General features: G+C 42.1%; 55 protein-coding genes and 3 pseudogenes (1 of these 58 running past the window's edge). 23 read left to right on the forward strand and 35 right to left on the reverse strand.

The annotated features are described in order from the left end of the window. Positions 1-94 precede the first annotated feature (94 nt). The 3 pseudogenes from AACS92_RS21825 to AACS92_RS03675 all read right to left on the reverse strand — a co-directional run. Positions 95-344, reverse strand: a pseudogene (locus AACS92_RS21825) (IS1 family transposase); the annotation flags it as partial. A gap of 231 nt (positions 345-575) precedes the next feature. Then, a pseudogene (locus AACS92_RS03670) lies at positions 576-1,435 on the reverse strand (IS110 family transposase). Between the two features lie 78 nt (positions 1,436-1,513). Beyond that, positions 1,514-1,845, reverse strand: a pseudogene (locus tag AACS92_RS03675) (IS1-like element transposase); the annotation flags it as partial. A 167-nt stretch (positions 1,846-2,012) separates the two neighbouring features. Here AACS92_RS03675 and trmL point away from each other — a divergent pair. Then, positions 2,013-2,516: a tRNA (uridine(34)/cytosine(34)/5-carboxymethylaminomethyluridine(34)-2'-O)-methyltransferase TrmL gene (gene trmL, locus AACS92_RS03680; protein ID WP_099110000.1), complete on the forward strand. Its 504-nt coding sequence runs from the start codon at positions 2,013-2,015 to the stop codon at positions 2,514-2,516. A gap of 67 nt (positions 2,517-2,583) precedes the next feature. On the opposite strand, the gene cysE is transcribed toward trmL, so the two are convergent. The 4 genes from cysE to AACS92_RS03700 all read right to left on the reverse strand — a co-directional run bounded on the left by cysE (position 2,584) and on the right by AACS92_RS03700 (position 5,459). Next, positions 2,584-3,405, reverse strand: coding sequence for a serine O-acetyltransferase (gene cysE / locus AACS92_RS03685; protein WP_099110001.1), 822 nt, complete (start codon positions 3,403-3,405; stop codon positions 2,584-2,586). Between the two features lie 48 nt (positions 3,406-3,453). Beyond that, the gene (gene gpsA, locus AACS92_RS03690; protein ID WP_099110002.1) at positions 3,454-4,473 is read right to left on the reverse strand and encodes an NAD(P)H-dependent glycerol-3-phosphate dehydrogenase; all 1,020 of its coding nucleotides are present in this window, start codon (positions 4,471-4,473) and stop codon (positions 3,454-3,456) included. Next, complete coding sequence (gene secB / locus AACS92_RS03695) at positions 4,473-4,943, reverse strand: protein-export chaperone SecB (protein WP_099110003.1); 471 nt, start codon at positions 4,941-4,943, stop codon at positions 4,473-4,475. Before secB ends, gpsA begins: the two co-directional genes overlap by 1 nt. Before the next feature lie 78 nt (positions 4,944-5,021). Beyond that, complete coding sequence (locus tag AACS92_RS03700; RefSeq protein WP_099110004.1) at positions 5,022-5,459, reverse strand: rhodanese-like domain-containing protein; 438 nt, start codon at positions 5,457-5,459, stop codon at positions 5,022-5,024. A 378-nt stretch (positions 5,460-5,837) separates the two neighbouring features. Here AACS92_RS03700 and envC point away from each other — a divergent pair, with 378 nt between their 5' ends. Both envC and AACS92_RS03710 read left to right on the forward strand, forming a co-directional pair. Beyond that, positions 5,838-7,145: a murein hydrolase activator EnvC gene (gene envC / locus AACS92_RS03705; protein ID WP_099110005.1), complete on the forward strand. Its 1,308-nt coding sequence runs from the start codon at positions 5,838-5,840 to the stop codon at positions 7,143-7,145. Between the two features lie 69 nt (positions 7,146-7,214). After that, entirely contained in the window at positions 7,215-8,249 is a 1,035-nt protein-coding gene (locus AACS92_RS03710) for a divergent polysaccharide deacetylase family protein (RefSeq protein WP_099110096.1), read from the forward strand. A gap of 36 nt (positions 8,250-8,285) precedes the next feature. Here AACS92_RS03710 and tdh read toward each other — a convergent pair whose 3' ends face one another. Both tdh and kbl read right to left on the reverse strand, forming a co-directional pair. Beyond that, positions 8,286-9,311: an L-threonine 3-dehydrogenase gene (gene tdh / locus AACS92_RS03715; RefSeq protein ID WP_099110006.1), complete on the reverse strand. Its 1,026-nt coding sequence runs from the start codon at positions 9,309-9,311 to the stop codon at positions 8,286-8,288. Positions 9,312-9,320: 9 nt separating this feature from the next. Continuing rightward, complete coding sequence (kbl, locus tag AACS92_RS03720) at positions 9,321-10,517, reverse strand: glycine C-acetyltransferase (protein WP_099110007.1); 1,197 nt, start codon at positions 10,515-10,517, stop codon at positions 9,321-9,323. Positions 10,518-10,760: 243 nt separating this feature from the next. Here kbl and rfaD point away from each other — a divergent pair, with 243 nt between their 5' ends. From rfaD to rfaC, 3 genes are read left to right on the forward strand one after another with little or no spacing between them, the layout of a single operon-like run. Next, positions 10,761-11,699 (forward strand): ADP-glyceromanno-heptose 6-epimerase, encoded by a 939-nt coding sequence (gene rfaD, locus AACS92_RS03725; protein WP_099110008.1) that lies wholly within the window; start codon positions 10,761-10,763, stop codon positions 11,697-11,699. Between the two features lie 9 nt (positions 11,700-11,708). Further along, positions 11,709-12,761 carry an ADP-heptose--LPS heptosyltransferase RfaF gene (gene rfaF, locus AACS92_RS03730; protein WP_099110009.1) on the forward strand — a complete coding sequence of 351 codons (1,053 nt, stop codon included), beginning with the start codon at positions 11,709-11,711 and terminating at the stop codon, positions 12,759-12,761. Beyond that, entirely contained in the window at positions 12,761-13,738 is a 978-nt protein-coding gene (gene rfaC, locus AACS92_RS03735) for a lipopolysaccharide heptosyltransferase RfaC (protein WP_099110010.1), read from the forward strand. Before rfaF ends, rfaC begins: the two co-directional genes overlap by 1 nt. Here rfaC and AACS92_RS03740 read toward each other — a convergent pair. From AACS92_RS03740 to rfaQ, 7 genes are all read right to left on the reverse strand, one after another. Further along, the gene (locus AACS92_RS03740) at positions 13,718-14,608 is read right to left on the reverse strand and encodes a GNAT family N-acetyltransferase (protein WP_099110011.1); all 891 of its coding nucleotides are present in this window, start codon (positions 14,606-14,608) and stop codon (positions 13,718-13,720) included. The two genes, rfaC and AACS92_RS03740, sit on opposite strands and share 21 nt — an antisense overlap. A gap of 342 nt (positions 14,609-14,950) precedes the next feature. After that, positions 14,951-16,030, reverse strand: coding sequence for a glycosyltransferase (locus AACS92_RS03745; RefSeq protein ID WP_099110012.1), 1,080 nt, complete (start codon positions 16,028-16,030; stop codon positions 14,951-14,953). A gap of 126 nt (positions 16,031-16,156) precedes the next feature. Continuing rightward, complete coding sequence (locus AACS92_RS03750) at positions 16,157-17,116, reverse strand: polysaccharide deacetylase family protein (RefSeq protein WP_099110013.1); 960 nt, start codon at positions 17,114-17,116, stop codon at positions 16,157-16,159. Between the two features lie 63 nt (positions 17,117-17,179). Next, a complete protein-coding gene (locus AACS92_RS03755) occupies positions 17,180-18,286 on the reverse strand; it encodes a glycosyltransferase family 9 protein (protein WP_193756927.1) in 1,107 nt (368 codons plus the stop codon). A 30-nt stretch (positions 18,287-18,316) separates the two neighbouring features. Beyond that, complete coding sequence (locus tag AACS92_RS03760; protein ID WP_099110014.1) at positions 18,317-19,420, reverse strand: glycosyltransferase; 1,104 nt, start codon at positions 19,418-19,420, stop codon at positions 18,317-18,319. Then, positions 19,417-20,547 carry a glycosyltransferase family 4 protein gene (locus tag AACS92_RS03765; RefSeq protein ID WP_099110015.1) on the reverse strand — a complete coding sequence of 377 codons (1,131 nt, stop codon included), beginning with the start codon at positions 20,545-20,547 and terminating at the stop codon, positions 19,417-19,419. The genes AACS92_RS03760 and AACS92_RS03765 overlap by 4 nt, the downstream gene beginning before the upstream one ends. Then, a complete protein-coding gene (rfaQ, locus tag AACS92_RS03770) occupies positions 20,544-21,608 on the reverse strand; it encodes a putative lipopolysaccharide heptosyltransferase III (protein ID WP_099110016.1) in 1,065 nt (354 codons plus the stop codon). The genes AACS92_RS03765 and rfaQ overlap by 4 nt, the downstream gene beginning before the upstream one ends. Positions 21,609-21,824: 216 nt before the next feature. Between rfaQ and waaA the strand changes: the two genes are divergently transcribed. The 3 genes from waaA to coaD are packed head-to-tail and all read left to right on the forward strand — an operon-like array spanning position 21,825 to position 24,357. Further along, positions 21,825-23,102: a lipid IV(A) 3-deoxy-D-manno-octulosonic acid transferase gene (waaA, locus tag AACS92_RS03775; RefSeq protein ID WP_099110017.1), complete on the forward strand. Its 1,278-nt coding sequence runs from the start codon at positions 21,825-21,827 to the stop codon at positions 23,100-23,102. Then, a complete protein-coding gene (locus AACS92_RS03780; RefSeq protein WP_099110018.1) occupies positions 23,102-23,878 on the forward strand; it encodes a glycosyltransferase family 2 protein in 777 nt (258 codons plus the stop codon). The genes waaA and AACS92_RS03780 overlap by 1 nt, the downstream gene beginning before the upstream one ends. Then, positions 23,875-24,357: a pantetheine-phosphate adenylyltransferase gene (gene coaD, locus AACS92_RS03785; protein ID WP_099110019.1), complete on the forward strand. Its 483-nt coding sequence runs from the start codon at positions 23,875-23,877 to the stop codon at positions 24,355-24,357. The genes AACS92_RS03780 and coaD overlap by 4 nt, the downstream gene beginning before the upstream one ends. Positions 24,358-24,402: 45 nt before the next feature. On the opposite strand, the gene mutM is transcribed toward coaD, so the two are convergent. The 7 genes from mutM to radC all read right to left on the reverse strand — a co-directional run bounded on the left by mutM (position 24,403) and on the right by radC (position 30,459). Further along, complete coding sequence (gene mutM / locus AACS92_RS03790; RefSeq protein ID WP_099110020.1) at positions 24,403-25,212, reverse strand: bifunctional DNA-formamidopyrimidine glycosylase/DNA-(apurinic or apyrimidinic site) lyase; 810 nt, start codon at positions 25,210-25,212, stop codon at positions 24,403-24,405. Between the two features lie 50 nt (positions 25,213-25,262). After that, positions 25,263-26,438, reverse strand: coding sequence for a glycosyltransferase family 4 protein (locus AACS92_RS03795; RefSeq protein WP_099110021.1), 1,176 nt, complete (start codon positions 26,436-26,438; stop codon positions 25,263-25,265). Then, positions 26,438-27,541: a glycosyltransferase family 4 protein gene (locus tag AACS92_RS03800; RefSeq protein ID WP_099110022.1), complete on the reverse strand. Its 1,104-nt coding sequence runs from the start codon at positions 27,539-27,541 to the stop codon at positions 26,438-26,440. Before AACS92_RS03800 ends, AACS92_RS03795 begins: the two co-directional genes overlap by 1 nt. Positions 27,542-27,812: 271 nt before the next feature. Continuing rightward, positions 27,813-28,925 carry a glycosyltransferase family 4 protein gene (locus tag AACS92_RS03805; RefSeq protein ID WP_099110098.1) on the reverse strand — a complete coding sequence of 371 codons (1,113 nt, stop codon included), beginning with the start codon at positions 28,923-28,925 and terminating at the stop codon, positions 27,813-27,815. Positions 28,926-29,088: 163 nt separating this feature from the next. Next, complete coding sequence (gene rpmG / locus AACS92_RS03810; protein ID WP_010847629.1) at positions 29,089-29,256, reverse strand: 50S ribosomal protein L33; 168 nt, start codon at positions 29,254-29,256, stop codon at positions 29,089-29,091. Positions 29,257-29,267: 11 nt separating this feature from the next. Beyond that, positions 29,268-29,504 (reverse strand): 50S ribosomal protein L28, encoded by a 237-nt coding sequence (rpmB, locus tag AACS92_RS03815; protein WP_045967846.1) that lies wholly within the window; start codon positions 29,502-29,504, stop codon positions 29,268-29,270. A gap of 262 nt (positions 29,505-29,766) precedes the next feature. Continuing rightward, complete coding sequence (gene radC / locus AACS92_RS03820) at positions 29,767-30,459, reverse strand: RadC family protein (RefSeq protein ID WP_099110023.1); 693 nt, start codon at positions 30,457-30,459, stop codon at positions 29,767-29,769. A gap of 247 nt (positions 30,460-30,706) precedes the next feature. On the opposite strand from radC, the gene coaBC reads away from it, so the two are divergent. The 3 genes from coaBC to slmA all read left to right on the forward strand — a co-directional run bounded on the left by coaBC (position 30,707) and on the right by slmA (position 33,237). Beyond that, entirely contained in the window at positions 30,707-31,951 is a 1,245-nt protein-coding gene (coaBC, locus tag AACS92_RS03825; protein ID WP_099110024.1) for a bifunctional phosphopantothenoylcysteine decarboxylase/phosphopantothenate--cysteine ligase CoaBC, read from the forward strand. Then, a complete protein-coding gene (gene dut / locus AACS92_RS03830; RefSeq protein ID WP_099110025.1) occupies positions 31,929-32,387 on the forward strand; it encodes a dUTP diphosphatase in 459 nt (152 codons plus the stop codon). The genes coaBC and dut overlap by 23 nt, the downstream gene beginning before the upstream one ends. Before the next feature lie 250 nt (positions 32,388-32,637). Continuing rightward, positions 32,638-33,237: a nucleoid occlusion factor SlmA gene (slmA, locus tag AACS92_RS03835; protein WP_099110026.1), complete on the forward strand. Its 600-nt coding sequence runs from the start codon at positions 32,638-32,640 to the stop codon at positions 33,235-33,237. A 216-nt stretch (positions 33,238-33,453) separates the two neighbouring features. Here slmA and pyrE read toward each other — a convergent pair whose 3' ends face one another. After that, positions 33,454-34,095 (reverse strand): orotate phosphoribosyltransferase, encoded by a 642-nt coding sequence (pyrE, locus tag AACS92_RS03840; protein ID WP_099110027.1) that lies wholly within the window; start codon positions 34,093-34,095, stop codon positions 33,454-33,456. 85 nt (positions 34,096-34,180) lie between these two features. Next, a complete protein-coding gene (gene rph, locus AACS92_RS03845) occupies positions 34,181-34,897 on the reverse strand; it encodes a ribonuclease PH (protein ID WP_099110099.1) in 717 nt (238 codons plus the stop codon). A gap of 139 nt (positions 34,898-35,036) precedes the next feature. On the opposite strand from rph, the gene AACS92_RS03850 reads away from it, so the two are divergent. Further along, entirely contained in the window at positions 35,037-35,900 is an 864-nt protein-coding gene (locus tag AACS92_RS03850) for a YicC/YloC family endoribonuclease (RefSeq protein WP_099110028.1), read from the forward strand. Between the two features lie 67 nt (positions 35,901-35,967). Here the strand turns inward: AACS92_RS03850 and AACS92_RS03855 are convergent, their stop codons facing one another. Next, positions 35,968-36,411 carry a PACE efflux transporter gene (locus AACS92_RS03855; RefSeq protein WP_099110029.1) on the reverse strand — a complete coding sequence of 148 codons (444 nt, stop codon included), beginning with the start codon at positions 36,409-36,411 and terminating at the stop codon, positions 35,968-35,970. 107 nt (positions 36,412-36,518) lie between these two features. On the opposite strand from AACS92_RS03855, the gene AACS92_RS03860 reads away from it, so the two are divergent. From AACS92_RS03860 to AACS92_RS03875, 4 genes are all read left to right on the forward strand, one after another. After that, positions 36,519-37,397 (forward strand): LysR family transcriptional regulator, encoded by an 879-nt coding sequence (locus AACS92_RS03860; protein ID WP_099110030.1) that lies wholly within the window; start codon positions 36,519-36,521, stop codon positions 37,395-37,397. A 272-nt stretch (positions 37,398-37,669) separates the two neighbouring features. Next, complete coding sequence (gene cml / locus AACS92_RS03865; RefSeq protein WP_099110031.1) at positions 37,670-38,872, forward strand: CmlA/FloR family chloramphenicol efflux MFS transporter; 1,203 nt, start codon at positions 37,670-37,672, stop codon at positions 38,870-38,872. 138 nt (positions 38,873-39,010) lie between these two features. Then, positions 39,011-39,799, forward strand: a complete 789-nt coding sequence (locus AACS92_RS03870; RefSeq protein WP_099110032.1) for a helix-turn-helix transcriptional regulator — start codon at positions 39,011-39,013, stop codon at positions 39,797-39,799. 42 nt (positions 39,800-39,841) lie between these two features. Then, positions 39,842-40,543: a transglutaminase-like domain-containing protein gene (locus tag AACS92_RS03875; protein WP_099110033.1), complete on the forward strand. Its 702-nt coding sequence runs from the start codon at positions 39,842-39,844 to the stop codon at positions 40,541-40,543. 103 nt (positions 40,544-40,646) lie between these two features. On the opposite strand, the gene AACS92_RS03880 is transcribed toward AACS92_RS03875, so the two are convergent. The 3 genes from AACS92_RS03880 to AACS92_RS03890 form a co-directional block, all read right to left on the reverse strand. Then, the gene (locus AACS92_RS03880; protein WP_099110100.1) at positions 40,647-41,198 is read right to left on the reverse strand and encodes an Ail/Lom family outer membrane beta-barrel protein; all 552 of its coding nucleotides are present in this window, start codon (positions 41,196-41,198) and stop codon (positions 40,647-40,649) included. 231 nt (positions 41,199-41,429) lie between these two features. Next, positions 41,430-42,479 (reverse strand): TPM domain-containing protein, encoded by a 1,050-nt coding sequence (locus AACS92_RS03885; protein WP_193756928.1) that lies wholly within the window; start codon positions 42,477-42,479, stop codon positions 41,430-41,432. Between the two features lie 239 nt (positions 42,480-42,718). Beyond that, on the reverse strand, positions 42,719-44,134 hold the full coding sequence (locus tag AACS92_RS03890; RefSeq protein WP_099110035.1) for an MFS transporter: 1,416 nt from the start codon (positions 44,132-44,134) through the stop codon (positions 42,719-42,721). A 94-nt stretch (positions 44,135-44,228) separates the two neighbouring features. Between AACS92_RS03890 and AACS92_RS03895 the strand changes: the two genes are divergently transcribed. Next, positions 44,229-44,885, forward strand: a complete 657-nt coding sequence (locus AACS92_RS03895; RefSeq protein ID WP_099110036.1) for a helix-turn-helix transcriptional regulator — start codon at positions 44,229-44,231, stop codon at positions 44,883-44,885. 192 nt (positions 44,886-45,077) lie between these two features. Here the strand turns inward: AACS92_RS03895 and AACS92_RS03900 are convergent, their stop codons facing one another. After that, on the reverse strand, positions 45,078-46,727 hold the full coding sequence (locus tag AACS92_RS03900; protein ID WP_099110038.1) for an LTA synthase family protein: 1,650 nt from the start codon (positions 46,725-46,727) through the stop codon (positions 45,078-45,080). A 388-nt stretch (positions 46,728-47,115) separates the two neighbouring features. Here AACS92_RS03900 and AACS92_RS03905 point away from each other — a divergent pair, with 388 nt between their 5' ends. Continuing rightward, positions 47,116-49,215: a plasmid pRiA4b ORF-3 family protein gene (locus AACS92_RS03905; protein WP_099110039.1), complete on the forward strand. Its 2,100-nt coding sequence runs from the start codon at positions 47,116-47,118 to the stop codon at positions 49,213-49,215. Positions 49,216-49,263: 48 nt separating this feature from the next. Here AACS92_RS03905 and AACS92_RS03910 read toward each other — a convergent pair whose 3' ends face one another. The 4 genes from AACS92_RS03910 to AACS92_RS03925 form a co-directional block, all read right to left on the reverse strand. After that, a complete protein-coding gene (locus AACS92_RS03910; RefSeq protein WP_099110040.1) occupies positions 49,264-50,172 on the reverse strand; it encodes an ATP-grasp domain-containing protein in 909 nt (302 codons plus the stop codon). Between the two features lie 37 nt (positions 50,173-50,209). Next, complete coding sequence (gene cysK, locus AACS92_RS03915; protein WP_099110041.1) at positions 50,210-51,166, reverse strand: cysteine synthase A; 957 nt, start codon at positions 51,164-51,166, stop codon at positions 50,210-50,212. Between the two features lie 18 nt (positions 51,167-51,184). Then, entirely contained in the window at positions 51,185-52,006 is an 822-nt protein-coding gene (locus tag AACS92_RS03920; protein WP_099110042.1) for an arginase family protein, read from the reverse strand. A gap of 80 nt (positions 52,007-52,086) precedes the next feature. Continuing rightward, positions 52,087-52,845 carry a YqcI/YcgG family protein gene (locus AACS92_RS03925; protein ID WP_206602245.1) on the reverse strand — a complete coding sequence of 253 codons (759 nt, stop codon included), beginning with the start codon at positions 52,843-52,845 and terminating at the stop codon, positions 52,087-52,089. Positions 52,846-53,345: 500 nt separating this feature from the next. Here AACS92_RS03925 and fdhD point away from each other — a divergent pair, with 500 nt between their 5' ends. Continuing rightward, positions 53,346-54,167: a formate dehydrogenase accessory sulfurtransferase FdhD gene (gene fdhD, locus AACS92_RS03930; RefSeq protein ID WP_099110043.1), complete on the forward strand. Its 822-nt coding sequence runs from the start codon at positions 53,346-53,348 to the stop codon at positions 54,165-54,167. On the opposite strand, the gene AACS92_RS03935 is transcribed toward fdhD, so the two are convergent. Continuing rightward, positions 54,164-54,922 (reverse strand): transferase, encoded by a 759-nt coding sequence (locus AACS92_RS03935; protein ID WP_099110044.1) that lies wholly within the window; start codon positions 54,920-54,922, stop codon positions 54,164-54,166. The genes fdhD and AACS92_RS03935 overlap by 4 nt on opposite strands. A gap of 379 nt (positions 54,923-55,301) precedes the next feature. On the opposite strand from AACS92_RS03935, the gene AACS92_RS03940 reads away from it, so the two are divergent. From AACS92_RS03940 to AACS92_RS03950, 3 genes are all read left to right on the forward strand, one after another. After that, the gene (locus tag AACS92_RS03940; RefSeq protein ID WP_099110045.1) at positions 55,302-56,042 is read left to right on the forward strand and encodes a Slam-dependent surface lipoprotein; all 741 of its coding nucleotides are present in this window, start codon (positions 55,302-55,304) and stop codon (positions 56,040-56,042) included. Between the two features lie 88 nt (positions 56,043-56,130). Beyond that, positions 56,131-57,597 (forward strand): porin family protein, encoded by a 1,467-nt coding sequence (locus tag AACS92_RS03945; protein WP_099110046.1) that lies wholly within the window; start codon positions 56,131-56,133, stop codon positions 57,595-57,597. Positions 57,598-57,651: 54 nt separating this feature from the next. Next, positions 57,652-57,671 carry the 5' portion of a TonB-dependent receptor domain-containing protein gene (locus tag AACS92_RS03950; RefSeq protein ID WP_099110047.1) on the forward strand. Its footprint extends 2,959 nt past the window's final position, so 20 of the gene's 2,979 nt are visible here — the first part of the coding sequence; its start codon is at positions 57,652-57,654; the stop codon falls past the right edge of the window.

Raw genomic sequence — 57,671 nt, forward strand, 5'->3', positions numbered from 1 at the left:
AACTGCTCAGTAATGTGAAAAAATTCTTGAAAAAATCTGCAAATAGACTCTTTCAGAGAAAGTAAATCGAGTGTCTCACTATTATGAAAAGTTATTTAGTACGTAGAGTGAGGTTAGTTCTTTCGATACGCTGAGTGAATTTCTTGCCTCTGAGGTGTTGTTCCACAGGAAGGCAATTGTAAACGGCATAATCATCTGTACAGTAAAATTTAATTTTGAACAGAGACTTTTTTCAGTGTTTTCTGACTGCAGCCACTAAATACATGCGCCACTATCCGCTTCTTCTTTGGCTGCCAGGCATACCAAAGCCAGCGCTGATTCTTCTTGTTACCGATAAATGACCATATATGGACGCCCCCGTTTATGTAAGCATTGAGTCGATACGATTTGCTGCCATATATCCGGCGTCATAATGAACTCACTTATTCGCGCCATGATGTCATCCGCACCCTGCTTCCTTATCACTACTCGGGCATATTATTGCCTTGGTCATTCTCAGGCTCTGATAGGGACGGTGGCCGTTTTTTCATCAATGTTTGCAAACTCAGTTAAAGCGTCTGTTTCAATTTATTCAATTAATTGATAGAAAAAGCTTTCTTCATATTGAATTCCACGTTATCTTTCAGAATAAGCCAGATAATTCGGGTCAACTTGTTGGCTAAGGCGACTATTATTTTCAAAACTCCACATCGAGTAATCAGTGCTCTCAGCCACTCGCCTAAGCGGTCATTCCGTTTTGGGGCACAGCGCATCACGGCACGGGTTCCGTGGATCATTAACGTTCGGAGATGACGGTTACCATTTTTGTTCAGGGAGGACAAAGCCTCAGTTTTTTTCTCCATAACATGAATATGTTTATTCAGCGTCCACAGGGCTGCCTACAAGGTATGAAGTAGATGCCGTAGGGCGAAAGACAAGACGTTGCTTTCATCTTCTAGAATATCAGGCTGATGTTGTCGCAGCTGCTGGATACCCACAGGAATAATCAGTCCCAATTCAGCCAGAAAAGCCCGTATCTGATTGGCAAGTGCAGTCCGTTGTTTCACCATAAGCTGTCGGGCGCTACACACTGCTTTGATATCTTGTTATTCCACGGTTTTGATCGGGACAAAGTGGATACCCGGACGACAAGCTGCCTCACAGATAGCGCGTGCATCATTGGCATCGTTCTTTTGAGGGTGGCTAAAGGCTTTGACATGCTGAGTGGGGATGAGCCTGACGGTATACCCCATTACCTGCAGTGTTCTACCCCAATGATGAGAAGTCACACACGCTTTTATGCAATAAGCGTTGTCGGAGGGAAAGCCCGTACTGCATCAAGAAATTTTTGCCGTGAAATCTTTCTGTTAAAGGCAACGGAACCTTCTGCCATCCAGACACAAATCTGAGAAACGTTTTTGGCAAGGTCAATGCCAACCACTTTTATCGTATTCATGATGTGTTCTCCCGAAACGCAGTGCACCGGATAACAGGATGACCTTGTTTGTAGCGGAAAAAGGGGGGCTATCACATGCTGTTCGTCGATTTCACAGATAATATGGATATCACTTCCCACCATAGGCTGTGTCGTTACCTGTCTTGGTTCAAGTTTTTTAACGTGCGAAGAACGGTGTTGATACCGACCTTCAGAATGCGAGCGGTGTCTCTGATACCACCGTTATTCTCTTCCATATCAACTAGTTGCTCTTTCACTCCGAGTTTACAGGCTTGATAGGTGTAATTCAGTTGAAAGATTTTACGGCAGGCATAACAGTGATATCGAGGATGCCTACTGCTTCCTTTGCCATGTCCTTTGACATCTTCTGTTTTGTGACAGTAATGACAAATTACATCAATTTTAGCCATATCTCACCATTAATAAAAAGTGAGAAGCTTATCACAACATCTAATTATTGGGAGCATGACCCGAAAAACGACAATTATAAACACCATAAACGGGTTAAATACGCGCCCTCAGAAATAAATATGGCAGAAAATTACAACTACATCCTCTATAACAATTTAATTAAATCATGCTAAACATCGTCCTATTCGAACCAGAAATTCCGCCTAATACAGGCAATATCATCCGTCTGTGTGCCAACACTGGCTGTCAGCTACATTTAATCCAGCCTTTAGGTTTCACATGGGATGACAAGCGCCTGCGCCGTGCAGGACTGGATTATCACGAGTTCGCCAATATCAAACAACATCACGATTACCAAGCATTTCTGGAAAGTGAAGGATTAAGCGCAGTAAATTCACAATCTCCTTCCGGAGCTCGCCTGTTTGCCTTAACAACAAAAGGTACTCCAACACACAGTAATGTGAGTTACCGTGATGGTGATTATCTGATGTTTGGGCCAGAAACTCGTGGTCTGCCACCTTATGTGCTGGATAACATGCCACCCGAACAGAAGATAAGAATTCCAATGCTACCGGATAGCCGCAGTATGAATCTTTCTAATACTGTGGCGGTGGTAGTGTTTGAAGCATGGCGGCAACTTGGCTACAAAGGTGCTTTATTGCGAGATTAAAACACAGCACTCAGCGCCTAACAATGCTGAGTGCTCTTAATCATTTGTTCTAAAAAGAGATAGAACCCTAAATCCCATCCCCGTTCTCAAAACCATTATTCATTCCATTAAAATGCTGGTCCATATCCAGAGATGGTTTCTCACTTTCCGGTTTACCAACAATCCTCGCTGGAACACCTGCCACTGTTGTATGTGGTGGAACAGGCCTTAACACTACTGAACCCGCACCAATTTTCGCGCCACGACCAATCTCGATATTGCCGAGTATCTTGGCTCCGGCACCAATCATCACGCCTTCACGCACTTTCGGGTGTCGATCTCCACATGCCTTCCCAGTCCCGCCAAGCGTCACCGATTGCAGGATAGAAACATCATTTTCAACAATCGCTGTTTCACCGATAACAATGCCTGTTGCGTGATCAAGCATGATGCCGCAGCCAATTCTTGCAGCCGGATGAATATCCACACCAAAAGAAACAGAAATCTGGTTTTGCATGTAAACAGCCAATGCTTTGCGGTCTTGCTTCCATAGCCAGTGTGCAATTCGATATCCCTGTAGAGCATGAAAACCTTTCAGGTAAAGCAGAGGAGTAGAGTATTTATCTACAGCGGGGTCACGCAACCTGACGGCTTTGATATCATAGGCTGCCGATTCGATCATCTCTGGCTCACTGCCATAAGCATCTTCAACTACCTCTCTGACCGCAATTGCAGGCATAATCGGTGTCGCTAGTTTATTTGCCAGCATATAGCTTAAAGCACTGCCAAGATTTTCATGTTTAAGTAATGTTGCGTGAAAAAAGCTGGCTAACATAGGCTCACAATCGGCTAGCTCTCTCGCTTCATGTTTTATATTTTCCCAAACTTCTCTTAGTTCTTCTCGAGACATATCAATCATTCTCATGTGATTGTTTTTATAATGGATATTTTGGGTAACTTAACCGTGGGAATCTTCTCCTTCATCCCTTGTCGCTCTTCCCAATAATGCCTGAGCTGCTTCGAGTACATTTTTGTGACGATATAGTATCTGGTAGATTTGCTCTGTAATGGGCATTTCCACATCAACTCGTCTGGCTAGTGCCCGAACTTCTTTGGTATTACGATAACCTTCAACAACCTGCCCTATTTCACTCTGTGCCGCATCAACGTTAACGCCTTGCCCCAGCATCATACCGAAACGGCGGTTACGAGATTGGTTATCCGTACAAGTCAGTACTAAGTCGCCCAACCCTGCCATACCCATAAATGTGGAAGGATCCGCTCCCAACGCAACACCAAGCCGGCTCATTTCAGCCAGACCACGAGTTATCAATGCAGTTCGGGCATTGGCGCCGAAACCCATACCATCGGAGATCCCGGCACCAATAGCAATCACGTTTTTGACTGCACCGCCAAGCTGTACTCCGATAAAATCAGGATTTTTGTATACTCGGAAGCTTTTACCACAGTGAAAAAGATGCTGGAGTTCTTCACCAAATTCAGACGTTGTCGCAGATACCGCAATTGCTGTCGGTAAACCTGCCGCCAGTTCTTTCGCAAATGTTGGACCGGACACCACCGCTAACGGAATTTCATTGCCTAATATCTCACGAGCCACATCCTGTAATAAACGCCCCGTTTCTGCTTCAAGGCCTTTAGTGGCCCAAACAATGCGGGAGTTTGGTTGTAGATGAGGCTTTATCTGCTGTAAAACATCGCCGAAGACATGGCTGGGAACCACGATCAGGATATTCCGGCTGGCTGAAATAGCATTCTTCAGTTCAGCTTCAAGCTGTAAACTATCAGGGAAAGAAACATCCGGCAAAAATGCCTGATTACAACGGGCTTGTTGTAAAGTGTGAACATGTTCGGGGTTATGACCCCAGAGCACAACATCATGCCCATTACGGGCCAGTGTAATGGCTAAAGCGGTGCCGTATGAACCGGCACCGATAACTGTCATAGAAGCAGTATTCATTAGGCTTCCTGTGTTGCCTCATCAGACTGGGCATCAGTCTGTTGCTGCAAATAATTCATGAACAGAGCATCAAAGTTAACTGGCGCCAGATTCAATTGTGGGAAAGTACCACGGCCTACCAGACTGGTGATGCATTCACGGGCATACGGGAACAGAATATTCGGGCAGTATGCACCTAAGCAGTGAGCCAATTGAGTTCCTTCGATGCCATCAACAGAGAAAATACCAGCCTGTTGAACTTCACACAAGAACGCAGTTTCTTCTCCCAATGTCGCCGTCACAGTGACACGCAGAACAACTTCATAAACTCCCTGAACCAATTCACTAGAAGCTGTATCCAGATCCAGCTTAACTTCTGGCTGCCATTCTTCTTGGAAGATTTGAGGCGCTTTAGGGGCTTCGAAAGAAATGTCTTTCGTGTATACGCGTTGGATCTGGAAAGCCATTTCTGTGTTGTTTTGTTCTGACATAATAATTTTTACCTTTTGTATGTCCTTATTAAACCTAGATTATGTAAGTACTAAGTATACTGCCTACATTTACATTCGTTACTTTTTGCCACGGGCTAATGGTAAGTTTTCACCTGTCCACCCGGCAATTCCCTCTTTCAGGGTATAAACTTGTTCAAATCCTGCTTTCACCAGATTCTCTGCCGGTGTTTTGGATTCCAGACCATTCGCAGAAACAACAATAACAGGCTGCTTTTTGTGTTTTTCCAACTCACCCAGATTGTTATCTTTAATCTCAGATGGAGTCAGATTAACAGAACCAATGATATGCCCTCTGCGGAAATCGTCACGGGAGCGTAAATCCACAACGATACCATCTTCTTTATTGATGAAATGGATGACCTGTGCGCGAGTGATATCTTTACTCTTGGAGAACACACTTTTTAGTGTCAGGACGATAACAGCCACTAACAGGGCAATCCAGACGAGGCTCAGGATCGTGTTCCGGCTAATAAATTGCATGATTTCTTGCAGCATGGAGGGCAACAACTCCCATTAGTTAATAACAAAAATCTTAAGGTAACAGAGTATACCTGTGTGTTGTGTCAATTACAGCCAGTTAGCATCAACCTAATGCAGTTTTTGCGGAGAGTTTCGAGAAAAAATAAAAAATCCCCATGAAATACTTGATTGCCATATTCCACCAAAATATTTCATGCCAAACTGGTCAGATAGAGGATTTTCGATAATAAATGAACTAAATTCACTAAAATTTAGATTATGATTCGGGAAGACAAAAAAATAGTCCACTCTCTGGTCAGAGGCAATTTCACATGAAATAATCGGACACAACAGACATATAATAGACAAGTACTATAAATAGTTAGTGTAGAGCGGGGAAAGGTACTGAATCAAATGGCTGATAATCAGGGTTTCAAAAGTGGTAACTTTCGGAAGAAGCAAAAACAGTGGCAACTTAGTAGCAGTGCTTTACTGTTCTGTGCCCTACTGTTTGCTTTTTTCTGTTCGGGAACCTTTGCCAATCAAATTTCAGAAAATAAAAACCAGCTCAAAGATATTCAGCAGGACATTGCTGAAAAAGAGAAAAGTGTCAAACAACAGCAAAAACAACGCACTGAACTCCTCAGCCAGCTCAAGGAGCAAGAGAGTACCATTTCAGAAGTCGGTCGTTCACTGCATAGCACGCAGCTTCACCTGAATAAACTGGGGAATGAAATCACCTCCCTGACAAAAAATATTCAGCGTCTGCAAATGCAACAAAAAGAACAGCGCAAACGGCTTGCCAGCCAGTTGGATGCAGCATTCCGACAAGGAAATCATCAAGGGTTAGAGTTACTGCTCAATGGCCCAGAAGCCCAGCGTAAAGAACGTATACTGGCTTATTACAGTTACCTGAATCAGGCACGCCAAGAGACTATTACTAAACTACAAGAAACAACAGATAAACTGAATCAGCAAAAAAAACTGCAACAGGGCAAACAAAATGAGCAACAAACGTTGCTAAACAGCCAAAAACAACAAAAACAAAAAATGGAAGTTGCCCGCACAGCCCGGCAGAACACGCTGACAACTCTCGAATCCGCATTGAAAAAAGATCAACAGAGTCTGGCTGAACTTCGGCAAAACGAAACTCGCCTACGTAATAAAATTGCAAAAGCAGAACGGGAAGCGAAGGCTCGCGCGGAACGGGAAGCGCGTGAAGCTGCACGTGTTCGTGCACAAGTTGCGGCTAAGCAAAAACAAGCCCAACAAAAAGGCTCCAGCTATAAACCAACAGAAGATGAACGTGCGTTGATGGCACGAACGGGTGGACTTGGCCGTCCTGCTGGGCAGGCGATCTGGCCTGTTCGTGGTCGGGTTATTCACAGTTTCGGGGAAACAATACAGGGCGAATTACGCTGGAAAGGTATTGTTATCTCGGCAGCGGAAGGGACGGAAGTCAAAGCAATTTCAGATGGGCGAGTATTACTGGCCGACTGGTTACAAGGCTATGGTCTGGTTGTCGTGGTTGAACATGGCAAGGGAGATATGAGTATTTACGGATATAACCAAAGTGCTCTGGTCAGCGTTGGTCAACAAGTCCGTGCCGGTCAGCCGATTGCTCTGGTAGGAAGTAGTGGTGGGCAACAACAGCCTTCACTGTACTTTGAAATTCGCCGTCAGGGACGTGCCGTTAATCCGTTACCGTGGTTAGGAAAATAATAGAGGGAAACCATCGTGCAGCATCTATTAATACAATGCCTACATTCATTCACTCTATTATTATCTGGAATGCTGCGCTTTCCGCATATTCGGTTCTGGAAAGTATTACCGCTTTTTGTACTTTCATTTACTCTGAATGCTCATGCTGCGCGTTTGGCTATTGTCATTGATGATTTTGGCTACCGCCTTCACAATGAGAACAAAATATTACAAATGCCATCTGCAATCTCAATCGCAGTATTGCCTGACTCGCCACATGGCAGGGAAATGGCACAAAAAGCCCACAAACAAGGGCGGGAAATTTTAATTCACCTGCCAATGTTACCTCTTAGCAAACAACCGTTGGAAAAAAATACCCTGCACCCTTCGATGAATAAAGAGGAAATTGAAGCCATTGTTCGCAACGCCATACAGAAAGTGCCCTATGCGACTGGTATGAATAACCATATGGGCAGCGCAATGACTTCGAATCTTAGTGGTATGAAAAAAGTCATGGGTGCTCTATCTCAATATCATCTCTATTTTCTGGATAGTGTAACCATTGGTAGCACTCAGGTTGCTAAGGCATCAATAGGAACGCCTATACAGGTACTCCGTCGGAATATCTTTTTGGATAATGTTCAGACAGAAGCAGAAACTCTGTATCAACTCAATCGTGCGATTGCTCTGGCTCGTAAACAAGGAGCCGCTATCGCAATTGGTCACCCGTACCCAACAACGATTCGTGCATTACAGCAAGGATTGGCAACATTACCAGATGATATTGAGCTGGTAGCTCCCAGCAAATTACTTAACCACGCTCAACCATATAAACAGACTGAACAAGAGTGTATTAATTCTCAGAAATCCAACACTAAATCCGGAATAACATCAGAATCCAGAGTGCAATATCTCAAAATGGTTGGAAAAACATTAGTTCCCAGTGCAGTCATTCATATCCTGCAACAGCACTTTGAAAAGCTACATAGTACTGACCAAATAAAGTCACAACAGGGAGACGCGATGAAGGATAAAACTACGCAAAAGAAGGCAGGAATAAAAGAGAAGACCACACAGAATAAAACAGGTGCTCATAAAGCAGTCAGCACCTGTTCTGGTTCTTAACAACTTATTTTACTAAGCTGTATATGAGATTCTCAGTTAATCCCAATGCAGAATAACTTTGCCAGATTGCCCTGAACGCATAATGTCAAAACCTTTCTGGTAATCGTCTATTGAGAACTGGTGAGTGATAATTGGAGTCAGATCCAGACCTGACTGAATCAATGCCGCCATTTTGTACCATGTTTCGAACATTTCCCGTCCGTAGATACCTTTAATAAACAGCCCCTTGAAAATAACCTGATTCCAGTCAATCGCCATATCAGAAGGCGGGATCCCCAATAAAGCGATACGCCCACCATGGTTCATGGCATTGAGCAAGGTACGGAAAGCTGGTGGTGCTCCTGACATTTCCAAGCCGATATCAAAGCCTTCCGTCATACCCAGTTCTGACATAACATCCGTCAGATTTTCCTTACTGACATTCACGGCGCGAGTGACACCCATTTTTCTTGCTAGTTCAAGGCGATACTCATTCACATCTGTGATAACAACATGACGTGCGCCAACATGTTTGCACACAGCCGCTGCCATGATGCCAATAGGCCCAGCACCGGATACCAGTACATCTTCTCCTACCAGATCAAAGGAAAGAGCAGTATGAACAGCGTTGCCAAAGGGATCAAAAATTGCAGCCAGTTCGTCAGAGATATTGTCGGGAATTTTGAAGGCATTGAATGCCGGAATAACCAGATATTCCGCAAATGAACCGGGACGGTTTACCCCGACTCCCGTTGTATTGCGGCACAAGTGAGTACGCCCGCCGCGACAATTACGGCAATAACCACAAGTAATATGGCCTTCTCCGGATACGCGGTCACCAATCTTGAAGCCTTTAACTTCCTGACCAATTGCGACCACCTTTCCCACATATTCGTGCCCGACGACCATTGGCACCGGAATAGTTTTCTGAGACCACTCATCCCAATTATAGATATGCACATCCGTCCCGCAGATCGCGGTTTTACGAATTTTAATCATCACATCATTGTGGCCCAATTCCGGTGTGGGCACTTCCGTCATCCAAATCCCTTCTTCTGGCTTTAATTTTGACAACGCTTTCATAGTGATACCTTATGCAATAATATTCAATTGCTTACCGATACGAGTAAATGCATCCACTACATGTTCAATTTGTTCTTTGGTATGGGCGGCTGAGATCTGAGTACGAATGCGCGCTTGGCCTTTCGGCACGACCGGGTAGAAGAAGCCAATCACATAGATACCTTCTTTCAACAGCTCGGCGGCAAATTCCTGCGCCAGTTTTGCATCCCCTAACATGACAGGAATGATCGCATGATCAGCTCCAGCCAGTGTAAAACCAGCTGCTGTCATTTTTTCACGGAACAAGTTGGCGTTTCTCCAGAGGCGCTCGCGTAGTTCGTCTCCATCTTTCAGCATATCCAGCACTTTGATAGATGCGGCAACAATGGAAGGAGCAAGAGAATTGGAGAACAAATATGGGCGAGAACGCTGGCGCAACCACTCCACAACCTCTTTACGGGCGGCGGTATAACCACCGGATGCGCCACCCAAGGCTTTACCGAGTGTACCGGTGATGATGTCAACACGCCCCATGACGTCACAGTATTCATGAGTACCGCGACCGTGTTTGCCAACAAACCCGACTGCGTGAGAATCATCAACCATGACCAGTGCACCGAATTCATCCGCCAAATCACAGATAGATTTCAGATCGGCAATCACACCATCCATTGAGAACACACCGTCAGTTGCAATCAGGATATTCTGCGCACCTTCCGCTTTTGCTTTCTCCAGCTGTGCCCTGAGTTCCTGCATATTATTATTGGCATAACGATAACGTTTTGCTTTACACAAACGGATACCATCAATGATGGAAGCATGGTTCAGTGCATCAGAGATAATCGCATCTTCTGGCCCGAATAACGTTTCGAACAAACCGCCGTTTGCATCAAAACATGAAGAGTACAGAATGGCATCTTCAAAGCCTAAAAATTCAGCGATTTTATTTTCTAATTCTTTGTGGGAATCCTGCGTACCACAAATGAAACGGACAGATGCCATGCCAAAACCATGGCTATCCATTCCTGCTTTTGCAGCCGCTATCAGGTCAGGGTGATTCGCCAACCCTAAGTAGTTATTGGCACAGAAATTAATGACACTGTTACCATCGGCAACGGCAATATCTGCATCTTGTGCAGAGGTAATAATACGTTCATTTTTGAACAACCCTTCCGCGCGGGTTTGTTCCAACTGCTCATTAATTTTCTGATAAAACGAAGCTGACATCTTTCTCTCCTGCTTACCTGAATAAATGAAGTAATAATGCACAATGTATTCTACTTATAGATATCGCCAGTGACGACAGAGAGGAAAGAGATAATATCAAGTTTGTAAAGCGGATCACGGCCTGAAAACTGAGATGTTACAGGATTTCAGGATATTCCCCTATATCAGCAGCTGTCGTCAGTAGGGTTAAGTGATATGATACGCACCAAAGTAAAGCGAACTGACTATTTAGAGGTGGGCCAAATGATTATTGTCACTGGCGGCGCAGGGTTTATTGGCAGCAATATTGTCAAGGCACTGAATGACGAAGGCTACAGAGATATTCTGGTTGTTGATAATCTGAAAGATGGCACAAAATTCGCCAATCTGGTTGATCTGGATATCGCAGATTATATGGATAAAGAAGATTTCATTGCCAGCATCGTTGCAGGTGATGATCTCGGCGATATTGATGCTATTTTCCATGAAGGTGCCTGTTCTTCCACAACAGAGTGGGATGGCAAATATATGATGGACAATAATTATCAGTACTCTAAAGATGTACTGCATTACTGTCTTGAGCGACAGATCCCATTTCTGTATGCCTCTTCTGCCGCCACTTATGGTGGTCGTAGTGACAATTTTATTGAAGAGCGCCAGTACGAAAAACCTCTTAATGTGTATGGTTACTCAAAATTCCTGTTTGATCAGTATGTCCGTGATATTCTGCCACATGCAGATTCTCAAATTTGTGGTTTCCGTTATTTCAATGTTTACGGGCCGCGCGAAGGGCATAAAGGCAGCATGGCCAGTGTCGCCTTCCATTTAAATACCCAGATTAATCAAGGCCAGAATCCGAAATTATTTGCAGGCAGCGAGCATTTCCGCCGGGATTTTATTTATGTGGGTGATGTTGCGGCGGTGAATCTGTGGTTCTGGAAGAACAGCGTTTCTGGCATTTTTAACTGCGGAACTGGACGTGCCGAATCTTTCCAAGCTGTTGCTGACGCTGTTACCGGGTTCCATAAAGAAAAGTCTCCAGCCGTGGAATACATTGAATTTCCGGAAAAATTAAAAGGCCGTTATCAGAGCTTCACTCAAGCTGATCTGACAAAACTTCGGGCTGCGGGTTATGACGAGTCATTCAAAACCGTTCCTGAAGGTGTTACCGAATATATGCAATGGCTTAATCAGGATAATTAATCGACCTTTATGAAGATATTGGTGATCGGCCCATCATGGGTGGGTGATATGATGATGTCACAAAGCCTCTACCGTACCTTGAAGGCTTTGTACCCAAATGCAGAAATTGATGTGATGGCACCGGAATGGTGTCGTCCATTACTGGCAAAAATGCCGGAGGTTAATCAAGCTCTGGCAATGCCTCTGGGGCACGGAGCACTTGCCCTCGGTGAGCGCCGCCGTCTTGGGGTAGCACTGCGTGAACGTAAATATGATCACGCATACATCCTCCCTAATTCGTTTAAATCTGCTTTGGTGCCTTTCTTCGCCAATATCCCTTTGCGTACAGGCTGGCGTGGTGAAATGCGCTATGGTTTGCTGAATGATATCCGCACTCTGGATAAAAGTGCTTTTCCGCTTATGGTTCAGCGCTATGTGGCGCTTGCATATGACGGGAAAACGGTACGCAGTGCTGAAGATCTTTCTCATCCTCTGTTATGGCCTCAATTGGCTGTCAGTGAGCAAGATGTTGCAGAATCAACCGCCGCGTTTAATATCGACGATCATCGCCCCGTTATCGGTTTTTGTCCCGGTGCAGAATTTGGCCCGGCGAAACGCTGGCCGCATTATCATTACGCCACACTTGCCGAACAGCTGATCACCCAAAAGGGCTATCAGATACTGCTATTTGGCTCCGCTAAAGACAATGAAGCCGGTGAAGATATCCGCGCACTTTTGAGTGAAGACGCCCGCAAACAGTGCCTAAACCTTGCAGGCAAGACTTCCCTTGAACAAGCGGTGAATATTATCGCAGCCTGTGATGCTATTGTTACCAATGACTCTGGCTTAATGCATGTCGCGGCAGCCCTGAACCGTCCGCTGGTGGCACTATATGGTCCAAGCAGCCCTGATTTCACTCCTCCGCTGTCAGATAAAGCGGAAGTGATCCGCCTGATTACCGGCTACCATAAAATCAGAAAAGGTGACAGTGATGGTGGCTATCATCAGAGTCTTATTGATATTCAGCCAGAGCGGGTTTTGGCCTCATTGGAAAAACTCTTACAGGCGGAGAATCTGCGTTAATGCGTGTTTTACTGGTAAAAACCTCTTCAATGGGTGATGTGTTACATACCTTGCCCGCATTAACCGATGCCAAAAAACACATACCGAATATTAAATTTGATTGGGTCGTTGAAGAAGGCTTTGCTCAAATTCCCACATGGCACAATGCAGTTGAAACTGTTATTCCGGTCGCTATTCGTCGTTGGAGAAAAAACTGGTTCAGGAAAGATATCCGTGAAGAACGGGCACGTTTCAGAGAGCAGTTACAGCAACAACAATATGATGCAATTATTGATGCCCAGGGCCTGTTAAAAAGTGCTTTTTTCGTGACGCGATTGGCGCAAGGCACAAAACATGGCTATGATAGAAAAAACATTCGTGAACCACTTGCCAGTTTTTTCTACGATCAGCGTCACTCAGTGAGCAAGCAACAACATGCTGTAGAGCGCATACGTAAATTGTTTGCAGATAGTCTGGGTTATCAAAAACCGGCAGATTCTGGTGATTACGCTATTGCCCGCCATTTTCTGAATCAGCAAACGGAAAGTAAAAGCAGTTATCTTGTATTCCTGCACGCGACGACTCGTGATGAAAAACATTGGCCGGAAGAGCACTGGCGGCAGCTTATTGCAGAAATTCAGCCTACTGGTCTGAAAATCAAACTTCCTTGGGGAGCAGAGCATGAACACCAGCGAGCATTACGTCTGGCAGAAGGTTTTTCCCATGTTGAAGTATTGCCAAAACTAACATTAGCAGAAGTTGCACGAGTTATTGCCGGCGCGAAAGTTGTTGTTTCTGTTGATACCGGATTGAGTCATCTTACCGCAGCACTTGATCGTCCGAATATTACACTGTTCGGACCAACAGACCCGGGTTTGATTGGCGGCTATGGGAAAGAACAGCATTCTCTGAAGTCAAAAGATAATACGATGAAGAGTATTAAACCATCAGAGATTATGCTGTTCTTGCAGAATGTGCTAAAAAAGGATCTTTCCTAACGGGAATGTCTCACACCAACGGTTTTTATACTCAAGAGTAGGGTTACCCAGTGAGTAACGCATCGTTTTGTCTACTGCCTGACATAATGCTTTTGCTTCCTGGATATTAACCCACATCAAAATGCTTCCAACGCTGAGATGTGCATACTCAGGATCGTATCCTCCATTAATGGCATCAAAGGAGATCCATTTCGGGCTATCCGCACGTAATACAAAATCATACGCACATGGCGTTCCATTAATGAGTAATACATACCCAAAAATATGCTCCCTGAGTTCCGTATATATTTCAAGCAAACGCTGACGCTCTTCTGAAGAATGATGATAATTCCAGCGTTTTTGATACAGATCGATGTAAATATCAACCAATTTTTCCGCACTGAATTCAGTTGAAGAACAAATCTCTCCACCTGCACGGGTAAATCTGTTTATCTCATTTTTACGATTGCGGCGAGTTTTGTAAGAAAAATTATCTTTAATCAAGCAGATTTGACGCTTGCTAAAAGGCGCTTTATAGCTGGCGTTACGGGCATTATTCTTATGTAGAGGAGAAAGCCTCTTTGATTTTATCGGTAAGAATAATTTTTTATCTGCTTCGATAGGAAATATAACTTCATCTATCGGTAACGGATACTCACCGTGTATTTTTTCTACTAATTTTGTTTTTTTAGCAGAAAAATAAGCTCCATGAATGGAATTTTGTTTTTCTTTAATATAGAAAGAGAGGTGATTATCTGAAATATGCTTATTCAAAAAAGAGACAATATTAGGATGTGTTAAGACACAACCACCGAAAAGAGAATGAGCTTCTTTGTATTGCTCAAAATTGCATTTTTTCCATCCTGAAATAATTGTACTTATTTTTCTCATATGAAATCCGTAAATAGCAAAATCGTATAATTATTTTTAAAATAATTCACTATATGATTTATATTAAATCACCATCATTACGCCTAAATAGCTTTTCAAAATGATAGGAGTACTCCTTACCCCGCGTGACACGCGGGGTAAGGAACACCGCATGCTGATACTCTCACTATTATGAAAAGGTATATAGTATACAATAAATAAAAAGCATTCTAAACAAACTTATAACACCATATAAATAGTGATAGTTTTATATATAACAATATATATATCTTGTGCAAAAGTAGTGCAGTTAATAAAACCACACCTAAAATATCAAAAAAAATAACTATAATATTTATTATGTTAACGATTAAAAATCCCTAACGCTAACTTTATTTTCATAATATATTCTTCATCATAAATATCATTTATTGTATTTTTTATCTCATTGTATTCTGGAAGTTCTTTTTTAGAAATAATACTCTGTAGTATATAAGACAATGCTTTAATATCTCCTAACGGATATAGTTCTCCATTTTTATACTGTTTAATAATATCTGTTGTCCCTGTCTGACAATCAGAACTAACACAATAAACACCATAAGAAATAGCTTCTCCTAATACCATAGGAAACCCTTCATTTGTTGATGTTAAGAGTAATGATGATACTTCAACAATATTTTTTTGTACAAATTCCCAAGGATCTTTAATCCATCCATGCCAAAATATATTATCAGAAATCTTTATATCATTAGCTAATTTTTTTAAATAATTTACATCAGAATCATTTCCAGTACCAATTATATGTAACTCCCAACTCCCCACAACCATGGATAATGCATTAAACATTTCTTGTAAATTTTTACCTTCTTTTGCAAGAACTCTTCCTATAAAGATAAATTTAGCCACACCATTAGGTCTTGATATTATTGTTTTTTTTCTTTCAAATGGATTAAATACAGTGTGTATTTTTTCTTTTTTAACACCATGTTCAATAAAATATTGTGTATTCCCATTACTAATAGATAAATGATTTTCTGCTTTTAGAGAAAACTTGGCTTTATATGCAGTAAATAGCGACAAATGTATCCATGAGAATGTTTTTATATCTTTAAAAGATAACTTTTTAGCCAGATTAGAAATATAACAACTAATACTATCAATTGATATTATTATATCTGGATTTTTATTTTTAATTATTTTAGATAGCTTATATGAAAATATAAACCTACGTAAAGGTGTATTTTTTTGATGACAGACTAATGTAGTGTATTTTATGTTTCCAAGCCAATCATGGCTATTTTTTGTATTATCCTGTTTTAAAAAAACAAATGTTGTGTATGAAATACCACTCAATAAATGGTAAAATTTTTTACATACTGTTTCTGTACCCCCTAACCCACTAAGTTCAAAACCAACAATCATTATTTTTTTTGTAGACATAGAAAACCTTAATATATTAATTCCTTATAAAAAATAAGGAAATATTATAGTATAATACTAAAAACATATAATTACATATTTAAAAAGTAGTTAATTGAATATATTGCTACTCAAAAAAATAAATCACTAACGTTTGCATTTTAAATTATAAAATTCTGTCAATGACATTCCATCAACCAACGGTTTCAAAAACTCAAATAATCCTTCCAAATCTTGATAAAGTAACTCTATTTGCTCAGCATCTTTAAATGTTGGACTTCCTCCAGGCATAAATTCTGATGAGTGCAACATAAATTCAACATAATCACTACCAGATGCCAATGTTTGCTGGACAACAGTTTTCATCTGTTCCAGATTACCGCCTTTTGGGCGCAACCAATTAACCGATGGAGAACGTTGTTTCCCTCTGAGAGCATCGTATTTTTGCTTAATAAAAGTCATAAACGGAGAGTGTTTATACTGGATACTCATTGGTACTTGCAATAAAGAAGAACCCCCTTCTTTAGAAATATCTTGCAAATCCATAAAATAAGCATGAGACGGAAAATGGCTATAATCTGTTCCTCCATTTCCATTAGGATCACCTTTAGTAAAACGCCAGTTAACTTTAGGTGTAACAGAGCAATCTACCTGATAACCATATTCAACCAGTAATTGCGCATAATATTCGTTAAATGCCCAGCGTCCCGCACGATGACTCACCATTTTAGTCTGAAGTTTTTCTTCGAGCAGATTTGTCATCAATTCTATTTTCGCCTTGATCTGATCTTTCGGATACTCGATCAGATACGGCTTATAATGCATATCATCATCAGTCAGGGGTATAATCGGAGGATTGTTCCAGGCATGCAGATGCATACCGATCTCTCCTGCATTTCTGGCAATGACATCTTTAGCAAATTCGATATAGCTATCATCCATTGCCATTTCGTAATTAGTTAACCAAACAGGTTTAAACTCAAAACGCTCACAAAGATTCTGAAACCTAGGTAAGTATCGTGTATTTTTAGTATAAATCTGGTCATTATTCACCCAAAGGTTATCACCTTCAGTATCAATTGTGATAATAAATGCTGGCTTACTCATGAGAAATGCACCTTATTATAGTTTATTTATATCTACCATAGGTAATATTTCAACCTCTATTTTTTAGTGGTTATTTTTATTCTCCAATGAAGATAAAAAAACGTCAATCTTTTCTAAAATGCTCTCTGTGGGAATTTCACTAATTTTACTATTAGCTTTTTCCTGAACTAATTGAATAGCATTCTTATTTCCCGGCCCCCAGACATAATTATTGATAAATTCACCATGCTTATCATTACCATATAATGCAATGATATCTTTTTCATATGCAGCGGCAACATGTACAATTGAAGTATCTGGTGAAATGACCAAGTCGGAATACCTTATTATTTCCACAGCACTAATAAAATCAACAAACGGATTTAAAAAGCAATTATTTAAATACGAAATATCCTTTATTCTCTCAGGGTTACCAATCAATATAATATTTATTGAACCATATGAATTCTCAAGATGAGATATAATCCTAATTAATTGCTCTTTAGACAAATCTCTCTTTTCATCTGCAGAAAATGGATTAATGACAACCGTTGTTTCCCCGGGTAATTGAGAATAAAACTCATGTACTTTAGTCTTAAGGCTATCAGGAATATGAATATCATATTTCATATTAAAATCCTTAATATTAATATTATACATTAAGGATTTATACCTCTCTGTAATATGCAAATCATATCCTAAATAAGTTATATTTTTATTATACAAATTTATCTTGTCTTTATTAAATCCAATCACATTATTAGAGTTAATTAATCTTATAAATAAGAGATAGATGACAGGTATTTGCTCACCCATATCGATAATAAGATCATATTTTTCTTTCCTCATATCCAATCCTAATTTAATTATATCTATATATTTATCAGGATAGAAATATACTTTATCAACATACGGATTATTTTCTATAACACAGTAATTAGAATGACCTGACAATACATGCAGTTCATATCCATTCTGAGATAAAGATTTTAAGATAGGTGTAGACACTATCATATCACCTATTTTATTATCGTCTCTTAAAAAGAGAATTTTTTTAATACCAGCAAGGGAAAAATCTTTTTTTTTCCGCTTATCTATAATTTTTTTAGCTAAATTAAATCTTATTTTTTTGAAAAAATAGTTTTTCCTTCTATTTATTTCACGAAATTTTTTAAATCTTTTTTCAACCATTAGCTCATCTCAAAGAATAAAATAAAAACTTCATTTTTTTATCAATGATAAATACTCATTAACCACAACTTTCTGGTCAAACTTTTTATACATCATTTCCGTAATTATAGGTGGATTCTGGTACACCAAACGCATTTTATCTGCCAGTGAGTCTGAAGTAAGCTCAGATTTATATTTTTCTAACTCTCCAACCATTATTTCACTAACTCCACCCGGACAATTTGTACTAACAATCGGAGTACTGCAGATCAAAGCCTCAATCAGAACATTTCCTAATCCTTCGCTGTCCGAACTAAGTACAACTGCTTTAGCTTCACGTATTACAGGTAAAGGATTGGCTAAAAACCCAATTAACTTCACTCTGGACTGTAAACGGAGATCGGTGATTTTTTGTTTGATTTCATTTGTCATTTTCTCATCACCATTACCTGCAATTAATAATTTACAGGGAAGAGCCGCTTTAGCAAACGCCTCCAGCAAACGATCATGACGTTTTACATGGTGAAAACGCCCAAGATGGAGAAGATAATCCTGACCAGAATAGGGATTATCTTCTAATGAATCCAACTTAATTTCAGCAATGTTGAATGGATTATAAATCGTGACCATCCTTCGTGCCGTAACAGAGAGATTTTCTTTCAAATCAGAACCAACCGCATCAGAGACACAAATCAGGTTACGATCCTGATAGACACGCTGAATTTTACGTTTCTTAAACCAGCGGGCTAAACCTGTTTTATTTTCGAGGTAAGACTTAGAAAATACTCCATGAATACAAAACCATACATTTAGACCACACAATATTTTGGATCTGGCTACTATGCGATCGGTTTTGTGCAAATTCGATATCACCAGCTCAGGGATTCCTTTTTGAAGAAAGTTTTTTTTCAAAACTCTATCCAAAGATTTAGCTCTGCGAAAAATCTCAGTCTGTCTTCTAAAAGGACCTGTATATTCGTCAGCATTAATAATTAAATCAACATGATCAGGAATAGGATATTCACATTTATCCGATAACGATAACAAGGTGATGGTAAAGCCTTTCTGTTGTAATCCGCGGCACAAACGCACAACAACATTTTCAGCACCACCGCCTGGTAACCCATCAATAATAAACAGGATATGCCTGTTCATAGGGAAAGTACCTTACTGTACAGTGCAGTAAGCTGCTGAGACAGATAAGCAGGAGTATAAGCCATTATCTTTTCTTTTGCTGACATAGAAATCTTACTGGTCAAATGATATGAAGGTACTAAAAAAATTGCTTCTGACAACGCCTTAATATCCAGAGCATCACAGACAAAGCCATTCACTCCAGGCTCCACGAACTCAGCTCCACCGCAGGTTTTACTGGTTATAACTGGCAAACCACATGCCATTGCTTCTAAAATAACATTCGGGAAAGGATCATATAATGTTGGTAATAATAAACCATCTGCCATCTGGTAAAAAGGTAATGTCTTTTTTTGGACTCCCAAAAACCGCACTCGTTCATGACAACCAAGTGAATTTGCTAACTGTTTGTATTTATTATATGCTTTATCCTGCCCAATTACGATTAAATAAGCATCAGTCATGCTGATCGCTTCAATTGCTGCTCTCAGACCTTTTCTTTCAAAACCCGAGCCAACATATACGAAGCACTTAACCTGAGCCGGAATAGAATATTGTTGCCGAAGTACGATTCTCTCATCTTCTCTCGCTGGAAAAAACTGTGTTTGATCGATAGCATTATAAATCACAGAAATGTTCTCTGCTGAAAGGCCAAAATCTTCCATAATTTCCTGTTTGACCATTTCAGAATTACAAATGACTTTCTTCAACTCTGGTGACGAGTACATCCTTTCCTCAGCATCCATGACATAACGATGATAACGGCTGGCAAAAAGCAATTTACTTTTCCAGCTCGGCAGAATCCTTGCTCTTTGTTGCAACCAACGCTGATGTACACCATCACCAGCCCGGTAAATATCACAACCAGCTATTCGCTCATGACTCTGTACAATATCAAAATGTTCTTTATGCCAAATAGCCCTGGCTGCGTCCGCAAAACCCTTTTCACGACTGATACGTCCCCATTTAAAAGGGTTAGCTAAATGCACATGCCAGTTTGGATTCATATCTCCTTGCCAGGATCGGGTGATAACATTTAACTCCAGGTTTTCATTATCCAATGCATCTAATGCTCTGGAAATAAAACGTTCAGCGCCACCATCAGGGCGATATTTCTGCCGGACAATAGCCAGACGCACAGATTTCATGATAAATATCTCCGGGCCGTTTCAATCACCACATCTGTTGGGATAGCGCTTAAATATCGGGTATCAGTTTTAGTGTCAATATCATCAGGATCCGGTAATTTACCGTAATTTCCCGCCCAGATCACATCCCCATTGACTTGCCATGGTCGCCAAAAGACTAGCTTAGATGGGCCGAATAACGCAATACAAGGTGTTTTCAATGCAGCCGCCATATGCATAGGGACAGAATCGACACCAATAAATAGTTCCGCATGATCAATCAAGGCTCCCAACTGAGGCAAAGTTATCTGCCCAGCTAAAGAAATAACATTTTCCTGAGAACAGGCTGATAAAATTCGCCCAACCATATCTTTTTCTTGGATATCCCTTCCTGACGTAACAACAACTGTATGGCCATCAGCCTGTAATGTATTTATAGTTTGGCTGATCTTATCTTCATCCCAGCATTTGAAAAACCAGCGCGATGTAGGGTGAATCACGATGTATTTCTGATGAATTTTACTAGTATGAAGAAGGTTAAATACTTTTTCTTTATCTTCATCACAATAGCTCATCGTAACGTCAAAATTAGTAATTGAAAGATTAAGGGGCTTTAGTGCTGATAAATTTTGCTCAACAACATGTAAGGACTCTTCTCCTTCTGTAGACACTAGATCTGTAAAGCATACTTTCCATAGCAGATTTTGCCGTTTAGGGAAATCAAAGCCTATCCGCCGTGCAGACCCTGTCAATAAAGAAACCAATGCACTACTCCATTGATCAGCTAAATTAATAACGAGATCATATTTTCGATTTTTCAATGCCTTTAGCAAACGCCAGTAATGGGAGAGCAGAAACTTTATGCCTTCCTTTTTCCACAATCTGTCTATGGTAAAGATATTGGATACTCGGCTAAAATTTCTCAACATAGGTTCCGTCTCTTTGTAGAGCAAAACGTCTATTTCGGCATCAGGAAAATTCTCTTTCAGAGTATTAATAACAGGGGTGATGAGCAATGTATCACCATGATGCCTAAGTTTAATGAGCAGAATCTTTTGGTATTGAGTAGTTGTTTTTCCCATTACATTTCCAATAGCTATCAGGTAGCAGATATATTTATTAAATTCTCAGAATAACAGGCTCTGACTTTATGCCTGTACATCTAAAAAGCTGAAACTTACAACAAACTGTTCCCCTTATCTTTTTAGGGGAATACGAACAACATATCCGCATTTTGCACACTTTCTTCAATCCAATGTGATACTATAGCCGCAGTCTATTTCAGTGAATTTGATAGAATGTTGCTTCGCTTATATCAGGTACTTCTCTACCTTATCCAACCTATTATCTGGTTGCGCCTGTTACTGCGCAGCCGTAAATCTCCGGCTTACCGTAAGCGCTGGAGTGAGCGCTATGGTTTCTGTGCCCAAAAGGTGAAACCGGGAGGAATCTTACTCCATTCGGTTTCAGTCGGAGAAACATTAGCTGCTATTCCTCTCGTCAGGATATTACGGCACCATTATCCTTTTCTGCCCATCACTGTAACAACTATGACGCCAACCGGTTCGGAAAGGGTACTTTCTGCACTGGGGGCTGATGTTAACCACGTTTATTTACCGTATGATTTGCCCGGTTCTATGGGACGCTTCCTTGATAATATTAATCCCAAGCTGGTGATTATTATGGAAACTGAACTATGGCCTAATCTCATTACCCAACTGCATCAGCGAGGAATACCACTGGTTATTGCTAATGCCAGACTTTCAGCACGTTCCGCTACCGGATATCAGAAAATAAACAGTTTTATCAAAACTATTCTAAATAAAATAACACTCATCGCAGCACAAAATCAGGAAGATGGTGAGCGTTTTATTGAATTAGGACTAAAACGAACCCAACTGGCAGTCACAGGCAGTCTGAAATTCGATATTTCTGTTACACCAGAACTGGCAGCCAAAGCCGTTACGCTTCGTCGCCAATGGGCTGCACACCGTCCCGTATGGATAGCCACCAGTACTCATGAAGGTGAAGAAACGATTATACTGGATGCGCATCGAAATTTATTAAAACAGCATCCTGATTTACTGTTAATTTTAGTTCCCCGCCATCCTGAACGTTTTGCTAAGGCCGAAGAACTAACACAAAAAGCGGGACTAAAGTCAGTACTGAGAAGTTCCGGCGCTATACCTGATGCAAATATTCAGGTTGTTATCGGAGATACGATGGGCGAGCTGATGCTCTTATACGGTATCGCTGATTTAGCTTTTGTCGGTGGTAGCTTAATCGAGCGTGGTGGTCATAACCCTCTGGAAGCAGCCGCTCATGCGATCCCCGTCATAATGGGTCCACATACATTCAATTTTAAGGATATCTGCGCCAAGCTGAATAAAGCTGATGGTCTTATCACGGTGACAGATAGCCAGTCTTTAAGCAGTGCTGTTAATAGCCTGCTGACAGATGAAGACTACCGCCTTTATTACGGTCGTCACGCCGCCGAAGTACTACATGAAAATCAGGGCGCATTGCAACGTTTGTTTAAATTACTGGAACCCTACCTCCCACCACGGAGCCATTAATGAGTGCGAGAAAACGCCTGTCCGTTGTGATGATTGCCAAAAATGCCGCTGATTTGATTGGTGATTGCCTGTTATCTGTGAATTGGGCGGATGAAATTATCGTTCTGGACTCTGGCAGTACCGATGCTACCTGCCAGATAGCTACAGAAATGGGTGCGAAGGTATACACCAATACACAATGGCCGGGCTTTGGCCTCCAACGGCAACTTGCGCAATCCTATGCCAGCGGTGATTACATCTTCATGATTGATACTGATGAACGGGTTACTCCGGAATTAAGAGCTTCAATTGAACAGGTTTTGGCAGCACCTGACGATAATAAAGTCTATGCCTGTGCTCGCCTGAACTTATTCATGAGCCGGTTCATGAAGCACAGTGGCTGGTATCCTGATAAAGTCACCCGTCTTTATTGCCGTGAACGTTATCAATATAACGATAATCAGGTTCATGAATCACTTGATACTCAAGGTGCCCGTGTCGTGACATTAAAAGGTGACTTACGCCATTTAACTTGTCGCAATCTGATGGAATTCCAGCAGAAACAACTGAATTACGCGAAAGACTGGGCCAAACAACGCCACGAACAAGGTAAAACCACCCGGTATTCTTCTATTATCGGCCATACTCTGGGCGCATTTTTTAAAACATGGCTGCTAAGAGCAGGTTTCCTTGATGGCAAGCAGGGGTTAATATTAGCTGTTGTCAATGCTCAATATACATTCAATAAATATGCAGCACTCTGGGAACTCACCCAAGCAGAGAATCAAAGGCAATGAAAAAAAAAGCGATTTATCCCGGTACTTTTGATCCTATAACTTACGGTCATCTCGATATTGTGACCCGTGCAGCCAATATGTTTGACCATGTTTTGCTGGCGATCGCCAACAGTGACAGAAAAAACCCTATGTTCACTCTCGAAGAACGCGTCTCGCTGGCAACAGAAGTGACTTCTCATTTAGATAATGTTGAAGTCGTTGGATTCAGCGAATTGATGGCCAATTTTGCGAAAAAACAGCAGGCGACAATTTTAATTCGTGGTGTTCGTTCAATTTCTGATTTTGAATATGAATGGCAGCTTGCCAATATGAATCGGCATTTTATGTCCGAGCTGGAAAGCGTCTTCTTATTACCTTCTCAAAATTTATCCTTTGTCTCATCATCCTTGATTAAAGATGTTGCCCGTCATGATGGCGATGTTTCATCATTCTTGCCAGAACCGGTTACACAAGCCATGTTGAAGAAGTTAGCAAATTAATCTTCCCGGGGGCACCTGAGCCCCCAAGTACAGATCCAAGTAAAATCAATGCTGGCATTGCCGACAAAAAAATGTGCTTCTTTGCCCCAATTTTATGCTGTCAATTTTTTCACCACACATTGGGCAAGACTCGCCTTTCTTACCGTAAACAAATAACTCTTGCGCAAAATATCCTGGTTTTCCATCCGATTGCAGAAAATCTTTCAGCGTTGTTCCTCCCTGCTCAATAGAACGGCGCAAGATCTGCTTTATTGTATCAGCCAGCAGGTGTGCTTCTTCCTGAGTCAATGAGTGCGCAGGGCGTTCAGGTAAAATATGAGCAACATACAGAGCTTCATTGGCATAAATATTACCCACACCAACAACCACTTTGTTATCCATTATCCAGGGCTTAATTGCCGTTCTCTTGTTGCGGGAAAGGGTATAAAGATACTCACCATCAAACAAATCAGACAGAGGTTCAGGGCCTAAATGAGCCAATACAGAGCACTCTTCCAGACTCTGACTCCATAGCCAGGCACCGAATCGCCGTGGGTCGGTATAACGAAGAATTTTGCCATCGGCCATCACTAAATCGATATGATCATGTTTTGCCGGAGGAGAGTCATGCAGCAAAATACGCAAACTGCCGGACATACCCAGATGAACAATAATCCATCCATCAGATAATTCTATCAGCAGATACTTTGCCCGGCGCTGCACGCTGATGACACGCTTATCCGATAACTTCATAATCTGCTCAGAAACAGGCCAACGCAAACGTGAGTTTCGTACTTCAACATAATGAATCACATTTCCGGCTAAATGTGGCTCAATTCCCCTGCGACTGGTTTCAACCTCTGGTAGCTCCGGCATATTTACTCCTTGGATAAACGTTCTACAGCACCTATCTCAGCAGATTATACTCAAGAAAGATTTTTCTCTATCTCCTGCATAATTAATTTTGCACGTTGATCCCAATTAAAATGCTCCTCAACCAATCTCTGGGAGTGTTCCGTTTTGAGCTCTATTTCAGCCGGGTTATCAATTAATAATTGAATTTGTTGCGCAAAACTTTCTGCGTTTTCACTGTGGGCAAAACTCACTGACTTCTCATCAACAGCATCACGAATGGAAGGAAAATCAGAAATAACAATGGGTTTTCCCATTGCCATATATTCAAAAAGTTTAAGGGGGGAAGTATAACGGCTACCAATGCTGGTTTTTGTCAATGGCAGGATGCAAATATCATTATCTGCAATGACTTGAAAACGATCTTTAGGATGGATAAACCCCATAAAATTGACTCTGTCACTGACACCAATCTGCTGTGCTACAAATTTTAGCTGCTCAATCTGCTCATTATTTCCGCCAGCTATATTCAATACCGCATTATTTAGGTAACGCATCGATTTCATGGCAGTCGGTACACCTTTCCAGCGGTGCAAACTACCCAGATACAATACCTGTGTTGTTTCTCCTTTCTGGTATTGCTTACCAGAAGAGGCCATTTTTGTTTCTTCAACTGCCAATAGATCAACACCATCAGGTGCAACAATAATCGGCGTTTTTACACAATATTCTGTATAAATGTCATCACGCAGTAGTGAAGTCAGCACAAAAACAGCTCTGGCACGCTGATAAACGTGCTGCTCAATTTTTCTTAGTTTAGAGTATTTGCGCTTATTAACATAAGTACTAATACCATGAGATTCTTTAAAGGACTGAGAAAAAATTTCATGGCTTTCAAAGAAGTGAGGAATATCAGGGTGTTTGTGCAACAGATAATTAGCCATCTTAATATTGCGAGTAAAAATGGCATCTATCTTATGTTTTCGCAACCAACAGGAAACCTGAAAATAAAATAATTTTTGCGTGTTGACAGGAAAATACCATCTACGGCGCATATCACGCAAAGCAATTAATTCAACAGAGGAAGGTAATTTTCTGCCGAGGATCTCCTCGACATCATTTTGGCCAGCAGGTGTAATCAAACAAACCTCATGCCCCTGACGAGCAAAAGCATCCACATTCTGCAAAATTTGCAGTGAAGCAACTCGAAAATCAGGTACAGGGTAAGGGTCAATATAAGCAATCTTCATTATTTTTTTATAGTGTCTAATAAACGGTTTGCAGAATGCTCCCAGGTATACAGGGTTTCTATTCTTTGACGAGCACGTTTCCCCATATCTTTTCCTCTATCCGGTAAAGAAAGGAGATGATTAACGGCTCCGGCAATAGCCGTCTCACTACCCGGTGCGACCAGAATACCAGACTGGTTTTCATTTCCCACCACTTCAGGTATTCCACCGATATAACTGGCAATAACAGGACGTCCGCATGCCATTGCCTCTGCAATAGTAATACCGAATGCTTCATCGCCAATACTCGGAAATATCCCAGCATCCCCTGCGGCATAAAACTCAGGTAATTGGTCATGGCTAACAGGAGGATGGAAAATCACTGATTGTTCTAATCTTAACTCAGCAACTTTTCTTTCAAGTTGCTTTAGTTCTTCACCTGCGCCAATAATTAATAATTTAACATCCTTATCTCGCAGCAAGGCCATTGCTTTGATAGCAACTTTCATACCTTTCCAGCCCACTAAACGGCCAGCAAAAGTCAGCAAAAACGTATTTTCATGGATCCCCAGCTTGCTCCTGATATCAGAATGAGCGGGTTTAAATTTATCAATATCTACTCCATTGTAGATAACATTTGGAAATTGTTTGAAATGATGCTGAATCTGCCAACCATTAAAATGGCTACAGGCGGCCCAAGCTGATATTTTTTTCCCTAACAGCCGATCACCTTTAAAAAAGCTGGTTCCCCCGCTCATATAACAAAACTTAGTACGGGAATGAGTTGGCATCATTCTGGGCCAGAAAAAATCAAAAGGTTTCGTCAGTATGACCCAGTCAAAATTTTCAGCAATCACCGCCTCACGGGCATGGCGGGCAAACGAGTAACGTTCAACAATTCGCTGGAAACGACGACCGATATTGATTACACGTTCTCTGGGAATAAATGGGAAAGTATGGACCCGAATATGTCGATTGCCCAATTCTGGTTTAATATCCCCTATACCTCCGAAAATATGGATCTCATGCCCTGCGTCAGTCAACGCCTTCGCCAGCTCCCAAACTGCGGTCTGAATACCACCATAGGACATCGTCACAGTGACATCAATAAACCCTATTTTCATCGTTTTTATTATCCTTTGTTCACTTATTTTTCGCCTGCTATGCCAAATTATAACCATAACAGGAAAATCATCCTCTCCACTTTACTTTTTCTTTTAAAAAAGTAGCTATTAATTTAACCAATGAATTACAAAATCATCCATTAGAGATGGTTTCTTAAAAGGGCTTAGGTCAAGGTTATTTAATATGTATTGGTAAATACTAACTATCAATTTTGCTTTAATATAATAATTCATGCTGTATTTGATAAAGCAATGATAAGAGCATAAATTACTATTTTCTGCCACTGGTAATAAATATAGACTCCATTTTATCCAGCATATTATCCATACCAAATTCAGATATTGCTCGTTTCAGTGAAGCATCTCCCATCTGTAAACGTAGTTCTGCATTTCTTATTAGCAATTCTAACTGATTCGTTAATTGTTCGACACACTTAGGCTCGATAATATAGCCAGTTTCACCATCAATCACAGCCTCAGAAATCGCGCCAACCGATGTCGATATGACCGGTAAACCACAGGCCATTGCCTGCATAATACCTTGCGGTACTCCTTCGTTACCAAAAGAAGGCAATGCAAAAATATCCATTGAGTTTAAACAGTCCGGTACATCCTGCCGATTGCCAAGAAAGATAACACTATCCGTCAGGCCTTCCTGCTTAACCCATGGTTCAAGATTTTTTCGCTGTGGCCCGTCGCCAACAAACAGTAATTGCCACTCCGGATAACGTTGATGGAGTGCTTTCCAGCTATCCAACAGATAGCGGTGCCCCTTCCAAGTGCGCATTGTTGCCACAATCCCAATTGTCGGTTTATCTGCAATTCCAATACGTTGACGGCAATCCTGTTTATTTTCAGGATGAAAACGGGTCAGATCAATGCCGGTTGGGACAGATGTCATGTGGGGTAAAGGGTAACGATTGTTTGTGTGCAGAGACTGGCGCAACTTTTCTCCAGTCGTCACGATATGGCGGCTAGACTGCAAATAAAGCCAGCGGGTCGCTATGGAAGTTGAAACATTGGTGGAAACATGTCGGGTCCGGACTATCGGGGGCATGCCCTTTAATGTGGCACTCGCCGCAGCTACCAGCCAGGAATCGGTCGAACTGTGGGTGTTAATGACATCAAACCGTTGGCCTTCCGCCTTTAACCAACGACGCATTGCTGTAAAACATGAGAAGCGTTTTTTTTCAATCGGCAATGCCACAACAGGAACACCATAATGGTGAGCCTCACGATAAAGTGTAGAAGTAGGACAGCAAATGATAACCACATGATGTCCACGGCGCATCATACCCTGAGATTCCGTCAGAATACGAATCTCCTGCCCTCCCCAACCACATGATGATTCTGTGTGTAAGATATTTAAGGTTTTTCTAGTCATTTTCAGAGTCATGCCTGACGATTCATATATCAAAAAAACGTAGTATAACTGAACGACTGTTTACGTTCACGAGTAACCGTATCCGTCTAAATATATGAAGGTTTCAATTGCATCAGGCATAAAAAAGCCCAGCAATTTGCTGGGCTTTTTCAATCCACTAAAATTATTTAATTTTAGCTTCTTTGTACATTACATGCTGACGAACAACTGGATCAAACTTTTTCATTTCCAGTTTTTCAGGCATAGTACGCTTGTTCTTCGTAGTGGTATAGAAGTGACCAGTACCAGCAGAAGAAACCAGCTTAATTTTATCGCGAATACCTTTAGCCATTTTTCAGCTCCTTAGTATTTCTCACCGCGGGCACGCAGTTCAGCAAGAACTGTATCGATACCCTTTTTGTCGATCACACGCATACCTTTAGCAGTTACACGCAGAGTTACAAAACGCTTCTCAGACTCAACCCAGAAACGGTGAGAGTGCAGGTTAGGCAGAAAACGACGCTTGGTCGCATTTAATGCGTGAGAGCGGTTGTTACCACTCACAGGACGCTTGCCAGTAACTTGGCAGACTCGGGACATGTCTATTCTCCAAAAATCAATTCAGCTCGAGCTTTGTATTGGGTATGGCCGCCTCGTCAGGCTTAGGAGCCCATCTCAGCAAATTTTCTTTACTGATAAAAAACGTTGCTGAAAAGACTCACAATCTCTCAGCAAAAAATTCACTGAGATAGGCTCTTCTCGCCAGGCCCAAGATCCTCAAAGGTGGCGTAGTATACGCCCTCATTCGCCGATGCTCAAGTCCCGAACAGCTAAGATCTGATCGCTTCATGCAAAAACCGTATTAAATCCAGCCTCTTTCTACAAATGAAACACAATATTGTTTGCCAATAACAATATGATCTAAAACTTTAACCCCGATTAAATCACAAGCCTCAATGATTTTTTCTGTTACCAGTTTGTCCGCCAGACTGGGCTCCGGGTTACCGGAAGGATGATTATGGGCCAAGATAATTGATGCAGCATTTACTTTAACTGCCTGTTTTACAATTTCACGCGGGTGGACTTCAACTTTGTTTATCGTTCCTTTAAACATTTCATCATGACAAATGACTTTATGCTGATTTGTCAAAAACAGGACGACAAAAATCTCCCGATCCTGCCAGGATAATAAATCCTGCAAATAATTTTGGGTTGCCACCGGGCTGCTCATCACATCTTCATGGATAAATTGGCTGGAGAAGAAACGCTTTGCCAATTCAGAAACTGCCTGTAACTGCACGTACTTGCATAATCCCATGCCTTTATGTGAGCAAAAATCAGCATAATCAGCTGAAAGCAGATGATACAGGGAACCGAATGATTGCAATAAATGCTCTGCCATTTGTACAACAGGCACACCTCTGGCTCCTGTGCGTAAAAATATCGCTAACAGCTCTGCATCCGTCAGAGCAACCGCACCATATGCCAGCAGTTTCTCCCGGGGAGCGAGATCTGAATTCACTTCATCGCTTTTTTCCACCATCGTGATATCCATTCGCTCCCCCTTTTACTTATCCTATGTCTGGTGAACAGCCATCATGGCGCATACTGCTGATACTCACATCGCTAATATCTCATGATGAAAAAACGACCGCCAGAGCCATTCTTATGCTTTGCGTAACGCTTCGCAAACTTGTCATTTAGTCATAACAAAACAGAGGCGTTCTCAACGCCATATTCTCAGTACCTTATTTTCTTATGATAGAATCTTGGTAATCGTAACTTACAGGTGGACAATCAGAATGGCAGGACTTTCCGGCAACGAACTTTCTGGTAAGCATCTTTCTGGTAAACAGATTGTGCTCGGTATCAGTGGCGGTATTGCTGCTTATAAAACAGCGGAGCTGGTACGTCGTTTACGCGATCGCGGCGCACAAGTACGCGTAGTGATGACACCAGCAGCAGAAGCTTTTATTACTCCTCTGACATTACAGGCCGTCTCAGGCCATCCGGTTTCTGATGATCTTTTAGACCCAGCGGCAGAAGCGGCTATGGGGCATATTGAACTGGCGAAATGGGCTGACTTGATCATTCTTGCCCCTGCTACCGCCGATCTGCTGGCCCGTTTAAGTGCTGGTATGGCAAACGATTTAGTAACGACTATTTGCCTGGCTTCAGCAGCACCTCTGGCAGTTGTTCCTGCAATGAACCAGCAAATGTACCGCGCCCAAGCCACTCAGCATAACCTCAACATACTAAGAGGGCGTAATGTGCTGATTTGGGGCCCGGATGAAGGCAGTCAGGCCTGTGGTGATGTAGGGCCGGGAAGAATGATTGAACCGATGGAGATTGTCGAGCGGGCAACCCAGCACTTAAACCCTGTCAGAGATTTGATGGGCCTTCAAATCACAATTACTGCCGGCCCGACTCGTGAGGCATTAGATCCTGTCCGTTTTATTACTAATCATAGTTCCGGAAAAATGGGATTTTCTATCGCTCAGGCAGCGGCGGAGCGTGGTGCGGAAGTCACGTTGATTACCGGACCTGTTAATTTACCTACGCCTCTGAACGTCAAACGTATTGATGTCACCAGCGCACTGGAAATGTACAAACAAGTACAGGAAACCGCTGCTTCACAGCATATTTTCATCGGCTGTGCTGCCGTCTCTGATTATCGCTTCAAGCAGACTGCAACCGAAAAACTCAAGAAACAGGGTGATGAAATCACCTATACATTAGTCAAAAATCCTGACATCGTAGCGAGTGTTGCGGCAATGGAAAAACATCGCCCCTTTGTCGTTGGATTTGCAGCCGAAACCCGGAATGTGGAAGAATACGCCCGCGGAAAACTCAGGCAGAAGAATCTGGACCTGATTTGCGCGAACGATGTATCGCTGGCTGAACACGGCTTTAACAGTGATACCAACGCATTACAGCTGTTCTGGCATGATGGCAGCATTAATTTACCGCACAGTGGTAAATTACAACTCAGCCACCGCTTATTAGACGAGATATTCAAACGCTATGATGAAAAAAATCGACGTTAAAATCCTTGATCCCCGCATCGGACAAGAATTTCCTTTACCAACTTACGCTACTCCTGGTTCTGCGGGTTTAGATTTACGTGCTTGTCTGGATAATGCAGTGGAACTGGCTCCCGGTCAGACCGAACTTCTTCCCACGGGGCTGGCTATCCATATCGCGGATGAACAACTCGCTGCTGTCATCCTCCCCCGCTCTGGTCTGGGCCATAAACACGGGGTAGTACTGGGTAATCTGGTCGGGCTGATTGACTCTGACTATCAAGGTCAACTGATGGTTTCTGTCTGGAACCGCGGAGATAAAACCTTCGTCATTGAACCGGGAGAACGCATTGCACAAATGGTGATTGTGCCCGTTGTTCAGGCTGAGTTTAACTTGGTAGAAGATTTTGAAAGCAGTGAACGTGGCAGTGGTGGTTTTGGTCATTCCGGTCGTCAATAATTTTCCTAACGCCTGATACCATCAAACTACTTTTATATTTTTGCCCATCTTTGCATGGGCAAAATGTATACCCAATCAGTTTTGAGTTGCGATTTATACCCAATGGATTTCAAGTTGCATCGCGGCGGCAAGGGAATGACAAATTCGTCGGGAACGAATTTGCCCAGCCAAAGGCTGGCCTCCGGTGAGAGGCAGCTTGAAAGGCGAAAGGTATAGATATTTTGCTGTCTTAGCAGGGGTATTACCAGACATGGCAGAAATAGAACGTACAAAAAAGAAAAACAGACGTGAAGAAATCTTGCAGGCACTGGCACATATGCTTGAATCCAGCGATGGTAGCCAGCGTATTACCACAGCAAAACTTGCCGCCAACGTCGGTGTTTCTGAAGCCGCACTTTATCGTCATTTTCCAAGCAAAACCCGGATGTTTGACAGCCTGATCGAGTTCATTGAAGACTCTTTGATTTCACGTATCAATCTCATCCTACAGGATGAAAAAGAGACTATTCCCCGACTCCGGTTAATCCTGATGCTGATCTTAGGCTTTGCAGAAAAAAACCCGGGGCTGACCCGTATCATGACAGGCCATGCCCTGATGTTTGAGCAGGACAAGCTACAAAGTCGCATTAACCAGCTGTTTGAACGCATTGAAGCACAGCTTCGCCAGATCTTAAAAGAGAAGAGAATACGGGATGGTCAGGGTTTCAGTTATGATGAAACCGTACTGGCATCACAATTGCTGGCTTTTTGTGAAGGAATGCTCTCTCGCTTCGTTCGCTCTGAATTTCGTTATCGACCAACGAAAGAGTTTGAAGTGCGCTGGCCTTTGATATTAACGCAATTACAATAAATCACGCTTACCACTTTTCATGATAGAAATGTGATAACAGGCGTTTTTTTACATTAATTTGTGTTAACATGATTTGGCTAGCTGAGTTGACTACCCAATCGCTCAGTAATGACATTCCAGCCATATTATATACGGAATGTTATTTCTACTACTCACCCCGCCCACCATTGGGCGAGGGATTTTTTTTTAACCTGCTATTACGGCAGAACTTGTCAATCAGATACCATACTCGCGACGGTAAGCTTCCACAGCTTCTAAATGAGACTGCATTTCCGGATTTTCCCGCAGATAAGTGATCAAGTCATTTAAAGTAATGATAGAGAAGACCTGACAATGGTAATCACGTTCAACTTCCTGAATTGCTGAAAGTGTTTCACGCCCGCGCTCCTGACGATCCAGACACAAAATAACGCCAGATAACGTTGCACCGTGTTGTTTGATGATTTCCATCGATTCACGAATCGCAGTTCCGGCGGTTATCACATCATCTACCACCACAACTCTGCCTTGCAGTGGGCTACCGACCAGCGTTCCGCCTTCCCCATGATCCTTCGCTTCTTTGCGGTTAAAGCAATAAGGCATATCAATATCATGATGCTCCGCCAATGCTACAGCGGTTGTTGTTGCGATTGGGATACCTTTATAAGCTGGCCCGAACAGCAGATCACACGGGATACCACTATCCTGTAATGCTGCAGCATAAAAACGACCAATCAATGCCAAATCACGCCCGGTATTAAAAAGACCCGCATTGAAAAAATATGGGCTCTTACGACCGGATTTCAGCGTAAACTCGCCAAATTTCAGCACTTGTTTTTTCAGTGCCAGTTCAATAAATTCGCGCTGATAGGCTTTCATGGGTTTCTCCTTTTGTGCATTATTATCATTCTTGTCGCGGTTATTACAGACATAAAAAAGGCGACTCTTCAGCCGCCTGATCTATTTACTTTTCTAGCGCATCTCGCTGCGCCGCAAAAATAGTTTCCAATCCCCCTTTTGCGAGGGAAAGCAATGAGAGCAGTTCATCATGGCTGAATGGTTCACCTTCTGCCGTGCCCTGAACTTCAATCATCCGGCCATCATCCATCATGACGACGTTCATATCAGTTTCAGCCACAGAGTCTTCTACATACTCCAAATCACAGCGGCCTTCACCTTCAACGATACCAACAGAAACTGCGGCTACCATTGACTTTAGTGGGCTTTCTTTCAGCTTGCCATCAGCAACCAGTTTATTCAGTGCATCTACCAGAGCCACGCATGCACCGGAAATCGCGGCAGTACGCGTGCCGCCATCTGCCTGAATAACATCACAGTCCAGCGTGATGGTATATTCACCCAGCTTTTTCAGATCGACTGCCGCACGCAATGAACGGGCAATCAGACGCTGGATTTCCATTGTACGGCCAGTCTGCTTGCCTCTTGCTGCTTCACGGGCATTGCGGGTATTTGTCGCCCGCGGCAACATCCCATATTCTGCTGTGATCCAGCCCTGCCCCTGACCTTTCAGGAAACGGGGGATCCCTTCTTCAACGGAGGCATTACATAACACCTTGGTATCCCCAAACTCAACCAGAACTGAGCCTTCCGCATGTTTAGTGTAATTACGGGTGATTGTAATAGGACGAACCTGCTCTACTGCTCTTCCTGCCGGACGCATTCCTATCTGGCTCATGGTGTTCTCTCCGCTGTTAATACTTTATTGGGGGCGCATTATAAGGCCTAACTTAGCGAATGCCTATCCTGCATCTGCATGGAACGTTATAATCCTTCATCATTTTATAAATTGGGAATGAGTTATGATCCGTAGCATGACCGCTTTTGCGCGGCGAGATATCAAGGGAGACTGGGGAAACGCGGCCTGGGAACTGCGTTCTGTCAATCAACGTTACCTGGAAACTTACATTCGTCTGCCGGAGCAATTCAGAAGTCTGGAACCCGTCATCCGTGAGCGTATTCGTTCCCGCCTGACTCGCGGCAAAGTGGAGTGTAACCTGCGCTTTGAACTGGATACCCGCACTCAGGGCACATTGATTCTTAATGAAAAGCTGGCAAAACAGCTCGTTGAAGCCGCTGGTTGGATTAAGCAACAGAGCAACGAAGGGGAAATCAATCCTGTCGATATCCTGCGCTGGCCGGGTGTAATGTCTGCCGAAGAACAGGATCTGGATGCCATCAGTGCACAACTGCTGGCGGAACTCGATCTGGCACTGGATGCCTTTATCCAAAGCCGTGAAACTGAAGGTCAGGCACTTAAGGCGCTGATCGAAAAGCGCTTAGATGCCGTAACAGTAGAAGTGGGTAAAGTTCGTGAACAGATGCCGGCCATCCTACAATGGCAAAGAGAGCGTTTACAAACTAAGCTGGAAGAGGCTCAAATCCAGTTAGAAAACAACCGTCTTGAACAAGAGCTTATCTTGTTGGCTCAGCGTATTGATGTAGCGGAAGAGCTGGATCGTTTAGACGCGCATATCAAAGAAACACGTAATATTCTGAAAAAGAAAGAAGCTGTCGGCCGCCGGCTGGATTTCATGATGCAAGAATTTAACCGCGAATCGAATACGCTGGCATCAAAATCAATTAATGCCGATGTGACAAATTCTGCAATTGAGTTGAAGGTGTTGATTGAGCAGATGCGTGAGCAAATACAAAATATTGAATAACATTTCTTAGCGACTCATAACAAATCACAACGCCAGTAATATCTGAGTATTACTGGCTTTTATGATTCTAACGAAGCACGCTTTCTTCCTGTGGAAGCGCGGACTTGGGCAATCCGAAAATTTTGTCAAAAGCCCAGTTAAAAAAGAACGTATAGATAGGGATGAAAATAATCAGTGCGAAATCCAGTATGAGCGCCTGAAGTAAGCTGATTGAAAGCCACCATGCAATAAGCGGGATTAAGAAGATAACCAAAGTTAGCTGAAATAAAACAGCATGTACGACTCGACGCCGGAATGTCCGGATGCGTGATTGCTGACGTGATTCCCAAAATTCAAACAAAGTATTAAAGATAAAATTCCAACTGACCGCGATGGTTGTAATGACCAGAGCCAGTGGACCTGTAACACCCGCCGAATTACCGGATAAGAAAGCGAGTGTCAGCGATGAAATCATCCAGCCGATAACTTCATAAGCAGTAATGAAAATTACTTTACGTTTAATGCCCTGCATATTTTATTCGAAACCTGTTTTTGTGCTGTTATTTTGAAACTGGCAAGTTAAATCAATAAAGATGATAATAAAAGTTAACTACTATCAGTTTTATTGAAAGGTTGGATATGCCATTCACCAGTGACAACTTACTCGTGTTCCTGACTGTATTAGATAAAGGCTCATTTTCAGCCGCAGCCAGAACACTACACCGGGTTCCTTCTGCGGTTAGCATGGCAATCGCTAATCTTGAAGCGGAGTTGGGATTTGCCTTATTTGATCGAAAGAGCCGGGAGCCAGTACCGACTGAGAAAGCAAAAACGTTGGCTCCTTACGCGAGGGAGATAGTCGATAACTTACGTCAGCTTAATGTTTTTTCACATGAATTGACGCAAGGGGTCGAGAGTACACTCACTATTGGTGTATCTACGGGAGTTAATCCACAAAAATTATTCCTTGCTTTGCATACAATTAATCAACGTTATCCATTAATGAATGTTGAGATTATTACCGCTCCTCAGGATGATATTCTGCCTTTACTGCATCAGAATCGTATTCAATTGGCATTAGTTTTTGGCGGATTACATGTGAATCCACAGGAACAAATTTATTGCATTGATCATGAATCATTTATTGCAACAATCTCATCATCCCACCCCTCTTTATCTCATCAGGCTTCCCTTTATATTGAGGATCTAGTCCAAACCCGGCAGATTATTATTGCCAGTCATCATCGTGAACCGAGTGATCTTCGTACTCAGGTAGCAACTAAATATTGGCGCACAGATAATTTTGCGATGGCACTCGGTCTGGTTGAAGCTGGTATGGGATGGGGAAATCTTCCTTATTCTCTCATTAAAGAAAAATTAATGGACGGATCACTGAAACAACTGGAATTTCGTAATACAAAAAATGGATTAGTATTACCTATACATGTTGTGTGCCTGAAAGGAAATGTGCTTAAGCGTGGTGCACAGGAGTGCGTTGAGTTATTGCAGCAGAATTAACAGCCATATCACGACGAACAGATAAATGTCGCGCCGGTCACAATTAAATAAAAATAGTTAGAAAAAATGAATTATCGTCTATAAAGTATCCATCGTAATTTAAGACGCTTTGTCTCCCAAATTAACAGGATAACCCTATGAGAATGGTCAACGAATACACAACAGATAGATAAGCCGCAACAATCCTCGTTTTTTCGATTGTTGCGGCGTCCTCAAGAACCTATCAATTCTATGAGCACACCGCCAAATCCTTAATTTTAGGAGATGGATTCGTGCATACAAAAGATTTTTCCTGGCAATATTCTCTTACCGCCACAATATTATTGTTATCTCCATTTAATTTACTGCCATCACTGGCGATGGATATGTATCTGCCCGTAATGCCTTTCATCGCTGATGCACTTGGTGCCGGAGCAGGAACAATCCAACTGACGTTGACGGTATACATGATCCTATTTGGAGTCGGTCAGCTTCTCTTTGGCCCGCTGTCAGACAGGTTCGGTCGCCGCCCGGTTTTACTTAGTGGTGGCGTTGTTTATACGTTAGCTTCATTTGGCCTTGCCATCACTTCATCACCAGAAATTTTTTTGGGTTTCAGAATTATTCAGGCCTGCGGAGCTTCAGCGTGTCTCGTAGCGATGTTCGCCGCTGTGCGCGATATTTATTCTGGCCGCAAAGAAATCAACGTTATCTATGGCTTGCTCGGCTCTATGCTTGCCATGGTTCCGGCTGTCGCACCTTTGCTCGGAACACTGGTTGATGTCTGGCTGGGTTGGCGCGCAATTTTTGTTTTATTGAGTATTGCGATGGCAGCGACGGTTATTGTGTACGGGATATTCTGCCCAGAAACCCGGCAACAAAGGGCGGTCGCATTAAAATGGTCGCAACTACTTCTTCCTGTAAAAAGCCTGAATTTCTGGCTGTACACATTCTGCTACAGTGCGGGTCTGGGGAGCTTCTTCGTCTTCTTCTCGACCGCTCCATGGGTAATGATGAACCGGCAAGGATTATCACAAATCACTTTCAGCTTGCTGTTTGCCACGGTGGCTATCGCAATGATGGTGGCAGCACGAAATGTGGGAAATTTGATCGTCCGCTGGGGACTACTGAATACGTTACGAATGAGTATGTTTTGCCTGATAGCAGGAGCATTGTTGTTATCAGCCGGAGAAACTTTCATACCTAATTCAGTATTTGGTTTCATTATCCCGATGTGGCTTGTCGGAGTTGGAATAGCTATAGCGATTGCAGTCGCACCTAATGGTGCACTACAGGGTTTTGATCATATGGCCGGAACGGTAACGGCATTCTACTCCTGTCTGGGTGGCGTGTTGTTGGGAATCGGTGGAACGCTCACTATTACACTTTTCTCCAATACCACTACCTGGCCGATTATCGCTTATTGTCTGGTTCTGGCAATAGGAGTACTTTGTTTTTCTTATATTAATAGTAGGCAATCTGAGCCGCGTTATTAGCGGATTAACCTGAAAATATCACGGCACGAACGGCTTCTTTCTGATAATTCGTGCCGCATTTTCTGGTAATCAACTTATGGTTACAGTTTGTGGGTAATACCCATAAAATAAATACGCTCTAATAAGGAGTAATAAAATATGTCTTCTGCTCCATTTGTAACAGCATTTGCTGCTGAAGATCACCTAACACTCATCGGAACAGATATTGATACTAATGCTCATAAACACACTTTTCTGCAATTACTGATTTCCTTAGATGACAAACCCATAACGGTTACTATTTCTGGGCAAACTTTACAGACTAAATCAATTTTAATTAATAGCGATGTCATTCATGATGTTACATTGAATAACAGGTTTTATTGGCTGACATTGATTAACCATACATCTCCTTTAGGCTTATGTTTAAAACATCAGCTAACCAATGGAAAAATAAATTATGTAGTATTGGATTACAGTAAATTGACATCTGTGTGTAAGGCAATATCAGCTCAATATACTTCATTGCAGGAAAAAACTTATCTCGTATACTGGGATAATCTACATAAAAAGGTACTAACACAAACTTGCAATCTTAATCACACAATAGGTGATAACCGTTTAAAAGCTATATTAGGTCACCTAATTTTTTCACAAGAAACCTATCATAGGGTCATTGATATATCAGCAAAAACGCCCCTTTCCCCAAGTCGTTTATCACATCTTTTTTCTGAAAAAACAGGGGGGAATCTAAAGAGTTATATTCTTTTTCACCAGCTTATTAATGCTCTATTTTTAATTGCCGAAGGCAAAAAAGTAACAGATGCTGCCATGCAATGTGGTTTTGATAGTGCTTCACACCTTTCCTCCACCGCCAGAAAATTGATGGGTATAAAACCAAGCTTCGCGAAAAAAATCAGCGGATTTTTGAAAGTTTTCTCCTCATAAATTTTTTAGTCTTAAGTAATTTAAACAAGGAGAAAATAGGTAATGAAACAGTATCTTTCATGCACACCTTTATTAGATTTTTATGCCGAAAATATTCAGCATTTAATTACCGAGAAAGGCTGGCTAAACCTGACTCAGCCTGAAAGAATAAAAGTAATTTATCATTTTGTTAAAGATGATATTACTTTTGGGTTTAATGAGGATGATTCACTTACAGCGTCAAAAATCTTACAAGTGGGTTATGGGCAGTGTAATACCAAATCTATTTTATTTATGGCTCTCCTTCGTGCGCTAGGCCTTCCCTGTCGCTTACACGGCTTTACCATTGATAAATCACTACAATATGGAATTATGCAGGGGGAAATATATGAAATGGCTCCGCAGGAGATTTATCATACATGGGTTGAAGTTTATATTAATGAGCAATGGCTAAACTTTGAAGGTATCATTTTAGATAAAGGCTATCTTACTTCGCTACAGAAAAAATATGCAACTCATAAAGGAAAATTTGTAGGGTATGGTGTGGCGATTGATGATTTAGCTAATGCACCTATTGAATGGTATGGAGATAATAGCACGTATATTCAACATGCCGGAATTGTACAAGATTTAGGTCTATTTGATTCACCGGATGATTTCTTTAGCAAGTATGAACAGAAAATGACATTACAGGAAAAAAATATATTTGCGAACAAGATACGCCATGAAATAAATCGGAATATTAATCATATTCGTGACAGCTAAGTAGCTCTGGGCGATATTTACCAGATTTCCCTGAGATTGAATTGAAGCACCCCATTCCTCAAAACTAATAGTTCCCCGCCATCTGGCGGGGAAAATGTTGAACTTAAAATCTGTAACCTACTCCAATATTAAATCCATTTACAGGGCTGTTCATACCCGCTATTTTGAACGTAGTACCTTCATAGCCCAAGTTGATCACGAAATCATCTATGGGATTAATTTCAACACCGGCACCATACGCAAACGAGCTTTTTTTCTTGGATACATGACCGCGACCTTCATCATGCTCGTAATTAATCTTAGCATTTGTATAAGCCAAACCCACTAAGCCATACAAACTTACCTGAGGATTTATTCGGTAAGCCGGGCCTACAAGGAGTGAGGTATATTTAATATCACCTTTATGTTTTATCAGCTCTTTTGTCACTGATTTATTAGATAAACCACCCTTACCTGCCATATAGGTCAAAGAGCCAATAACACTGACAGGGTCATCCCATTCATATCGATACTTGAGATTTACCCCTTTAATATCTTTGAAATTTTTTACTTTACTTTGTGCATAACCAATGGAAGCGTTTTGTGAATCAGCATAAGCAAAAGAACCCACCACCAATCCTGATGTAAGCAAAGACAACAAAAAAACTTTTTTCATATCCATGCCCTTTTGTAAAAAAGAAAATGTAAAAAATTCATTTTAGCCAGCCATAAAATATGACTGACTAAAAATAACCCTTTATATTCTCTTGACAGCTTCCCGAAAAAAGCAAAAAAAAAAGAGCTTTTATCTACTTATTTTGGCTAAGATCACAAAAATAAAAATTTCATATCCCAATAGTAGATAAATTACAGTTATTCATCAATGCTGTATTCCTAACCAAATAAATCACCAGCTATCTGAGGCACCCTTATTATCACTCTTACCGCCACCACCAGTGAAAATGTCTTTATTATCAGAAAGCTCTGCATTTTCGACGAATATATCGGAACTACTAACAGGAGATGCAGAACCCGAACCACCAAAGAAGCGTTTAAATAATCCTCCCACCAATGATGCGCCGAAAAAGAGCACAATTAACACCAGAATAACTGGCAGGAAGAAAATCAGCAGATAATATCCCAGAGGAAGAGCAGGAAATACACCTACCAGACTGAGTACAAACGTAATAACAGCGACTGTTGAGGCGCATTTGAGAAAACGTTTAAACCAGCCACCTGTACGGAACACCGCCAATGGCAGAATTACCATACCAAGCAGCCAGAGGATCAACGGAGCCGAAAAGTCTTCACCTGATGATACGTTATCTAAAATATTGTCGTTATCGCCAGCAATGTTCGATACACCCTGCGGTGCTTTCTCTTGCCCTGCGTTTTTTATCAATACCCCAATGGAATCAATACTGGTACGTATCCCTTCGTAATAGTCACCCTCTTTGAAGGCCGGTTTTGCATCCTTACTCAGAATATTTGCTACCTTTGAATCCGGCAGCTGCTTTGTAAGGCCAGAACCAATAGTAATCCGCATTTTGTGGTCATCGTGTGCCACCAAAAACAGAATGCCATCATTAAGTTGTTGACTACCTAACTTCCATTCAGCAAATACACGGGAAGAAAAGGTTTCAACGCTATCGCTTCCTATCGTTGGTACAATCAAAACCGCCATTTGTACTTTATATTCCGAACGCAGTTTCTCCAGCTGACGAGTCAGTCGTTGATGTTCATTCTTAGTCAAGATATTGGGTATATCTGTAACACTTTGGCTCAGAGCCGGAACTTCAACGAGCTTCGTTTCCTGTCGAACTTCTTTCGCGGATACACTGCTTATGCTCAAAAACAGCGTAAATAGGATAACAATATGTTTTATTATTGAATGGCTGTATCTTTGGAGGAATGTCTTACTGGTACTAAAACCATCCGTTGGTTGACTGGAAATCATGAACATCAAATATCCTTAGGTTTATTTTCTAATATATCGCAGCAATATATTATATTTATCTTTCCTTTGACGTCTAATACCGTAATTATCTAAATAATTTCCCTAATAATTCCGAATTTAATATGGTACGAAGTGAGGAAATAGCGCTATTTCGTCTACATTGGCTTTTCTAAGGAAAGCCAATATAGTAATCATATACGTAATGGATTTCAGGCTGTGCCTACGGTGATGACCTGTTTCTATCGGCTCTCTGCGGTAATTTTTGCTGATTTCCATGCAGTAAATAGCGCCAGTATGGGCGCAATAGCGAAAAGTAAAAAGAGCCAGTGAGAAGCAGAGGCGGCGCCTTCTTGACCACCCGGCTGATAAAACCCGAAGATATTAGTCACCATTCCGGCTAGTGCTGAGCCGAATGCAGTAGCAAACAACTGAACCGTTGTAATGGATGAACCGGCAATATTTCTGTCAGCCTCACTGGAAACCTGCAAAATACGGGTCAGTAAATGAGGCCAGCCAAAGCCCACACCAAAACCAAATAGCCCAAGCCCCAGAATGATTGGTAATATTATTTGCCATTCACCTATGGATTTATAAGGCAGCATCGCAAGCAGCAGCAACATCCCCACCAGCATAAAAGCAGGGCCGCTTACAATCGCAAAACGCATTTTCGCCCCCTGCCAACTGGCACTCATTACTTCCCCAATAGTCCAACCAATTGCTGCCATCGCGACCATATAACCAGAGGCTAAAGGAGACTGCTCGTGCAAAACTTGCAAAAAATAGGGAACAAAAACATCTCCCGACAACCCAATAACTAAAAACATCATGGTTGCGAATAAGATGAGATGAGGTGAATTCAGACTCAGCGCATTTTCAGGCAGTAACTTCACAGAAGCCTTACGTTCATAGAGAACTAACAGAAATACCAGTACTGCCGCCGTCATAATGCCGAGAATATTCATTTTCACATCTTGTGACAGACTCCCTGAGGAAACAGCAAGCACAGCAACAGATAATAGAATCAGCTGGGTAATGGGCAAAGCCATTTTGCTTGTGTTCTGTTTTTGCTTCGGAGGTAAAATTCGATAACTAAATAAGGCATAAAGCAAAATAACGGGTAACATCAGGCCAAATGCATAACGCCATGCATTCATTTCAGCAAAAATGCCACCAATAGCCGGCCCGATTAAAGTTGCCACTCCCCAGGTACCGGAAATCAACGCCATCGCTTTAGGCCAGAGAGATTCCTCAAACACCAGATTAATCATCGAATAAGAAAGTGCGAATAAAAACCCGCCACCAAGTCCCTGAATGGTTCTCCCAACTAGCATGGATTCCATTGTCAGCGCCAAAGCACACCATAAACTACCGGTTAAAAAAATCAGGGCAGCAACCAAATAGGCATTTCTCGCACCTGATGTATGCAGTAATCTCGCTGAAAGTATGGAACCAATAATGGATGCCACAACAAACAGCGTTGTATTCCAGGCATAGAGATTTAATCCACCGATATCCTTGACGGCAGAAGGCAGGAGCGTAATTGCAATTAAGGTATTCGCGGCCATCAGTCCGATACCGATCGAAAGTACTATTGCACTGGGTGCGTTTTTACTGGAAAACAGATCCCTCCAGCGATTTTCCTTAGTTATTATCATGCTTATTATCCTGAACTCAGGTTGAGTTGTGAAATATCTTACGTTAAATTAAACAAGGTAAATCTTGGAATAAATTACTGTCAGGTTCAACAATATGTCAAGCATTGACTTGGAAAATAGCACTATTTCCGTACAATCCGTTAGTGAACGGTTATTGATGCTGTTAAAAACACAAGGCGCTATGCAAGCCGCAGATGCCGGTAAGCTCTTAGGCACGACAGGGGAAGCAGCCCGTCAACAATTTGTGAAACTGGCTAAAGAAGGGCTGGTTGAAGGGCGCTCTGAAACAAGGGGAGTTGGCCGCCCTATCCAGCTTTGGCATTTAACTGACAAAGGGAACGCCAAATTTCCAGATACACACGCAGATTTAACCGTTCAGATGATTACGATTATCCGTGAGCAATTAGGTGAATCCGCGCTGGATGTAGTGATCCAATCCCGCGAACAGGAAATTTCTGAAAAATATAAAACAGCGCTAAAAGGCGCTGTCGATCTACAAGAAAAGATTGAGCGTCTGGTTAAAATCCGCTGTCAGGAGGGTTATATGGCGCAATATTTTATTCAGGAAGATGGCACTATTTTATTTGTCGAAAACCACTGCCCCATCTGTGCCGCAGCCAGTATCTGCCAGAGTTTTTGTCGTACTGAGCTGAAAATGTTCGGGGATATTCTTCAGGCACAAGTAGAACGAACTGAATATATTCTGAATGACGATAGGCGTTGTGCTTACCGTATTATGCCACTGAGATAAACCTACACGAATGAGCGGGTGTAGGTTTATCTGAACATAGACACAATGGATTTCCAGATGCCTCGTGGCGGCAAGGGATAAAGTCCCTAGAAGCATAGATAACTATGTGACTGGGGTGAACGAGCGCAGCCAACAAACAAGCAACTTGAAAGACGAAGTGTATAGTCAGGCTATTTCATCCAGAACCAGTGTTTACTCCTTACCCGCCACAGATAACTGCTGGTAAATATAATGCTTATAGCTTTCTACCAGCGCCTTATCCTGACAGTCATTAAGCTCCCCTCCACACAAATGACGCATGGTCATATTTGCCTGATAGAAAGCGGGAACGCTCAGCCGTGCTCTTTCCAAAATCATACCACCAAGAAAAGAGATATCAGTCAGTTTACCGGTCGTTATCGGCGCTCCCTGTTTCAGGTTATCCCTCATGGTAAATTGCGTCAGATGTGCCGGATCAGAAAAGGTAGAAGCGTAATCGTTAAAATAGATATTTGGCTGATGATCACCGAATGTGAGAAAAATGGTCGGTTTGTCGCGTTTAGCCACAAACTCACTGAATTCTCTGATAGATGGGTCTGATGCGATGATTTTTTCCATATAATGACTGAATTTTCCGACAGCGGATGAATTCTCCAATTTGCCTGCCAGCCCATAATCATCGCTATGGCTCTCTTCATAAGGCCCGTGCTCATACATGGTCAGAGAATAAATAAAGATGGGTTTATCCGTTTCCTTAGCCAGAATAGTTTTCACATAAGACAACATATCCTGTGTGCTGATTTTCCACAAATTCTCATCCATACTTGCCGGATAACCCAGCTCTTGTGGCTGAATAATGCGGTCAACACCCAGTGTCTGGTAAGCATGTCCGGCATGATAAGCCGATTTATTGAATGGAGTCAGTACAACGGTGTAATAGCCATTATCTTTCATCGTACGGAATAGGCTGTTTTGCAGATGATCAACCACAAAATAAAACACGCCATTTTTACGCGAGCCAAAATCATCTGTATCCAATCCCGTCAGAACAGAGAATTCTGATAACCACGTTCCACCCCCAAAAGTTTGTACCCGCAGCAAACCTTGCGCACTCACATCGGCATCATGCCCGAACATAAAGAGATCAGGTAGCCGGATACCTGCCGGTAATTGATAAATATGTGGGTCGACCGTAGATTCCTGTAATAACACCACCACATCAGGTTTTATTTCTGACTGTGCTTCAGGCAGGGAGACATTTTTTGCCTGCTGCAAAAAATAATCAGCTGATACTCCAAATTGGGGAGGCTGATATTGTGCATCCCGGGCTGACATGACCATATTAGTCATCGTTCCGCGCCCTTTTGGCAACTCTGCCTGCCATTCATTATGGTAAGCACTGACTGTCATATTGACATCCCAGACCCCAACAGCAACCAATACCACGCTTAATCCACGCCACTTGATACCCGGAATTGGCTTTGCACTTCTCCAGCTCAGAAACATATTGAAGATTAACCAGACCAGCATAGCTGCAACAGCCAGACCTGCCAGCCAATAATGATGTAATGTTTCCTGATTTGAAGGATCAAGCATAATATTCAAATCAGAAAACATCAGTTGATCTTTGTAGTAATGAACTTTTAGCTGGTTGAGAAATTTGATGATAATAAAAAGGGTTCCGGTAAATACCACGGAAAATAACCAGCGTGCTGAAAACAGAAATGTCAGACCAAAAAGAATACTGAATACCCCAACAGAAATCAGTGCAGGATAGATATCACTGCTTTTTTCAAACACTAACAGCAAGGATGCAACCAACAATAGTCCAAAATAGCATCCTGAAATTATTTTTTTATTCATACTCTTGTGTTCCATGTATGAGACCGGTTTGACATCAGTAGATGAAAGTAGCACAAGTTTCTCAACATACTACAAATAAAATGAAGCCACTCACTTCAGGGTGAATTTATCGTTCAGATGATAAGACTGAGTTTTGGTGAGAATTTACATCTGCCATTTTATCTTTAGTAAACTGATCAATAAGTTAATAATAATCAGCTACCAGCTTATCCATTCACTGAATAAATGCGCGATTAAGACAACAATAACAGGTATCATCAGTATGAAATTCCGCTAATTCTGAGTTTACAATCTAGATTATTCATGTTCATAAAAAACAGAAGGGTGGATTTGACAGTAATCATGATCACTCTTTTAGTTCACCCCCCAATAGTTAAAGAGCTTAGTGATGAAAATAACACCTGAAACATTATCCTCTGCAATAGAAGAATACGCCAAAAAGCCTGAGCAGAAACAGCAGCTAACTCCTCAGCAAACACGTTGGTTTTCCGAGCCAGAGAATGTCTTTCTGTTGATCACTCTGGTGATAACACTCCCTGAAGAAACGATGGATGATATCAGGGATGCCGTTAAAGACTGGCTTGATGTTGCTATCGCGGAACTAGAGTTAGTCGCGATTCATTCCCCGAAGGGAACCAAAGAACAATTTGAGCAGGCTGTTGGATTGGTTTTGGAGTATTGCAAAGAAAACTTCGAGCTTAATCACAAGAATGTCCTGTTATGTATCTCAATCCTGAAGCGATATCAGTTTCATATCAGGACGGACCTTGCACAGTTGATGCAGAAATCTGAGTATCCTGATGAGACTAATGTTACCCCTTTCCCACAAAAACCGCAGAAAATCAGGCAACTGATTAATGAGTTTAATCTGAAATCCAGTATCGAATTCATTGAGGTTTTTGAAAGTGGTTTTTCTGTCGCACCACCTGAAGTACTGCCTTATATTCTGACGGAAGTCGTTCAATATCCATGGGGTATTGATGCTTTGCTTCTGCTGACGCAATATTTTGAAGAATCTGTTGCGCTTGCCAGTGCCGAAATGCTGGATCAATGCCCTTCTTCGGCGTGGAAAAATTTATCCTATTTGCAGCTTGTGAACCTGTGTGCCCACTTCAACCGACATCCTTCAGTTAAACCCTATATGAAGCGATGGAAAAAACGCGCTATGGCACACCATAAAGCACGGGCAGCCGCTGAAATATATGAAATATACGCTTCTGAGGTGGATGGCAATGACTGTGCCAGTATGATGATGAAAGTCATGCTGAATAATCAAGAATATCAGCTAAGTATGATGCTCGATTTTAAATCAGGTATCAGAGAGAGCATGCTGAATATTGATCCTGACCAACCCATTCCTGAGTTGTTAGAACAGTTAAGCAGCGATATCAACTTCACTCCGGTTTCTCCGGACTGGCTAAAACAGATATTGCCCTGGATCCTTTCCGTTCAGCAAAATAAGAACACACCACTCGACCTCTATTCACTGTATTGGATAGCCCAACTTCCCATCGACTGGACACAGCCAGAAGCGTTTGATCTTGAGCAATGGAGCCAGAAACTGAGTTATGAGGTCAATCCTAAGCGACAGGAAAATAGCCGTCTCGGTTACGCCAATTACGGTCACAATGTGCAATCATCGCTCATGATGACTTGGCTGCCACCTGAAGAGTATCTACTGAAAGCGAAAAAACCCAGAGATTTACTGAAACTCTACTATTATGCCAACAAAGACATCTTTGCCGGACGACTGACCTACTCGGCTGCTATCGAGAAATATAAGCTCTCATCAGAAGAGCGCTGCCTGACCAATGAATATCTGGATTTGGCTCACGCTCTTTACGACCCTGCCATCAATCGTAAAAGGTTTGGCTTATTCGATAACCTGTCAGAAGCCAGTTTCCAGCTCTTTGCTATGGGGCTGACTGATACCTCAGACTCAATACTCCCTCAGGGGCTGGTTGTTAAAATCAGCTTAGATGAAGCAAGCCCAGCAGTCTGGCGCCGGGTTCATCTCAGTAACCAGATGACGCTGAGTGAAGTGCATGATGTGATACAGGCTGCTATGGGATGGGAAGATGCACACCTGTTCTCTTTTGAGGTTGGCGGAATAATGATCCCGGAAGAAAATTATGATCAGGTCTGTCTTGGTCTATTTTTACGTGATGTCGGAAGTGAGCTTTACTACCAATATGACTTTGGTGACTGCTGGGATCATCAGATCACAGTAGAAAAAGTTCTGGAAAAAGACATCATTCAACCTAAAGTCACCGCAGGAAACGGGACATGCCCGGCTGAAGACTCCGGCGGTATCTGGCAGTGGAACAATGTACTCAAATTGAGAAAAAAGAAACTTCTGACGGAAGAAGAAGCAGAATACCTGGAATTACTGGGACTGGCACCGCATCAGCCACTAGAGCCTTTTGATAAACAAGAGGCCAACCATAAACTTGAAGCCTTATTCAATTATCTGGATTATCAGGGCTAAATTTGTCCCCCTGAGAAGTAAACTTTTACTTCTCAGGGGGTTATTCCGTTAAGCAGAATATTTTATCAGTCGATCAGCCAGTGCCTGCGCGAATCGCATCGCACCCCCCTCAGCAAAGGGCAGGTTCAGCGAAGGCTCACATATTTCTATTTCCAGTACAATCGGCTTCCCACCATTATCCCGCACAAGATCCACACGTCCGTAAAGCAAAGCATGATCAAGCCCCATATGCCGAACAGCTGTATCAAGAGCAAGTGAAGCAACTGCACGCTCATCTTCATCTGCCACTCGCGCCTTGCGAAATTCCTGTAATGGGAAATTCACTGTGCCATCGGACATAAGCAAAGCACCTTTACGGATAGCATGGCTATAAACACCGTCGAAGTAGGTCAGGTCAGTCTCGCCCTCACTATCGATTGAAGCCAGATAGGGCTGCAATATTACGTGACAACCTTTTTCTATCAGATAAGTGATATGCTCGACAGCCTTATCCTCCTGCTGCCGTTTATAGCGCTGAATATCCTTCGAATAAGCTCCTACAGTAGGCTTTATCACAATTTCGTCAGCTTCCGTATGCTCAGCAAGAAATGCCCGCAGATTCTGTAAGATATCCATACCGGGGCTAATAAACCTGCTAGGTACAACCGGCACACCGTGCGCCGCGAGATCAGCCAGATAAAACTTATCAAGATTCCAGCGTACTACCGGCAAGGGATTCAGCAGTTCTGTTAAAACACTAATACGTTCACACCAGACCAAAAATTCAGGTAAATGATCGACGTAGCTCCACGGAGAACGCAAAAGCACCGCATCAAAACGTGACCAATCAATAGCCTGGTCCTGCCAGGAACATATCTCAGCGCTCAGCCCGATAGTGCGACAAGCATCGAGTAACAACGGCATATCATAATCTTCTGGCAGGCTGGCTTCATCAGTAATCAATGCAACTGTATTCATTAAGAATTTCCATCAGATCAAATGTCCTCAAAAATGATTACAGAGATGCCAGCCACTCATCATCTGACCCTTCATTCATCCCTTCGAACAAAAACGTGGAAAGATAACGTTCCCCCGTATCAGGCAGCATTGCGAGTAATACCGAATGTTCTGGTGCACTTTCAGCAACACGAAGTGCTGTTGCCAAAGTCGCCCCTGCGGAAATACCCACAAATATGCCTTCTTCCCTAGCGAGGCGACGGGCTGTATCACGCGCCGATATCTCATCCACGGTCAGTAGCTTATCAATAACGCTTTTATCGAGTATGTCAGGGATAAAATCAGGTGCCAGACCCTGAATTTGATGTAAATTCCACGAATTACCCGCCAGCACAGCGGCATTTTCAGGTTCGGTAGCAATAATATTTACGTCAGGCCGTGCCAGTTTTAACATCTGACCGACTCCGGTCAGAGTACCGCTGGTACCAAAACCCGTGACAAAATAATCCAGCCGTTTTCCGGCAAAATCACTGAGAATTTCTGCTGCTGTTGTTTCACGGTGATAAGCCGGATTGGCAGGGTTTTGGAATTGATTAGCACGAAACCAGCCATGTTTTGCCGCAAGCTTATCGGCCAGACGGTTTCCACCACTACTCCCTTCATGGCCGGGGGAGAGGATAACTTTTCCGCCATACATACGTATTAATTTACGGCGTTCTACCGAATAACAATCAGACATCACCGCCACAAATTTGTAGCCACGGGCAGCAGCCACCATTGCTAAAGCAATGCCGACATTACCGGAAGTACATTCACAAATTGTATCGCCGGGTTTCAGTAGCCCTCTTGCTTCTGCATCAAGGATAACAGAAAGAGCAAGCCTGTCCTTCACCGAACCGCCGGGATTGAAAGACTCCACCTTCACATATACCGTGGCATGGCCGGGAGCCATACGATTTAATTTAACGATAGGCGTACGGCCAATTGTCTCAAGGATACTGTTGTAGAGAGGCATAAGAAAATTGTTCTCCTGTTATTTCACTTTTGCTGCTGTTTCAAATACAGGAGCAACAATATCGAGAATAATTGAAAGTGCTTTTTCGTTCTTTGCTTCATCAGTTGAAGCATTAAACTCAGCCAGTTCGACTCCCAAAAGCTGTTCCAAAGGCATTGCTTCAAATATTGCCTGAATTTGCGATGGCAACATACCATCCGGCACTGAATAATCTGCCGGTAAAAAACCGGGCTCAAGAACATCCCAGTCGATATGGATCCAGACCGGCGCGCCATTAATGGTTTTCAGAATATTTTCAGGTGTTGCCTCTGCTGGTGGAATTATCCGAACTCCCTGCTTTTGCAAAATTTCACGCTCAGGTGGATCTATATCACGGGCACCAACCAGAATAATTTGTTCAGGACGTAAACCAGAACCGTGCCCGCTATCCCAAAGGCCGCAGGCAGCAGCAAGTACCATACCACCGAGGTAACCTGATTCTGTTGTCTCCGGTGTGTTGAAATCACCATGTGCATCAATCCAAAGCACTACCGCTTCCGGATACTCCCGCGCGACAACAGGTAATGAAGCAAGACTCGCAGAACAGGTATTAGCGAGCATAAACGTCCGGTTTTTTCCCTTAATACTCGCTTCAATTGCCTGACGCAATTCAACAAGCGTTTCACGGGCTTGAGGAAGACTAACACTCCAGTCATCGTTCTCAGGAGGCGAACTCTTTCCAATAAAATGCCCCTGAATGCCATAGTGTTTTTTTAACGCCTCAGCAGTACGAGCAGCGCCTTCTATCATGCGTGCTGCCCTATCAGCTATGCGACCCTGAGAAACGATAAGATCAATCATGGAACAGTTTCCTTTTCATTATTATCAATAAAAATTTCAGGTTAACCTTCGGTCATAACTCATAAAAAAATATACTGGCTTCATTTTTTCCTGAACATAAACGGGCACTTACCCTCTCTCTTCACATTTTCATCCAGAAGGCCATACTGCTGCCATTCAAGTGCTTCTGTACCATAAGAACCAAGCTGCAAAGAACGGGGAATATCATCATATTTATCAATGCGATTACGGATATTTGCACGGATCTTACGACCTCCCGGAGTATTACCGGCTACGATATCGAAACGCTCACGTGGGTTGATGACCATAATAAAATGCTCACCAAGATTCCTGCTTCTACGTGACTGGTTCGCCGGGCTGCTCATATTGCAGAATAGCTGCATACCGTTAAAACACATGCACCAGGCTGAAGAATCTGGATCTTCACTAATACCTTCCGGCCAGGGTTCAGGATCTATGTCATGTAATTTCTGCAAGACTTCCCAGCCAAAAGCATGATAATCACTAATAGACTGAACTCTTATTGCTTCTTGTGAGAACGCAACAATTAGCGGGTATGCTGTATTTAAATCGCCATTCCAATTCTGCGAAAGTTCAACATAATCTTTAAGCCCTTCAGCTAAATGCTGAATGCCACTCTTCTCTACATTCTCTACGAAGATAAATTTTAATAACTTTTTTTTAAATGCTCTCTTTGAGAAGACACAAGGAAAATCAACATGATCAAGTCGAAACCCTATATCACTGAGAACAGTATGATGCCAGTCTTTTTCACTTTCATTCACTTGAGGTTGTGAGATTAATTTTGTAACACCTAGATTTTTATTTAATATATTCACTTAAATCACCTTTCATTAATAGAAAGAAGACGTGTCTGACACGGCGATAACTACCCTTTAAACGAATATTTAATGTGATAACTGAAAGATAAAATAATTTATTATTAAGGAGGGTAATTTAAATTTCATCCATTAATAAAAAACATCAAATATAAACAATAAAAACATTCTAGACTGTATCATCACGACCTAAAATCATATATAACAATTATCAAAAGAAATAACATAATTATTATAAAAACCATCAGAAAAAACACATTAAAAACACAAAAAACAATAAAAAGAAAAATAAAAAACAAAATATTTAAATCAACATTTACAACTCAAATAAAAATATAATTTATGTCAATGAAGATTATTTTCTAATATAGATAGATATCAAATAAAATATAAAAACCCTGTATTTAATTTAATCACTGGAACATGCTTTTTTTATTTACGGATAAATAATGTAAACTTGGCAATGAAATGAAAAGTGAAGCCGATTGAGAATCAGCCAGATGGATAAAAAAAAGCCAGAAAATCAGCAAGCTGTCAGTGGCACTACCCGCATCTATGTACAACAAAAAAATCATTTGCCCACCCCTAAGCTAGACTGGGTAGCTGAAGAAGTACCGGTTGCCTTAGTCTACAACGGCATTTCCCATGTCGTCATGATGGCAAGTCCAAAAGACCTCGAACATTTCGCAATTGGCTTCTCCCTATCTGAAGGGATTATCACTTCTCCGCAGGAAATTCGCGGGATTGATATAGCTTCCGGCTGCCACGGCGGTATTGAAGTCAATATCGAACTCTCCAGTCGCCGTTTCGCTGAATTGAAAGAACGCCGACGCAGTATGGCAGGCCGAACCGGTTGCGGTATTTGTGGCACTGAGCAAATATCAGAAATCTTCCGCCCTATCACTCCACTGCCTTTTACACAAACGTTTTCATTGGCTTATCTGGATCAGGCGCTTGCACAATTACCTCTCCTGCAAGACATCGGTTCATTAACTGGCTGTACACATGCTGCTGGCTGGATTGATTCAGAGGGAAATTTACTCGGTGGATGTGAAGACGTTGGCCGCCATGTTGCTTTAGATAAGCTATTGGGAATGCGTTCAAAAACAGACTGGCAACAAGGCGCTGTTTTGGTTTCCAGCCGTGCCAGTTATGAAATGGTGCAGAAATCTGCCAATTGTGGCGTGGAAATATTATTTGCCGTTTCTGCTGCTACTTCACTCGCAATCGAAGTAGCAGAAAAATGTAATCTGACGCTAGTCGGTTTCTGTAAACCGGGGCGAGCAACGGTGTATACGCATTCTCAGCGGTTAACCAATTAATCAATGCTATGAAGCATCCATAAATTGGGTTCAATATAATGGGCGATCTGTTTTTCTGTATCCACCACCAAGGGAACCAATGCGCCCGGAATAATGTACTCCCCGCTTTGTGGGAACTTCATTTCTGTCCACTTTTCCCATTCTTCCACTGTCCCGGCAATATGCATAGAACGGAATGCAGGTTTAATGATTTTGGCCCCTAAACGCCAATGAGTGCGTATCCAAGGATCAAATGGCTCCTCTTTTTCATTTTTCCAACCACAATATTCGACAAAATCTTGCAATGGATAACAACTTTTTCGGCTTGGCCTGACAGGTACAACGACGCCTTGTAAACCAGCTTCACGAGCGGTTTGCTTCACACTATTAATTAATAGCGCTGGAATATTGCAGCCACGAAAATCAGGATCAACGGTAACAGAAAGTGCTGACAACATATTCGCCTTTCCCTTAGCCTCCACACCAAGTTGCAGTATTGCATCCCACCCCTCGTCAGGCAGCTGTTCCAGTGAGGGGGCTTCCCATAAAAAAGGAATTGAATTTAATACCCCAATAAGACGCTCTTCCTGTCCCTGTTGCAGAATGGCATATTTTTGAAAATGACTAAACGGGGGTTCATATAAGGTATCCCAATACTGTTCAAACACCTTGTCGTAGTTCGAAAATAAGGGCCAGCTGGCATCAATAAAATCACTCGATTTTTCCTCAATATCTTCCCTCTCTCTGGCAGACTGAATAATAATTTTTGCATCCATAATTAACTCCCTATTAAAGACGGTTCTTTGAATCAAAATAATACATACAAAAAATTAATGAATTAGCTAAGTAAAATAAATGTGTTTTTGCAGCCAGAACGGGACTATTAATCACGCAATCACTACAGGCCATTAAATTTAACCTCATCACATTTTCAGAAAAACGACAAAATATCTCTGCTTCTTATCAAAAATTAAAATCATTTAAATACAACTAATTGAATTATTCGCTGATTAAAACCCAAACAAAACAAACATTAAATAAAAATAATTATCATTTACATTAACATTTGAAGAATGTACATTCCTCCCGCGCAATAAATCAGGCCATTTTTATGATTGGGTAACGAGGGATCCCCCACTCTAAATGAGGATAACGATGAAAAAAGTTAAGGTATTAGTCGCCACTTTAGGCGTTTTGGGATTTATGGCACAGGCTCACGCAGCAGTAGGATTTGGTCAGAGTCAGGTAAGTTCACCAACATACGTTGAGGTTGGCCCAACTCAACCCGGTAAAGGTCCACACGGCGGCAAAGGTGGTGAACCGGGTATCGGTATTAGCTCCGTTTATGGTGGTCAAATCACTGGCTTTGCTGGCCTGACCCGTATGGCACCTGCCGATAATAATGGAATTCACAATATCGCAATGGCTGGTGCTCCGGGCACTCATGGTGGTATGGGCGTATTCCATTTCAGCAAAGTCGCTAATGAAGAGGTTTACTTCGGTGAATGGTCTCAGACCGGTCAGGCAAATGATAATACCCATACGGTTTATTACGCCGGCAAAGATGTGACTACTAATATTCCAACTGACGGCACAGCAACCTATACCGTGACCGGTATTAACCAATACAGCGGTAATAACGCGCTGTCCGGTACATTTACCGCAGATTTTGGTGAGAAAACACTGGTTGGCTCAATGGCCAATAATACAATGGAAATTGGCATTGATGCCCGAATCCAATCTGACGCAAAATTTACGGGTAGAGCGCTCACAGAGGATCTGGTAGGCAAAACAGAAGGTCACTTCTTTGGCGACAATGCATCAAGTCTGGCTGGATATGCCAAATTTGATGGTGATCATTCCAAAGATACTGCTTTCGGTGGCTCTAAACAGTAATTGTTAATTTTACAGAGAACAGCGCCAAAAATGGCATTGTTCTCTGTTTTTATTTTTAATAACGTAAGTTTTGTGAGCTGATTTTGCGATGTCTGATAGAAAAATACCGATATTATTAACCGTATTGATGGCTTTTTTCATCTCCTTGCCGATATATGCCAATGAAGATACCTCACGCAATATTTGGCAGGAAGCCCAACATCATCAACAGGAAAATGAAAAAAAACTGATTACACCTGACCCCATTTTTACTGAAAATAATGCTGCGTTGATTGTCATTGATGGGAAAAAATTTCAGGTAGAGAATAATCTGGACAATGTGAGTTTGGCTCTTTTCCTTGCAATAAATCACCAACAATGGCCGGATGTAAGACGTTTTCTCACTGCTTATAAAAAATTATCAGAGCATGATGTCTTATTAGTGAATTTTGCTCAGGGTGGACTCGCTCGTTTTGATGGTAATTTAGATCTGGCCACTTATCATTACCAACAAATTCTGAGCCAACAGCCTAATTTTCCGCGCGTTCAAGTAGAACTGGCCCGAGTCTATTTTGAAGATTATAAAAATCGGGAAGCTGAACGTCTGTTTGCAGAATTGAGTGAAAAAAAACAAGTACCAGAATCAGTTTTGAAGAACATTAACAGTTATCTTGAAGCAATAGAGCTGAGAAATAGCTGGCGTGGTTCATTCTCTGTCGGTTACGCCTACAACGATAATGTGAATATGTCTTCTAATCGGAACTTTGCCTGCCTGAAAATAAACGAAAATCAATGTATTCAACAGCAGATACCAAAAGCCGTCAAAGCATGGGGTATGTCCTATGACGCGACACTAAGCCGAAGACACCAACTTTCTGGTTATCACGGCATTGCTATCCGTGGTCTTATTTATGGTGAAAACTACCGAAATTACCAAGATGGCAATGAAAATACTTTCCAGCTAGCCAGTGGCTACAGTTATAAAAACAGAAACCACGATATCTCCTTTAGCCCGTTGTTTGAATATAAACAAAGTGCTGGCGATCGCTTCTACCACGCCACTGGGATCAAAACAGTATGGCAATGGGGAATAACGACTCAGACAACTCTTGATATTGAATTTGAACATAAACAACTACGCCATCAACACGATTACCGCAGAAAAGACGGAGGATTGACCTCTTCCTCCTTTAATTTATTCCACGACATCGGCAAAGATTTTATTCTGCTTGGTGGTGGAGACTGGACTTATCGCGGTAACGACCAATATCCCGTTGACCGCTATCAGCAGTGGGAAGTTCGGGCAGGAGCGAAAGGACAGATCTACGATGGCATTGACGGTTATCTCTTTGCCACATTGCGTGATCGGCACTTTGGCGCTTATAGCCCGATGCTGAATGCCAAACGCCATGATACGGAGCAAATTTATGTCGCTGTTATTAAAGCGCCTGCGGCTGAAATAATGGGTATGACTCCTGCTATTACTTTCCGCCACCGACGCAATCGCAGCAATGTGGATTGGCTGTACAGCTATAACAAAAACGAAGTGCTGTTCAGGCTGGAAAAGTTTTTTTAATCAAAATCTGATGATTTTTTATTTGTGCGATGATGACTGAGGCAAGAAATATCAATGGCATATCAAATTAAAAC

Source organism: Xenorhabdus sp. KJ12.1, from assembly GCF_963876495.1.
Taxonomy (GTDB): Bacteria; Pseudomonadota; Gammaproteobacteria; order Enterobacterales; family Enterobacteriaceae; genus Xenorhabdus; species Xenorhabdus stockiae.

Bases quoted from the DNA above. Each gene is read 5' to 3' on its own strand.
- trmL (WP_099110000.1), top strand. From the start codon at position 2,013: ATGCTAAACATCGTCCTATTCGAACCAGAAATTCCGCCTAATACAGGC.
- cysE (WP_099110001.1), bottom strand. From the start codon at position 3,405: ATGTCTCGAGAAGAACTAAGAGAAGTTTGGGAAAATATAAAACATGAA.
- gpsA (WP_099110002.1), bottom strand. From the start codon at position 4,473: ATGAATACTGCTTCTATGACAGTTATCGGTGCCGGTTCATACGGCACC.
- secB (WP_099110003.1), bottom strand. From the start codon at position 4,943: ATGTCAGAACAAAACAACACAGAAATGGCTTTCCAGATCCAACGCGTA.
- AACS92_RS03700 (WP_099110004.1), bottom strand. From the start codon at position 5,459: ATGCTGCAAGAAATCATGCAATTTATTAGCCGGAACACGATCCTGAGC.
- envC (WP_099110005.1), top strand. From the start codon at position 5,838: ATGGCTGATAATCAGGGTTTCAAAAGTGGTAACTTTCGGAAGAAGCAA.
- AACS92_RS03710 (WP_099110096.1), top strand. From the start codon at position 7,215: ATGCTGCGCTTTCCGCATATTCGGTTCTGGAAAGTATTACCGCTTTTT.
- tdh (WP_099110006.1), bottom strand. From the start codon at position 9,311: ATGAAAGCGTTGTCAAAATTAAAGCCAGAAGAAGGGATTTGGATGACG.
- kbl (WP_099110007.1), bottom strand. From the start codon at position 10,517: ATGTCAGCTTCGTTTTATCAGAAAATTAATGAGCAGTTGGAACAAACC.
- rfaD (WP_099110008.1), top strand. From the start codon at position 10,761: ATGATTATTGTCACTGGCGGCGCAGGGTTTATTGGCAGCAATATTGTC.
- rfaF (WP_099110009.1), top strand. From the start codon at position 11,709: ATGAAGATATTGGTGATCGGCCCATCATGGGTGGGTGATATGATGATG.
- rfaC (WP_099110010.1), top strand. From the start codon at position 12,761: ATGCGTGTTTTACTGGTAAAAACCTCTTCAATGGGTGATGTGTTACAT.
- AACS92_RS03740 (WP_099110011.1), bottom strand. From the start codon at position 14,608: ATGAGAAAAATAAGTACAATTATTTCAGGATGGAAAAAATGCAATTTT.
- AACS92_RS03745 (WP_099110012.1), bottom strand. From the start codon at position 16,030: ATGTCTACAAAAAAAATAATGATTGTTGGTTTTGAACTTAGTGGGTTA.
- AACS92_RS03750 (WP_099110013.1), bottom strand. From the start codon at position 17,116: ATGAGTAAGCCAGCATTTATTATCACAATTGATACTGAAGGTGATAAC.
- AACS92_RS03755 (WP_193756927.1), bottom strand. From the start codon at position 18,286: ATGGTTGAAAAAAGATTTAAAAAATTTCGTGAAATAAATAGAAGGAAA.
- AACS92_RS03760 (WP_099110014.1), bottom strand. From the start codon at position 19,420: ATGAACAGGCATATCCTGTTTATTATTGATGGGTTACCAGGCGGTGGT.
- AACS92_RS03765 (WP_099110015.1), bottom strand. From the start codon at position 20,547: ATGAAATCTGTGCGTCTGGCTATTGTCCGGCAGAAATATCGCCCTGAT.
- rfaQ (WP_099110016.1), bottom strand. From the start codon at position 21,608: ATGGGAAAAACAACTACTCAATACCAAAAGATTCTGCTCATTAAACTT.
- waaA (WP_099110017.1), top strand. From the start codon at position 21,825: ATGTTGCTTCGCTTATATCAGGTACTTCTCTACCTTATCCAACCTATT.
- AACS92_RS03780 (WP_099110018.1), top strand. From the start codon at position 23,102: ATGAGTGCGAGAAAACGCCTGTCCGTTGTGATGATTGCCAAAAATGCC.
- coaD (WP_099110019.1), top strand. From the start codon at position 23,875: ATGAAAAAAAAAGCGATTTATCCCGGTACTTTTGATCCTATAACTTAC.
- mutM (WP_099110020.1), bottom strand. From the start codon at position 25,212: ATGCCGGAGCTACCAGAGGTTGAAACCAGTCGCAGGGGAATTGAGCCA.
- AACS92_RS03795 (WP_099110021.1), bottom strand. From the start codon at position 26,438: ATGAAGATTGCTTATATTGACCCTTACCCTGTACCTGATTTTCGAGTT.
- AACS92_RS03800 (WP_099110022.1), bottom strand. From the start codon at position 27,541: ATGAAAATAGGGTTTATTGATGTCACTGTGACGATGTCCTATGGTGGT.
- AACS92_RS03805 (WP_099110098.1), bottom strand. From the start codon at position 28,925: ATGACTAGAAAAACCTTAAATATCTTACACACAGAATCATCATGTGGT.
- rpmG (WP_010847629.1), bottom strand. From the start codon at position 29,256: ATGGCTAAAGGTATTCGCGATAAAATTAAGCTGGTTTCTTCTGCTGGT.
- rpmB (WP_045967846.1), bottom strand. From the start codon at position 29,504: ATGTCCCGAGTCTGCCAAGTTACTGGCAAGCGTCCTGTGAGTGGTAAC.
- radC (WP_099110023.1), bottom strand. From the start codon at position 30,459: ATGGATATCACGATGGTGGAAAAAAGCGATGAAGTGAATTCAGATCTC.
- coaBC (WP_099110024.1), top strand. From the start codon at position 30,707: ATGGCAGGACTTTCCGGCAACGAACTTTCTGGTAAGCATCTTTCTGGT.
- dut (WP_099110025.1), top strand. From the start codon at position 31,929: ATGATGAAAAAAATCGACGTTAAAATCCTTGATCCCCGCATCGGACAA.
- slmA (WP_099110026.1), top strand. From the start codon at position 32,638: ATGGCAGAAATAGAACGTACAAAAAAGAAAAACAGACGTGAAGAAATC.
- pyrE (WP_099110027.1), bottom strand. From the start codon at position 34,095: ATGAAAGCCTATCAGCGCGAATTTATTGAACTGGCACTGAAAAAACAA.
- rph (WP_099110099.1), bottom strand. From the start codon at position 34,897: ATGCGTCCGGCAGGAAGAGCAGTAGAGCAGGTTCGTCCTATTACAATC.
- AACS92_RS03850 (WP_099110028.1), top strand. From the start codon at position 35,037: ATGATCCGTAGCATGACCGCTTTTGCGCGGCGAGATATCAAGGGAGAC.
- AACS92_RS03855 (WP_099110029.1), bottom strand. From the start codon at position 36,411: ATGCAGGGCATTAAACGTAAAGTAATTTTCATTACTGCTTATGAAGTT.
- AACS92_RS03860 (WP_099110030.1), top strand. From the start codon at position 36,519: ATGCCATTCACCAGTGACAACTTACTCGTGTTCCTGACTGTATTAGAT.
- AACS92_RS03870 (WP_099110032.1), top strand. From the start codon at position 39,011: ATGTCTTCTGCTCCATTTGTAACAGCATTTGCTGCTGAAGATCACCTA.
- AACS92_RS03875 (WP_099110033.1), top strand. From the start codon at position 39,842: ATGAAACAGTATCTTTCATGCACACCTTTATTAGATTTTTATGCCGAA.
- AACS92_RS03880 (WP_099110100.1), bottom strand. From the start codon at position 41,198: ATGAAAAAAGTTTTTTTGTTGTCTTTGCTTACATCAGGATTGGTGGTG.
- AACS92_RS03885 (WP_193756928.1), bottom strand. From the start codon at position 42,479: ATGATTTCCAGTCAACCAACGGATGGTTTTAGTACCAGTAAGACATTC.
- AACS92_RS03890 (WP_099110035.1), bottom strand. From the start codon at position 44,134: ATGATAATAACTAAGGAAAATCGCTGGAGGGATCTGTTTTCCAGTAAA.
- AACS92_RS03895 (WP_099110036.1), top strand. From the start codon at position 44,229: ATGTCAAGCATTGACTTGGAAAATAGCACTATTTCCGTACAATCCGTT.
- AACS92_RS03900 (WP_099110038.1), bottom strand. From the start codon at position 46,727: ATGAATAAAAAAATAATTTCAGGATGCTATTTTGGACTATTGTTGGTT.
- AACS92_RS03905 (WP_099110039.1), top strand. From the start codon at position 47,116: ATGAAAATAACACCTGAAACATTATCCTCTGCAATAGAAGAATACGCC.
- AACS92_RS03910 (WP_099110040.1), bottom strand. From the start codon at position 50,172: ATGAATACAGTTGCATTGATTACTGATGAAGCCAGCCTGCCAGAAGAT.
- cysK (WP_099110041.1), bottom strand. From the start codon at position 51,166: ATGCCTCTCTACAACAGTATCCTTGAGACAATTGGCCGTACGCCTATC.
- AACS92_RS03920 (WP_099110042.1), bottom strand. From the start codon at position 52,006: ATGATTGATCTTATCGTTTCTCAGGGTCGCATAGCTGATAGGGCAGCA.
- fdhD (WP_099110043.1), top strand. From the start codon at position 53,346: ATGGATAAAAAAAAGCCAGAAAATCAGCAAGCTGTCAGTGGCACTACC.
- AACS92_RS03935 (WP_099110044.1), bottom strand. From the start codon at position 54,922: ATGGATGCAAAAATTATTATTCAGTCTGCCAGAGAGAGGGAAGATATT.
- AACS92_RS03940 (WP_099110045.1), top strand. From the start codon at position 55,302: ATGAAAAAAGTTAAGGTATTAGTCGCCACTTTAGGCGTTTTGGGATTT.
- AACS92_RS03945 (WP_099110046.1), top strand. From the start codon at position 56,131: ATGTCTGATAGAAAAATACCGATATTATTAACCGTATTGATGGCTTTT.